General features: G+C 68.5%; 56 protein-coding genes and 3 tRNA genes (2 of these 59 running past the window's edge). 45 read left to right on the forward strand and 14 right to left on the reverse strand.

The features are described from left to right. A protein-coding gene (locus DW306_RS18820; RefSeq protein ID WP_136057099.1) for an MMPL family transporter crosses the window boundary here: on the reverse strand, positions 1 to 860 show its start. The gene continues 1912 nt to the left of window position 1, outside the view; only the first 860 of its 2772 coding nucleotides appear in the window; its start codon is at positions 858 to 860; its stop codon lies off the left edge, out of view. A gap of 129 nt (positions 861 to 989) precedes the next feature. Here DW306_RS18820 and DW306_RS18825 point away from each other — a divergent pair, with 129 nt between their 5' ends. Further along, complete coding sequence (locus DW306_RS18825) at positions 990 to 1613, forward strand: TetR/AcrR family transcriptional regulator (protein ID WP_136057100.1); 624 nt, start codon at positions 990 to 992, stop codon at positions 1611 to 1613. A gap of 6 nt (positions 1614 to 1619) precedes the next feature. Here the strand turns inward: DW306_RS18825 and DW306_RS18830 are convergent, their stop codons facing one another. Next, positions 1620 to 2597, reverse strand: coding sequence for an o-succinylbenzoate synthase (locus tag DW306_RS18830; protein ID WP_136057101.1), 978 nt, complete (start codon positions 2595 to 2597; stop codon positions 1620 to 1622). A 151-nt stretch (positions 2598 to 2748) separates the two neighbouring features. Between DW306_RS18830 and DW306_RS18835 the strand changes: the two genes are divergently transcribed. From DW306_RS18835 to DW306_RS18890, 12 genes are all read left to right on the forward strand, one after another. After that, positions 2749 to 3081 (forward strand): helix-turn-helix transcriptional regulator, encoded by a 333-nt coding sequence (locus DW306_RS18835; RefSeq protein ID WP_136057102.1) that lies wholly within the window; start codon positions 2749 to 2751, stop codon positions 3079 to 3081. 1 nt (position 3082) lies between these two features. Continuing rightward, positions 3083 to 4075: a permease prefix domain 1-containing protein gene (locus tag DW306_RS18840; protein ID WP_136057103.1), complete on the forward strand. Its 993-nt coding sequence runs from the start codon at positions 3083 to 3085 to the stop codon at positions 4073 to 4075. A 79-nt stretch (positions 4076 to 4154) separates the two neighbouring features. After that, entirely contained in the window at positions 4155 to 5066 is a 912-nt protein-coding gene (locus DW306_RS18845) for a 1,4-dihydroxy-2-naphthoyl-CoA synthase (RefSeq protein ID WP_136057104.1), read from the forward strand. Between the two features lie 18 nt (positions 5067 to 5084). Continuing rightward, positions 5085 to 6245 carry an AMP-binding protein gene (locus tag DW306_RS18850; protein ID WP_136057105.1) on the forward strand — a complete coding sequence of 387 codons (1161 nt, stop codon included), beginning with the start codon at positions 5085 to 5087 and terminating at the stop codon, positions 6243 to 6245. A gap of 26 nt (positions 6246 to 6271) precedes the next feature. Then, positions 6272 to 7333, forward strand: a complete 1062-nt coding sequence (locus DW306_RS18855; protein ID WP_136057106.1) for a hypothetical protein — start codon at positions 6272 to 6274, stop codon at positions 7331 to 7333. A 23-nt stretch (positions 7334 to 7356) separates the two neighbouring features. Continuing rightward, entirely contained in the window at positions 7357 to 8148 is a 792-nt protein-coding gene (locus DW306_RS18860; protein WP_136057107.1) for a class I SAM-dependent methyltransferase, read from the forward strand. Between the two features lie 59 nt (positions 8149 to 8207). After that, complete coding sequence (locus DW306_RS18865; RefSeq protein WP_136057108.1) at positions 8208 to 9416, forward strand: histidine kinase; 1209 nt, start codon at positions 8208 to 8210, stop codon at positions 9414 to 9416. Beyond that, positions 9413 to 10048: a response regulator transcription factor gene (locus DW306_RS18870; protein ID WP_136057109.1), complete on the forward strand. Its 636-nt coding sequence runs from the start codon at positions 9413 to 9415 to the stop codon at positions 10046 to 10048. Before DW306_RS18865 ends, DW306_RS18870 begins: the two co-directional genes overlap by 4 nt. Before the next feature lie 170 nt (positions 10049 to 10218). Further along, positions 10219 to 10980, forward strand: a complete 762-nt coding sequence (locus DW306_RS18875) for an ABC transporter ATP-binding protein (protein ID WP_136057110.1) — start codon at positions 10219 to 10221, stop codon at positions 10978 to 10980. After that, positions 10977 to 12437, forward strand: a complete 1461-nt coding sequence (locus DW306_RS18880) for an FtsX-like permease family protein (protein WP_136057111.1) — start codon at positions 10977 to 10979, stop codon at positions 12435 to 12437. Before DW306_RS18875 ends, DW306_RS18880 begins: the two co-directional genes overlap by 4 nt. A gap of 18 nt (positions 12438 to 12455) precedes the next feature. Then, positions 12456 to 13118 (forward strand): 2-phosphosulfolactate phosphatase, encoded by a 663-nt coding sequence (locus DW306_RS18885; RefSeq protein WP_136057112.1) that lies wholly within the window; start codon positions 12456 to 12458, stop codon positions 13116 to 13118. Positions 13119 to 13173: 55 nt separating this feature from the next. Beyond that, positions 13174 to 13611 carry a DUF3054 domain-containing protein gene (locus DW306_RS18890; RefSeq protein WP_136057113.1) on the forward strand — a complete coding sequence of 146 codons (438 nt, stop codon included), beginning with the start codon at positions 13174 to 13176 and terminating at the stop codon, positions 13609 to 13611. A 33-nt stretch (positions 13612 to 13644) separates the two neighbouring features. Here DW306_RS18890 and DW306_RS18895 read toward each other — a convergent pair whose 3' ends face one another. The 4 genes from DW306_RS18895 to DW306_RS18910 all read right to left on the reverse strand — a co-directional run bounded on the left by DW306_RS18895 (position 13645) and on the right by DW306_RS18910 (position 16969). Then, positions 13645 to 14133 carry a SprT-like domain-containing protein gene (locus DW306_RS18895; protein WP_136057114.1) on the reverse strand — a complete coding sequence of 163 codons (489 nt, stop codon included), beginning with the start codon at positions 14131 to 14133 and terminating at the stop codon, positions 13645 to 13647. Positions 14134 to 14178: 45 nt separating this feature from the next. Continuing rightward, a complete protein-coding gene (locus DW306_RS18900; protein ID WP_136057115.1) occupies positions 14179 to 14706 on the reverse strand; it encodes a hypothetical protein in 528 nt (175 codons plus the stop codon). Positions 14707 to 14815: 109 nt separating this feature from the next. Beyond that, a complete protein-coding gene (locus DW306_RS18905; protein ID WP_136057116.1) occupies positions 14816 to 15676 on the reverse strand; it encodes a fused MFS/spermidine synthase in 861 nt (286 codons plus the stop codon). 33 nt (positions 15677 to 15709) lie between these two features. Then, complete coding sequence (locus DW306_RS18910; RefSeq protein WP_136057117.1) at positions 15710 to 16969, reverse strand: LCP family protein; 1260 nt, start codon at positions 16967 to 16969, stop codon at positions 15710 to 15712. Between the two features lie 180 nt (positions 16970 to 17149). Here DW306_RS18910 and DW306_RS18915 point away from each other — a divergent pair, with 180 nt between their 5' ends. From DW306_RS18915 to DW306_RS18940, 6 genes are all read left to right on the forward strand, one after another. Then, positions 17150 to 18436, forward strand: coding sequence for a sugar ABC transporter substrate-binding protein (locus DW306_RS18915; protein WP_136057118.1), 1287 nt, complete (start codon positions 17150 to 17152; stop codon positions 18434 to 18436). A 15-nt stretch (positions 18437 to 18451) separates the two neighbouring features. After that, positions 18452 to 19429 carry a sugar ABC transporter permease gene (locus DW306_RS18920; RefSeq protein WP_136057119.1) on the forward strand — a complete coding sequence of 326 codons (978 nt, stop codon included), beginning with the start codon at positions 18452 to 18454 and terminating at the stop codon, positions 19427 to 19429. Then, positions 19426 to 20259 (forward strand): carbohydrate ABC transporter permease, encoded by an 834-nt coding sequence (locus DW306_RS18925; protein ID WP_136057120.1) that lies wholly within the window; start codon positions 19426 to 19428, stop codon positions 20257 to 20259. Before DW306_RS18920 ends, DW306_RS18925 begins: the two co-directional genes overlap by 4 nt. Next, positions 20256 to 21767, forward strand: coding sequence for a glycoside hydrolase family 3 N-terminal domain-containing protein (locus tag DW306_RS18930; RefSeq protein ID WP_136057121.1), 1512 nt, complete (start codon positions 20256 to 20258; stop codon positions 21765 to 21767). The genes DW306_RS18925 and DW306_RS18930 overlap by 4 nt, the downstream gene beginning before the upstream one ends. Before the next feature lie 14 nt (positions 21768 to 21781). Further along, a complete protein-coding gene (locus DW306_RS18935; RefSeq protein WP_136057122.1) occupies positions 21782 to 22648 on the forward strand; it encodes a MurR/RpiR family transcriptional regulator in 867 nt (288 codons plus the stop codon). 113 nt (positions 22649 to 22761) lie between these two features. Further along, a complete protein-coding gene (locus tag DW306_RS18940; RefSeq protein WP_136057123.1) occupies positions 22762 to 23049 on the forward strand; it encodes a GIY-YIG nuclease family protein in 288 nt (95 codons plus the stop codon). Positions 23050 to 23206: 157 nt separating this feature from the next. On the opposite strand, the gene DW306_RS18945 is transcribed toward DW306_RS18940, so the two are convergent. After that, on the reverse strand, positions 23207 to 24127 hold the full coding sequence (locus DW306_RS18945) for a sugar kinase (RefSeq protein WP_136057124.1): 921 nt from the start codon (positions 24125 to 24127) through the stop codon (positions 23207 to 23209). A 168-nt stretch (positions 24128 to 24295) separates the two neighbouring features. Here DW306_RS18945 and DW306_RS18950 point away from each other — a divergent pair, with 168 nt between their 5' ends. The 6 genes from DW306_RS18950 to rpoC all read left to right on the forward strand — a co-directional run bounded on the left by DW306_RS18950 (position 24296) and on the right by rpoC (position 37414). After that, positions 24296 to 25969, forward strand: a complete 1674-nt coding sequence (locus DW306_RS18950; RefSeq protein ID WP_136057125.1) for an ABC transporter substrate-binding protein — start codon at positions 24296 to 24298, stop codon at positions 25967 to 25969. A gap of 86 nt (positions 25970 to 26055) precedes the next feature. After that, positions 26056 to 27060, forward strand: coding sequence for an ABC transporter permease (locus DW306_RS18955; protein WP_136057126.1), 1005 nt, complete (start codon positions 26056 to 26058; stop codon positions 27058 to 27060). Between the two features lie 34 nt (positions 27061 to 27094). Then, a complete protein-coding gene (locus DW306_RS18960; RefSeq protein ID WP_136057127.1) occupies positions 27095 to 28060 on the forward strand; it encodes an ABC transporter permease in 966 nt (321 codons plus the stop codon). A gap of 20 nt (positions 28061 to 28080) precedes the next feature. After that, complete coding sequence (locus DW306_RS18965; protein ID WP_136057128.1) at positions 28081 to 29751, forward strand: ABC transporter ATP-binding protein; 1671 nt, start codon at positions 28081 to 28083, stop codon at positions 29749 to 29751. 210 nt (positions 29752 to 29961) lie between these two features. Then, positions 29962 to 33465: a DNA-directed RNA polymerase subunit beta gene (locus DW306_RS18970; RefSeq protein ID WP_136057129.1), complete on the forward strand. Its 3504-nt coding sequence runs from the start codon at positions 29962 to 29964 to the stop codon at positions 33463 to 33465. 73 nt (positions 33466 to 33538) lie between these two features. Further along, a complete protein-coding gene (gene rpoC, locus DW306_RS18975) occupies positions 33539 to 37414 on the forward strand; it encodes a DNA-directed RNA polymerase subunit beta' (RefSeq protein WP_136057130.1) in 3876 nt (1291 codons plus the stop codon). A 142-nt stretch (positions 37415 to 37556) separates the two neighbouring features. Here the strand turns inward: rpoC and DW306_RS18980 are convergent, their stop codons facing one another. Beyond that, positions 37557 to 38153, reverse strand: coding sequence for a hypothetical protein (locus DW306_RS18980; protein ID WP_136057131.1), 597 nt, complete (start codon positions 38151 to 38153; stop codon positions 37557 to 37559). 83 nt (positions 38154 to 38236) lie between these two features. Between DW306_RS18980 and DW306_RS18985 the strand changes: the two genes are divergently transcribed. The 11 genes from DW306_RS18985 to DW306_RS19035 all read left to right on the forward strand — a co-directional run bounded on the left by DW306_RS18985 (position 38237) and on the right by DW306_RS19035 (position 45962). Beyond that, on the forward strand, positions 38237 to 39166 hold the full coding sequence (locus tag DW306_RS18985; RefSeq protein WP_136057132.1) for a PfkB family carbohydrate kinase: 930 nt from the start codon (positions 38237 to 38239) through the stop codon (positions 39164 to 39166). Between the two features lie 86 nt (positions 39167 to 39252). Beyond that, a tRNA-Tyr gene (locus tag DW306_RS18990) sits at positions 39253 to 39337 on the forward strand. A 133-nt stretch (positions 39338 to 39470) separates the two neighbouring features. Then, complete coding sequence (locus tag DW306_RS18995) at positions 39471 to 39923, forward strand: hypothetical protein (protein ID WP_136057133.1); 453 nt, start codon at positions 39471 to 39473, stop codon at positions 39921 to 39923. 200 nt (positions 39924 to 40123) lie between these two features. Next, positions 40124 to 41020, forward strand: a complete 897-nt coding sequence (locus DW306_RS19000; protein ID WP_136057134.1) for a bile acid:sodium symporter family protein — start codon at positions 40124 to 40126, stop codon at positions 41018 to 41020. A gap of 9 nt (positions 41021 to 41029) precedes the next feature. Then, positions 41030 to 41521, forward strand: a complete 492-nt coding sequence (locus DW306_RS19005) for an FBP domain-containing protein (protein ID WP_136057135.1) — start codon at positions 41030 to 41032, stop codon at positions 41519 to 41521. Between the two features lie 46 nt (positions 41522 to 41567). Next, on the forward strand, positions 41568 to 42371 hold the full coding sequence (locus DW306_RS19010; protein WP_136057136.1) for an enoyl-CoA hydratase/isomerase family protein: 804 nt from the start codon (positions 41568 to 41570) through the stop codon (positions 42369 to 42371). 118 nt (positions 42372 to 42489) lie between these two features. After that, a complete protein-coding gene (locus tag DW306_RS21730) occupies positions 42490 to 43506 on the forward strand; it encodes a hypothetical protein (protein WP_136057137.1) in 1017 nt (338 codons plus the stop codon). Then, positions 43503 to 44297 carry an inositol monophosphatase family protein gene (locus DW306_RS19020; protein WP_136057138.1) on the forward strand — a complete coding sequence of 265 codons (795 nt, stop codon included), beginning with the start codon at positions 43503 to 43505 and terminating at the stop codon, positions 44295 to 44297. Before DW306_RS21730 ends, DW306_RS19020 begins: the two co-directional genes overlap by 4 nt. A gap of 121 nt (positions 44298 to 44418) precedes the next feature. Continuing rightward, positions 44419 to 45711 carry a M23 family metallopeptidase gene (locus tag DW306_RS19025; RefSeq protein WP_136057139.1) on the forward strand — a complete coding sequence of 431 codons (1293 nt, stop codon included), beginning with the start codon at positions 44419 to 44421 and terminating at the stop codon, positions 45709 to 45711. A 69-nt stretch (positions 45712 to 45780) separates the two neighbouring features. Continuing rightward, positions 45781 to 45852: transfer RNA gene (locus DW306_RS19030), tRNA-Thr, on the forward strand. Positions 45853 to 45888: 36 nt separating this feature from the next. Continuing rightward, positions 45889 to 45962: transfer RNA gene (locus DW306_RS19035), tRNA-Met, on the forward strand. Between the two features lie 71 nt (positions 45963 to 46033). Here DW306_RS19035 and DW306_RS19040 read toward each other — a convergent pair. Further along, positions 46034 to 46459: a GNAT family acetyltransferase gene (locus DW306_RS19040; protein ID WP_136057140.1), complete on the reverse strand. Its 426-nt coding sequence runs from the start codon at positions 46457 to 46459 to the stop codon at positions 46034 to 46036. A gap of 130 nt (positions 46460 to 46589) precedes the next feature. On the opposite strand from DW306_RS19040, the gene DW306_RS19045 reads away from it, so the two are divergent. Both DW306_RS19045 and DW306_RS19050 read left to right on the forward strand, forming a co-directional pair. Then, a complete protein-coding gene (locus DW306_RS19045) occupies positions 46590 to 47216 on the forward strand; it encodes an MSMEG_1061 family FMN-dependent PPOX-type flavoprotein (protein WP_136057141.1) in 627 nt (208 codons plus the stop codon). An 18-nt stretch (positions 47217 to 47234) separates the two neighbouring features. Beyond that, positions 47235 to 48161 carry a PDR/VanB family oxidoreductase gene (locus tag DW306_RS19050; RefSeq protein ID WP_136057142.1) on the forward strand — a complete coding sequence of 309 codons (927 nt, stop codon included), beginning with the start codon at positions 47235 to 47237 and terminating at the stop codon, positions 48159 to 48161. A 31-nt stretch (positions 48162 to 48192) separates the two neighbouring features. Here the strand turns inward: DW306_RS19050 and DW306_RS19055 are convergent, their stop codons facing one another. Then, positions 48193 to 48558, reverse strand: a complete 366-nt coding sequence (locus DW306_RS19055) for a helix-turn-helix domain-containing protein (protein ID WP_136057143.1) — start codon at positions 48556 to 48558, stop codon at positions 48193 to 48195. A 71-nt stretch (positions 48559 to 48629) separates the two neighbouring features. Here DW306_RS19055 and DW306_RS19060 point away from each other — a divergent pair, with 71 nt between their 5' ends. Together DW306_RS19060 and DW306_RS19065 are read left to right on the forward strand one after the other, a co-directional pair. Next, positions 48630 to 49670 carry a zinc-binding alcohol dehydrogenase family protein gene (locus DW306_RS19060; RefSeq protein ID WP_240747277.1) on the forward strand — a complete coding sequence of 347 codons (1041 nt, stop codon included), beginning with the start codon at positions 48630 to 48632 and terminating at the stop codon, positions 49668 to 49670. 47 nt (positions 49671 to 49717) lie between these two features. Beyond that, positions 49718 to 50431 carry a TIGR00266 family protein gene (locus tag DW306_RS19065; protein WP_136057144.1) on the forward strand — a complete coding sequence of 238 codons (714 nt, stop codon included), beginning with the start codon at positions 49718 to 49720 and terminating at the stop codon, positions 50429 to 50431. Between the two features lie 28 nt (positions 50432 to 50459). On the opposite strand, the gene DW306_RS19070 is transcribed toward DW306_RS19065, so the two are convergent. Continuing rightward, positions 50460 to 50762: a hypothetical protein gene (locus DW306_RS19070; RefSeq protein WP_240747278.1), complete on the reverse strand. Its 303-nt coding sequence runs from the start codon at positions 50760 to 50762 to the stop codon at positions 50460 to 50462. A gap of 181 nt (positions 50763 to 50943) precedes the next feature. Between DW306_RS19070 and DW306_RS21395 the strand changes: the two genes are divergently transcribed. Next, positions 50944 to 51111 (forward strand): hypothetical protein, encoded by a 168-nt coding sequence (locus DW306_RS21395; protein ID WP_168429380.1) that lies wholly within the window; start codon positions 50944 to 50946, stop codon positions 51109 to 51111. Between the two features lie 7 nt (positions 51112 to 51118). On the opposite strand, the gene DW306_RS19075 is transcribed toward DW306_RS21395, so the two are convergent. Both DW306_RS19075 and DW306_RS19080 read right to left on the reverse strand, forming a co-directional pair. Next, positions 51119 to 52804, reverse strand: coding sequence for an MDR family MFS transporter (locus tag DW306_RS19075; RefSeq protein WP_136057145.1), 1686 nt, complete (start codon positions 52802 to 52804; stop codon positions 51119 to 51121). After that, the gene (locus DW306_RS19080) at positions 52805 to 53434 is read right to left on the reverse strand and encodes a TetR/AcrR family transcriptional regulator (RefSeq protein ID WP_136057146.1); all 630 of its coding nucleotides are present in this window, start codon (positions 53432 to 53434) and stop codon (positions 52805 to 52807) included. It lies immediately after the preceding gene. A 182-nt stretch (positions 53435 to 53616) separates the two neighbouring features. Here DW306_RS19080 and DW306_RS19085 point away from each other — a divergent pair, with 182 nt between their 5' ends. From DW306_RS19085 to DW306_RS19100, 4 genes are all read left to right on the forward strand, one after another. Then, on the forward strand, positions 53617 to 54060 hold the full coding sequence (locus DW306_RS19085; protein ID WP_240747280.1) for an Asp23/Gls24 family envelope stress response protein: 444 nt from the start codon (positions 53617 to 53619) through the stop codon (positions 54058 to 54060). Between the two features lie 122 nt (positions 54061 to 54182). Further along, entirely contained in the window at positions 54183 to 54749 is a 567-nt protein-coding gene (locus tag DW306_RS19090) for a sigma-70 family RNA polymerase sigma factor (protein ID WP_136057147.1), read from the forward strand. Further along, a complete protein-coding gene (locus tag DW306_RS19095) occupies positions 54746 to 55369 on the forward strand; it encodes an Asp23/Gls24 family envelope stress response protein (protein WP_136057148.1) in 624 nt (207 codons plus the stop codon). The genes DW306_RS19090 and DW306_RS19095 overlap by 4 nt, the downstream gene beginning before the upstream one ends. Further along, positions 55348 to 55758, forward strand: coding sequence for a hypothetical protein (locus DW306_RS19100; RefSeq protein ID WP_240747279.1), 411 nt, complete (start codon positions 55348 to 55350; stop codon positions 55756 to 55758). Before DW306_RS19095 ends, DW306_RS19100 begins: the two co-directional genes overlap by 22 nt. Before the next feature lie 76 nt (positions 55759 to 55834). Here DW306_RS19100 and DW306_RS19105 read toward each other — a convergent pair whose 3' ends face one another. Continuing rightward, positions 55835 to 56254, reverse strand: partial view of an SDR family oxidoreductase gene (locus tag DW306_RS19105; protein WP_136057149.1) — the end only. It continues 426 nt past the right edge of the window; 420 of the gene's 846 nt are visible here — the last part of the coding sequence; its start codon lies beyond the right edge, outside the window; its stop codon occupies positions 55835 to 55837.

Here is a 56254-nt window from a genome sequence, read left to right on the forward strand (position 1 = left end):
CCGGCGAACACCACGGCCGATCCGGCGGTGCCGACGGCGCGTGCGGCCGACTCCTCGGGATCGACGCCTTCGCGCACCTGATCCTGGTGTCTGGCCATGATGAACAGGGCGTAGTCGATGCCGACGGCGAGGCCGAGCATGAGGGCGAGCAGCGGCGTCGTCGACGAGACGGTCGCGAAGGCGGTGGCGGTGAAGATGCCCGCCATCGAGATGCCGACGCCGAGGATCGCGGTGAGCAGCGGAAGGCCGGCGACCACGAACGAGCGGAACGTCACGATCAGCACGAGGAGGGCGATCAGCAGGCCGACGGCTTCGGTGAGGGTGACGCCGGGGATGGAGGTGGCGAAGAGGTCCCCGCCGAGGACCGCCTGGGAGCCATCGGGCAGAGTGGCGGCGAGATCGTCGACGACCTCCTGCAGCGCCTCCTTGGTCTCGGGCGAGACATCCGTGGACTGGCCGTCGAACTGCAGGCGGACGATCGCTGCGGTGTCGTCGTCGTTGATCATGCCGCTGACCATCTCGTCATACGGCGAGTTGGCGGCCAGGACGTCGTCCATTCCGGCGAGTTCGTCGACGGCATCCTCGATGGGCGCGCGGTAGGCGTCGTCGGTGATGTCATCGCCGTCGGCCGCCACCACGATGAACTGCGCGTTGGTGCCGCTCACCTGGGGGAACGAGCGCGAGAGCTGCTCGAGACCTGCCTGTGACTCTGTGCCGGGGATGGAGAAGGTGTTGTCGGTGCCCGCGCCGAGCACGAGGGCGCCGGCTCCGGCGATGCCGAGGGCGAGGAGCCAGGAGACGAGGACTCGCCACGGGTGCCGGAAGGCCCAGCGGCCGAGCGACGACAGAAGAGTGGACACGCGTTCCTCCGAGGGTGCCGATTGGATACACGGATGTATTCAATACATAGATGTATCGTAAAGTGACCCGCCCGCGGAAGTCTGTGTGCGGGGTGTGAATCATGCGAGAGTGAGAGTCAGGAGGATCCGATGACGACACCCGCGACCCGCAGCCGTGAGAACACCCGGGCACGGCTTCTCGAAGCGGCAGCACAGGTGTTCGCCGAGGTGGGACTCGACGGCGCGTCCGTCGAAGCGGTGTGCGAGCGCGCCGGCTTCACCCGCGGCGCCTTCTACTCCAACTTCGAGTCCAAGGACGAGCTCTTCCTCATGCTCGCGGGCAGTGTGGCCGAGGTGCGGGTCAACGCGGTGCGCACCCGGGTGGAGGAGCTGACCGCCGATGGAGCGCTCGCCGAAGGCTGCGACCCGATCGACATCGTGCAGCAGGTCATGGAGCTCGGCGGAGACGATCGCCTCGGCGTGATGCTCATGAGCGAGATCCGCATCCGCGCCCTGCGCGACGAGCAGTTCGGCGTCGCCTACCTGGCGCAGGAGCGTGAGATGGTCTCGAGCATCGCCCAGATCATCGAGGACATCGTCGAGACGGGCCTGCTCCGGTTGCGTCTTCCGGCGGACGTCGCCGCCCGCATGCTCATGATCATCTGGGAAGGCATGACGGTGCGCGGCGCCATGGCCGGTCAGGATGACGAGAGCCTGCGCCATTCCAGCAGCGAAGAGCTCGGCCGCCTGGTGCAGCTGCTCATCGTGGACTGAGGCGGGTCACCCCTCCGCGAGCACCTCGTGGCAGCGGGTGAGCCGATCGAGCCACCAGTCGCGGCGATCATCGGAGGCAGCCAGACGCGTGAGGGCGGCAGCATCCGGCGTCACCCGGCCGACCGGGATCGAGCCGTCGACAGGACGCAGGTCGGCGACGTCGTCGAGGAAGAGCGACGCCGTGCCGAGGCCGCAGTCGTAGTCCAGGTGCGGGAGCGCAGCGGCGAGCGCCGCGCCCTGAGACAGGCCGATCGCCGTGTCGAGGGCGCTGGAGACGACCACGGGAAGTCCCGCAGCCGTCACGATCTGCAGGGCATGCGTGACCCCGCCCAGGGGCTGGGCCTTGATCACGAGGAGGTCGGCCGCGCCGGCCCGGGCGACGGCGAGCGGATCGTCGGACTTCCGCACGCTCTCGTCGGCCGCCACCGGGATGCCCATGTACTTCACTCGTCGACGCAGATCCGCGAGCTCGTCGACAGTCGTGCACGGCTGTTCGACGTACTCGAGGTCGAACTCGTTCAGGGCGTGCACCGCGTGCTCGGCCTCGTCGACGTTCCACATGCCGTTCGCGTCGATGCGGATGCGTCCTTCCGGACCCATCGCCTCGCGCACGGCCCGCACGCGGGCCACGTCGTCGTCGAGCGTCTGGCCGGGTTCGGCCACCTTCACCTTCGCCGTGCGGCATCCGGCGAAGCGCGCGAGAACGTCTGCCACGAGTGACGCGTCGATGGCGGGGATGGTGGCGTTGACCGCGATCCTCTCGCGCAGCGGCGCGGGCTGCGGCTGCCACCCGAAATCGATGGCGGCGGCGAGCCAGGTCGCGGCTTCGGCATCCTCGTACTCCACGAAGGGGGAGAACTCGGCCCAGCCCTCCGGCCCCTCGAACAGGAGTGCCTCACGGGTGTCGACGCCACGGAAGCGGGTGTGCATCGGAAGACTGACGACGCGGGCGGAGGCGAGCAGGTCTGCGAGCGGGGGGAGCATGTCCCCATTGTGCCCTGCACCTGTCTCCGTTCCCGCGCGGGTTGTGGTGGGTCGCGATGCATTCGACCGCCGGATTGCTCTGGAGTGTGCAGCACCCGTCGCCTCAATGTGTGATTGACAATGGTGTGTGACGCACAGTACTGTGTGGGACATGAACGAAACGCTCGACACGCACCTGCAGGAGCTCCGCCGCGGCACCATCGTGCTCGCCTGCCTGCAGCTGCTGCGCACGGCGGGCTACGGCTACGGGCTGCTCGAAGAGCTCGAGCGGCGAGGCTTCGCCACCGACGCGAACACGCTGTACCCCCTGCTGCGGCGCCTGGAGAAGCAGGAGTACCTCACGAGCGAGTGGAACACCGACGAGGCCCGGCCCCGCAAGTTCTACCGCACCTCGGACGCCGGCATCCGCCTGGCCGACACCCTCACCGACGAATGGCGATCGCTCACGACCTCGATCGCATCCCTCACCTCAGAGGAGAAGTGACATGACCACCACGAACACGCTCGCCGAACGCTACATCAGCGCCACCATCCGCAGCCTTCCGGCGACCGCGCAGGCCGACGTCCGGGCCGAACTCGAGGCGTCGATCGCCGACGCGATCGAAGCCCGCATCGAACAGGGGGACACCCCGGATGCCGCCGAGCGTGCCGTGCTCACCGAGCTCGGCGACCCCGGTATCCTCGCCGCCGGGTACGCCGACCGTCCGCTGCACCTCATCGGACCGCGTTATTTCCTCGTCTGGTGGCGACTGCTCAAGCTCCTGCTGTGGATCGTTCCTGCCGTCGCCGCCTTCGGTGTCGCGATCGCCAAGATCCTCGAGTTCGCCACGATCGGCGAGACCATCGGCGCCATCGTCGTCGTCATCATCCAGGTGATCGTCAACCTCGGGTTCTGGACCGTGCTCGTGTTCGCCATCCTGGAGCGCACGGTGCCGGTGCCGGAAGCACAGTGGAACGTCGACCAGCTCCCGGAGCACTACGAGACCCGCGCCGGGTGGTCCGAGATGATCGGCTCGATCGTCTTCCTGGTGCTCGCGGGTGCCGCGATCGTCTGGGATGCGCTGCGTGGTTTCGTGCGCGCCGACGGCGTGGCCGTGCCGATCCTGAACCCGGAGCTGTGGCCGTGGTGGATGGCCGCCCTGTTCGTCTTCATGCTGGCGGAGCTCGCGCTCGCGATCGCCGTCTACCGCGTGGGCCGCTGGACCGTCCCGCTCGCCGTCGTCAACACCGTGCTGGCCATCGCCTTCGCGATCCCCGCCCTGTACCTGCTCATCACGGGCCAGCTGGTCAACCCGGAGTTCCTGGACTACCTGGCGACGAACCACGCCGAAGACCTGGCGAACGCGAACGCCGGTGCTGCCGAGCAGGGCGGCGTGTTCCGGGTGGTCACCGCGGTCTTCGCGGTCGTCACCGCCGGGATCGTCGTCTGGGACATCATCGACGGGTGGCTGAAGACCGCCCGCGCTCGCCGCGGCTGACCGCATCCGAAGGGGAACGCCGCCTCCGTCGGGAGGCGGCGTTCCGTCGTTCCGCAGAGGCGGGGAATAGGCTGGAGGCGTGACCACGCCCTTCGTCTCCGACCTGTTCGACCCCGCCGAGTGGGTGCTCGCGCCCGGTGCGGAGGACTACACCGACATCACGGCGCACGTCACGCACGACGGCGGTGTCGCCCGCATCGCGTTCCACCGGCCCGAGGTGCGCAACGCCTTCCGTCCGCACACGGTCGACGAGCTGTACCGGGCGCTCGACATCGCCCGCCAGAACCCGCGCATCGGCGCGGTGCTGCTGACCGGCAACGGCCCGAGTCCCAAGGACGGCGGATGGGCGTTCTGCTCCGGCGGAGATCAGCGCATCCGCGGACGCGACGGGTACAAGTACTCCGACTCCGAGACGGTCGTGCAGGACGCCGCTCGTGGCGGACGCCTGCACATCCTCGAGGTGCAGCGGCTCATCCGGTTCATGCCGAAGGTGGTCATCGCGGTGGTCCCGGGCTGGGCGGCGGGAGGCGGTCACTCGCTGCACGTCGTGTGCGATCTGACGATCGCCTCGGCCGAGCACGGACGGTTCAAGCAGACGGATGCCGACGTCGGCAGCTTCGACGCCGGCTACGGCTCCGCATACATGGCCCGCCAGACCGGGCAGAAGTTCGCGCGGGAGGTGTTCTTCCTCGCCGAGGAGTACTCCGCCCAGCGCGCCTACGAGGCCGGCGCCGTGAACCGTGTCGTGCCGCACGCCGAACTCGAGCGCGAGGCGCTGAAGATGGCGCGCACCGTGCTCACGAAGTCGCCCACGGCCATCCGCATGCTGAAGTTCGCCTTCAACGCGGTCGACGACGGGCTGGTCGGCCAGCAGGTGTTCGCGGGTGAGGCGACTCGCCTGGCCTACGGCACGGATGAGGCGGTCGAGGGACGCGACTCGTTCCTCGAGAAGCGCGACCCCGACTGGTCTTCGTTCCCCTGGCACTACTGAGCCCCTCCAAGCCGCGCCATGACCCCTCTGATCCCGACGGACTCCGACGATCCGGAGCAGGTGCAGGCGGCCCTGCGTGATGCCCTCGACGGCGGGTCGGCGCGGGGATTCGGGATGCTGGCCGGCGCCCCCGTCGAGGTTCCGGAGGGCATCGCCGTGGTCATCGCGACTTCGGGTTCGAGCGGCGTCCCGAAACGCGTCGCCCTGACCGCCGAGGCGCTGCGCGCGAGCGCGGAGGCGACCGAGGAGCGGATCGGCCGAGGGCGCTGGCTGCTCGCGCTCCCCGCCGGGTACGTCGCGGGACTGCAGGTGCTCGTGCGCTCGATCGTGGCGGGGACGGAGCCCGCGGTGATCGACGGCCGCTTCTCGCCGCGCTCGTTCGCGGAGGCGACGCTGGCGATGCTGCGTCCGGATGCCGGTGCGGGCACCGGTATCCCCGAGCTGTACACGTCGCTCGTGCCCGCCCAGGTCGCGACCCTGCTCGGTGCCGCCGACGACACGGCTGTGCGAGCTGCTCTCCAGACGTACCGGGCGATCCTCGTCGGCGGGCAGTCGCTCCCGGAGCCCCTCCGCGAGCGTGCGGAGGACCTCGGCGTGCGGCTGGTGCGCACGTACGGATCGACGGAGACCAGCGGCGGCTGCGTGTACGACGGCGTGCCCCTCGAGACGGCGATCGTGCGCACGGTCGACGGGGAGCTGCGGATCGCGGGACCCATGCTCGCCGAGGGCTACCTGGGCGACGACGCGCTGACCACGCGGACGTTCATCCGTGACCACCACGGCATCCGGTGGTACCGCACCGGCGATCTCGGACTCGTGGAAGACGGAGTCGTGCGAGTGCACGGACGCGCCGACAATGTCATCGTGTCGGGCGGGATCAACATCTCCCTCGACCGCGTCGAGCGGATCGTGCGGAGGGTCCCCGGCCTCCACCAGGCGGTCGTGGTCGGCGTCGAAGATGAGCGCTGGGGCGAGGCCTCGGTCATCGTCGTCGCGCGCGGCGAGGTCCTGCGCCGCAGCGAGGGAGAGCAGCTGGAGCATGCGCGCGATGCGGTCGCGGAGGAGATCGGCCCTCACGCGCGGCCCGCCCGCCTGATCCTGGTGGACGAACTCGATGCGCTCGCCTCGGGAAAGCCGGATCGCGAGGCCATCCGACGCGTGGCCGCCGAACTCCGCTGAATCCGTCTCCTGCCAGACTGGGGCAGATGGACGTGCTGCGGTTGGCCGGAGTTCCCGGCGTGGGAAAGAGCGCGGTGGCCTGGGCGGTCGCCCGGCAGATGGCCGTCGACGGCGTGCGCGTCGCCTTCGTCGACATCGATCAGCTCGGCATGTGCTACCCCGCGCCGGCCGACGATCCCGACCGCTGGAGTCTGAAGGAGAGAGCTCTCGCAGGGATCGCGGCGCAGTACGCCGAGTCCGGCGTCGAGCGTCTGGTCGTCTCGGGGGTGGCGGACCCCTCGCTGCCTCCGCAGGGGAACGGTCATCCGACGGTCTCTCTCTGGCTCGCCGCGGGAGAGGCCACCAGGCGGGCTCGGCTGGCCCCGCGAGGCTGGGCCCACGAGCAGGTGGATGAAGTGCTCGCCGTCGGCACCCGCGAGACGGCTGCGGCGCATCCGTCGTGGGCGAGGGTGGACACCGACGAGAGCTCGGTCGACGCCACGGTGCGAGCCGTGCGCGAGCGGTGGCAGGGTGGCGTCGCCGAGCCGGTGCCCGCGTTCGTCGTCGCCCAAGCGGATACGACCGAGCACGTGGTCTGGATCACCGGACCACGATGCGCCGGTGCCTCCCGTGTCGGCTGGGAGGTCGTGACCCCGCTCTGGGCAGAGGGGCGGCGCACAGGCTTCATCGACGTCGCCCAGCTCGGCTTCTCCTGGAACGTGGACGCGCAGCTCGGTCTGCGGAACGCCGCCGAGCTGCAGCGATCGTTCGCCGCCGCGGGAGCGCAGACGCTCGTCGCCGTGGCACCGCTCGAGGTCGGCCCGGAGGAGGTGCGAGCGGCCTTCCCCGACGCAGATGTTCGTTTCCTCCGACTCGATGCCGACGAGGACTCCCGTCGCGACCGTGCCGTGCGGCGAGCCGCAGGTGCCGACGCGCTGCTCGCGGGGGACGACCTGATCGGAGCGGTGGAGCGGATGATCGACGACGTCGTGGCTCAGGGGTCCCGACAGCGCGAGACGCCCGTCCGTGCGGGGGAGCGCGTGATCGACACGACCGCGACGCCGTTGCCGCAGGTGGCCGCGCGGGTCGCGGCCGAACTCGCCTGTTGAGGGCGGGTGCCAGACTGAAGCGCATGGCCACGTACACGCACGGACACCATGACTCCGTCCTCCGGTCGCACAACGTGCGCGACATCGCGAACTCCGCCGAGTATCTTCGACCGCACCTCACCGACAGCACGCGGCTGCTCGATGTCGGCGCGGGACCGGGCTCGATCACGGTCGACTTCGCCCGCATCGTCGCTCACGTCACCGCCACCGAGATCGACGATACGGCGCTGTCGCTGTCGCGCGACCTCGCGGAGGCCCGCGGCCTCACGAATCTCGACTTCTCGGTGGAAGACGTGCACGCGCTGAGCTTCGCCGATGACTCCTTCGACGTCGTGCACGCGCATCAGGTGCTGCAGCACGTCGGTGACCCTGTGCAGGCGCTGCGCGAGATGCGACGCGTCACCGTGCCCGGCGGGATCGTCGCGGCCCGCGATGCCGATTATGCCGGGTTCATCTGGTTCCCGGTGCTGCCGGAGCTCGACCGCTGGCTCGCCCTCTACGACGCCGCGGCCCGGGCGAACGGCGGAGAACCGGATGCCGGTCGGCGTCTGCTCTCCTGGGCACGGGCCGCAGGCTTCGAAGACATCACGGCGACGGCATCCACCTGGTGCTACGCATCCGCGGCGGAGCGCGCGTGGTGGGGCGGGATGTGGGCCGACCGCATCCTCGAATCCGCGCTCGCCCGGCAGCTGGTCGACAGCGGCATGGCGACCCGCAGCGACCTGCAGGACATCAGCGACGCGTGGAAGCGCTGGGCCGACGACGGCGACGGGTGGTTCCTCGTGCCGCACGGCGAGATCCTCTGCCGCGCCTAGTCGTGCGGATACATCTCGAGACGGATGCCGCCCGTGAGGTGCTCGCGTAGCGTGGGGGAGTGATCCGCCCGCTCTCCCGCACGGCGCTGATCCTCGACATCGTCGGGGCGGCGCTGCTCTTCCTCATCCTGACGCCGACGTCCGTGGTGTTCTACGGGCCGACCACCGGCGGCACCGCGATCCCGGGTGCGAGCGTCGGAGCGGTCGTCGTCGCGGGCATCCTGATGTTCGGCGGTGTCGCGATCGGCCGACTGGCCCCGGGCCTGGCACTGGGCGCGGCGTGGGCCGGCGCGATCGTGCAGATGCTGGCGGGGTTCGGCCCTCTTCCGATCGATCTCGCGATTCTGCTCGTGCTCTATGCGACCTCCGCGTGGGGCACGCGTCGCGTGCTGTGGTGGGGATTCGCGTCGACGCTGGTGGGCGGCCTCGTCGCAGCGGCCTACATGGTCGTCGTCACCGGCGTCACCTTCGGCACGGGGATCGGGTGGGAGCAGATCACCGGGGGAGTGCTCCTCCTCATCGTGTCGGTCCTCGCCCTCGGATTCGCCTGGGTCTGCGGGCTGCTGTGGCGCGTGGTGCTCCGCGCACGCAGAACCAGGGCCGCGCAGCTGAAGGCCGAGTCGCTCGCCGCCGAAGAGCAGGAGCGCGTGCGCATCGCCCGTGACATGCACGACATCGTCGCGCACTCGCTCGCGGTCGTCATCGCACAGGCCGACGGCGCCCGGTACGCCGCGGCGACGAGACCGGAGATGGCCACCGAGGCTCTCGGCACGATCGCCACCACGGCGAGGAGTGCGCTCAGTGATGTGCGGATGCTGCTCACCCAGCTCCGTCACCGGCAGGGCGACGGCCCGCAGCCCACGCTCGCCGACCTCGAGACGCTGTTCGCCCAGGTGCGTCAGGCCGGCGTCGAACCTCTCGTCACGGTCGATCCGATGCCGCCGGGGGAGCCGCCCGGAGCGATCCAGCTGGCCGTGTACCGCATCCTCCAGGAGGCGCTCACGAACGCGATCCGACACGGCGACGGCAGTGTCCACGTGCACCTGGCGTGGTTGCCGGATCGCGTCGACGTGCAGGTGCGCAACACCGTGGCCGGCGACGCCTCCCCGGCGCCGGGTGGTCACGGCCTCATCGGCATGCGCGAACGCGCCCAGCTGGTCGGCGGTAGTCTGCAAGCCGAACATCGCGGGGCGCAGTTCGTCGTTCAGGCCTCGCTTCCGATCGGCCCTTCGGCAGGCTCAGGGGCTCCAGAGGAGGAGGACGCATGATCCGGGTGGTCCTCGTCGACGATCAGGCGCTGTTCCGCGCCGGCATCCGCATGCTCGTCGCCTCGCAGCCCGATCTCGAGGTGGTCGGAGAAGCGGGCAACGGGCAGGAGGCCCTCGAGATCGTGCGCACCAGCCGCCCCGACGTGGTGCTCATGGACATCCGGATGCCGGTGATGGACGGCCTGACCGCGACCGCCGAGATCCTGGCGCGGCCGGAACCGCCGCGCATCGTCATGCTCACGACCTTCGACCTCGACGAGGCGGCGGCCCGCGCGATCCGGCAGGGTGCGAGCGGGTTCCTCCTCAAGGACGCCGATCCTGAGTTCCTGCTCGCGGCGATCCGCACCGTGCACGCGGGATCCAGCGTCATCGCGGCATCCGCCACTCGTGATCTGTTCGCGCATTTCGCCGAGGCGCCGAAGCCTGTGCCGCCGCAGTTCGCCGACCTCACCGATCGCGAGCGGGAGATCTTCGCGCTCGCCGCGCGGGGCCTGTCGAACGCCGAGATCGCCGGTCGTGAATACCTGAGCGAAGCGACGGTGAAGACGCACATCAGCCGCATCCTCACCAAGCTCGCCCTCCGCGATCGGGTGCAGCTCGTCGTCTTCGCCTTCGAGCACGGCCTCACCTGATCGGCCGACCCACCCCTTTCGATACGAGCCGCCCTCTTATGGACACGCAAAGAGGGCTGGCTCGTACCCAAGAGGGTGGCTCGGCACGGTAGCGGATCATCCTTCCGATGTACGGCGGATGCCTCCTCCGGGCGACGCGCCGAGACGGCTGTCGAAAATAGCGTGAAGGCATGGAGATCACGACCACCGACCTCGGCCTCGCCGCCCGGGTCCAGCACCTGAAGAAGACCTACGGCTCGGGAGAAGGGACGGTGCGCGCGCTGGACGGCGTCAGCGTCGGCATCCGCCGCGGGCAGTTCACCGCCATCATGGGCCCGTCCGGCTCGGGCAAGTCCACGCTCATGCACATCATGGCCGGACTCGACAGCCCCACCGAGGGGCGGGCCTGGATCGGCGACACCGACATCACCGGCCTCGGTGATCTCGACCTCACCATCCTGCGCCGACGTCGCGTCGGCTTCATCTTCCAGGCGTTCAACCTCGTGCCGACCCTCGACGCCCTGGGCAACATCATGCTGCCGTTCGAGCTCGACGGACGCCGTCCGAGCGCGATCGAGCGGGCGCGCATCGACGGACTCATCGAATCGCTCGGCCTCGGTTCGCGGCTGAACCACCGCCCGCACCAGCTGTCGGGCGGGCAGCAGCAGCGCGTCGCGATCGCCCGTGCTCTCGCCACCGCGCCCGACCTCGTCTTCGCCGACGAGCCCACCGGCAACCTCGACTCGAAGACGGGACGCGAAGTGCTGCAGCTGCTCGCCTCGGCGAGCCGCGAGCACGGTCAGTCGATCGCGATGGTCACGCACGACGCGATCGCCGCGAGCCACGCCGACCGCGTGCTGTACCTCGGCGACGGCCGCATCGTCGCCGACCACCCGCGCCAGACGGCGGAGGATATCTCGGCGTACATGCTCGCGGCGGAGGTGGCGGCATGACCGCCGTCGCCACGGTTGTGCCCGAGACGGCCGCGACCGGCCCTCGTCTCGGCTGGCTGCGTGATCGGGGCATGGGCGCCAGCATCCTCGTGGCCGCGCTGTCGGCCGCGTTCGGGGTGATCCTCGTCGAGGTCACCGCCTACATCGGCGCCGTGCTGCAGGCCGATCCGTTCATCGGCGACAGCGAAACCCTCGCGATCGTCGTGGCGCTGCTCTCGGTGCTGCTGACGGCGGTCGCGATGTACGTGGCCGCGATCGTCACGGCGAACACCTTCTCGACCATCATCGCCGGACGCACGCGGCAGATCGCCCTGATGCGACTGATCGGCGCGACCGCCCGTTCGCAGCGGGCGCAGGTCGGCCGGCAGGGGTTCATCGTGGGCGTGATCGGCGCCGCGATCGGTCTTCTCGCCGGGCTCCTGTTCGCCGTCGTCGGCGTTCAGGTGGGCGCGCAGTTCGTGGCGAACGATCCCACGGGCTTCTCGCTCGCGCAGCCCTTCATCGCGCTGCCGGTGGTCGGCGTCGCCCTCACGACCTGGGCCGCCGCCTGGGCGGGCTCGCGTCGCGTGCTCTCGGTGACGCCGCTGCAGGCGCTCGGCGGCTCCGTGGAGCGCACGCACGACGAGGTCTCCGGCAAGCCCGGCCGCCACATCGGCGCATGGATCCTCCTGATCTCGGGAGCCGTGCTCCTCGCGGGCGGCGTGGTCATCGGGCTCATCACTCCGCTCGGCGTGGTGGTGGCGTTCTTCGGCGGCATCCTGTCGTTCACGGGCCTGGTGATCGGATCGGTGATGATCATGCCTCCGGTGCTGCGTCTCGTCGGCCGGATGTTCGGATCGAGCGCGACGGCGCGTCTCGCGGCGGAGAATGCCCTGCGGTACCCGGAACGCTCTTCGCGCATGGCGATCGGGGTGGTCATGGGCGTGACGCTGGTGACGATGTTCGCCGTCGCGCTGGAATCGGCCAAGCGGCTCATGATGACCCAGGTCGACGGCGAGGTCCCGGACGAGTTCTTCGCGCCGTTCGACGCGTTCGCCGGGATCATGATGGTGCTCGTCGCGGTCTCCGCGGTGATCGCCGCCGTCGGCCTCGTCAACCTGCTCACGATCGGCGTCGTCCAGCGTCGCCGTGAACTGGGTCTCCTGCGCTCGATCGGGCTGTCCAACGGGCAGGTGCGGCGCATGGTGCTGCTCGAAGCGACGCACATCACCGTGGCCGCGACGTTCACGGGCCTCGTGCTGGGAGTCGCTTACGGCTGGATCGCGGCGCAGTCGCTGCTCGGCTCGGTGCCGACGCTGCCCGACTTCGAGCCTGCCGGATTCGTGCTGCCGCAGATCCCCTGGATCCCGGTCGCGATCATCGTCGTGGCCACGGCCGTGCTCACGCTCGTCGCCGCCGCCACTCCCACCCGCCTGGCCACCCGGGTCGCCCCCGTCGAGGCGCTCGCCGCGGACTGACGGCTCTAGGCTGGACGGATGCCGTCGCCGTTCGATCAGTCCACGTATCAGGTCCGTCTCGACTGGGGCATCGCGGGGCTCGCCCGCCTCGCCCCGGCCGACATCGTCGTGGTCGTCGACGTGCTGCGGTTCTCGTCGACGGTGGCGGATGCCGTCGCCGGCGGCGCTGAGATCGAACTGGCCGACGCGGTCGAATGGTCCACCAACGGCGCGGCCGTGGCGACGGCGGCCGCGGCCACCGACGCCACCGTGCTCGTCGGCGCGATCCGCAATGCGTCGGCGGTCGCACGGGCGGTGCAGACGGTGCAGGAGCGTCGGCAGGCGCGGACGTCTGTCGCCATCATCGCGGCAGGCGAGTGGGACGAGGTGGGGGAGCCGCGCTTCGCCGTCGAGGATCATCTCGGCGCCGGCGCGATCATCGCCGCGCTCACCGATCTCGGCATCGACCACACCGCGCCGGATGCCGCTGTCGCCGCCGAGGGGTTCCGCGCTCTGCGCCGCGCGCTGCGGCACATGCTCAGCGCCAGCGGCTCCGCGCGCGAACTCGAGATCGGCGTCCCATCGACCGCGCGGATGGCGGCATCCGGTGTCGTGCCGACGGCGCCGGTGGATGCCGCCGTGATCGACGCCGTCGACGTCGTCCCGGTCCTGGTCGACGGGCGCTTCATCCGCTTCGACTGAGCGGCATGGCCGCGGGGCGTGCACGCTCACGCCGACGGCCACGTAGGGTCGTGGCATGAGGTACCTCCCCGCTCTCATCGTCGATGCCGTGCTCGTGCTGATCTTCGCCGTGATCGGGCGTGCCTCTCACGACGAGGATCCGGCGGGCTTCCTGCTCACCGCCTGGCCGTTCCTCGTAGCGCTTCTGGTCGGTCATCTTCTCGCAGCACTGCTGCCCGGCAGGCCGCGTCGCCCCTGGTCGGTGCTGTGGGGAACGGTCGTCTGGATCGTGACCGTCGCGGGCGGGATCCTCCTGCGCGTCGTCAGCGGCGACACGGCCGAGGTGCCCTTCATCATCGTCGCGACGCTCGTGCTCGGGGTGTTCCTCGTGGGCTGGCGGGCGGTCACCGCTCTCGTCCGTCGCCGCAGTGCGACGGAGGCCGGTGAGACCCAACCGGGCGCCGCGAACGGCGTGGCATCGGAGCACCGAGACCCGGTCGACCCGATCGTCTGATCCGGCGACCCTCCCGAGTGCCGGCGTCGCAGATCAGCGCGGCATCTGCGCGGCCAGGCGCGCGTCGGTCGTGATCTCTCGGCGCGTCCAGGCGAACACGTAGCGCGCGTCGAACGTGCGCGAGCAGCGCGCGCAGGAGGTCGCTCTCGTCGGTCGGCGGTGTCGGTAGGTGATGTGCCCGGCAGGGCAGCGGCCGACCCAGGGCGCGAGCTCGACGGCGGTCTCGCCGCGGTGGGTGGTGCCGCCGACGTAGCCGAGATCGCGCGCGACGACCTTCCATGCCTGTCCGTGCGCGGCCGTGTGCCCGGCGAGCGCATGGGCGACCTCGTGCAGGAGCACCTGATGGATCTCGTCGTCCTCGAAGCGGGCCGCGAGGTACCGCGACACGGTGATGCGTTTCTTCGTGTAATCGCACAGTCCGGCACGACGCTTGGCGTTGTCGAAGCCGAACGACCAGCTCTCGTCGAGATGCAGTCTGATCAGTGCCTCGCCCCAGATGCGCACACGGTCAAGTTCCGCCATGGGCCCAGGCTAAGCCATGCCGCCGACATCGCGGTCGAGGCCTGCTCAACCCGCGACGAGCTGCTCGGACCGTCGACGCTCTGCGGCCTCGATCGCCAGAAGCGCGGTCTCGAGGTCCCGATCCTCCGCACCCGATTCGCGGCGCAGGAAGAGCGACTGCTTGAAGCTCTCGCGCGCCGTCTCGTAGTCGCCCGCGTCGTAGGCGTTCTTGCCGTGATGATGGTGCGCGAACGCGGCGATCGACAGCCAGCGCTGCCCCTCGGCCTCGGCCGCGCAGGTCGACAGCTCCTGCTCGGCGGCGGCGTACGCACCCCGGTATTGCAGGATCGTCGCGTGCAGCACGCGTGCGCGCAGCACGTCCTTGCGCGTGCCCGCCATCCGCGCCTGACGCACCGCGTCGTCGGCCAGCGCCAGCGCCTCATCGAGACGATCGAGCACCTTCAACAGCCACACGCGCTCGAGGAGCGCCGGGAGGCTGCGCTGCGCGTCGATCTCCGCGAGGCGCGCCGCGCACTCGTCGAGATCGACCAGCTCGCGGAGGGTCTCCTGGTCGTATCCCTGGATGAAACTCATTGCTCTCCTTCCGCAGCGTCCCCGTCCAGTCTGCCTGGCGCTCGGCCGGTCTTCGGGGCGGCGCGCCCCGGGCGACGGCATCCGTTCGAGAAGTCGGCGACGACTGTGCTCAGCGCAGGAAGAGCGAGGCGTCGGGACGCGGGGATGCCACCGCGTCGGCATCCGTGACGACACGCGCGCCCTGCACGAAGGCGTGCACCTCGGCGCCCTGCGCGATCTTGGCGGGGTGCGGGCCGGCCGCCAGCATGCGGGGGAGCCACTCGGTCGGGAGCGGAGCAGCGGATGCCGCGATGACGAGGTTGCCGAACCGCCGGCCCTTCAGCACCTGCGTGTCGGCGAGCACGCCGATCTCGGGGAGGACCTCGGCGATCGTGGCCGCCTGCCGGCGTGCGAAAGCGAGGCCCGGGCCGTCCGCGACGTTGACCAGCAGCACTCCGGCGGGAGCGAGGAGGCCGGCGAGCTCGCGGTAGAACTCGATGCTGGTGAGGTGCGCGGGTGTCTGCGCACCCGAGTAGACGTCGGAGACGACGAGGTCGCAGTTCGACTGCAGCGCGGCCGGGAGTCGGCGCACGCCCTCTCGTGCATCGCCGATCCGGATGCGGATGCCGGCGCCCTTGGGCAGCGGCAGGTGCTCGCGCACGAGCTGGGCGAGCGGCGCCTCGAGCTCGATGACCTGCTGGCGGGATCCGGGACGCGTGGCGTCGATGTAGCGGGGGATGGTCAGCGCGCCCGCGCCGAGGTGAACCGCGGTGAGAGGACCGGGAGGCAGCTGATCGATCACCGCGCCCATCCGCACGATGTACTCGAAGTGCAGGTGCGTCGGATCGTCGAGGTCGACGTGCGACTGCGGGGTCTCGTCGACGACGAGCTCGAATCCGCTCGTGAACTCCGACGGCACGATCCGCGCGGTGCCGCCGTGGTCGAGCCGTGCCTGCGGATGCTCGGTGTCACGCGATCGCATCCGGCCCATGCCGTCGAGCCTACGCGCCTGCGCGGGCCGCGATCAGTCCTGCTTGCCGTTCGCGCAGGTCTCCTGTTCTGCGGTCTGTCCGGAGATGCTCGGGTCGAGGGTCGCGCGCGGCACCGGAGTCTCGGTGGCCGGGGCGTCCGTCGGGGCCGGGTCCGTGGTGGCCTCCGGGGCGGGGCTGACGAGTTCGACGCCGCCGTTGCTGGCGACGTCGCCGGTGAGCTGCAAGGGCTGACCGGCCTTCAACGCCGCCCAGATCGTCTCTGCGGCGTCGAGATTCGGAATCACCTTCTGGTCGGGCTTATCCGGGTCGGGGAAGCTCGGGTACTGCACGAACGCGAATTCGGAGAACGGCACGTCCTTGATCGCGAGCCCGAGCTGCGCGAGGCGGACGGGGTTGCTCAGCTCGTCGCTCGGGTCGACGTTGTCGACGATCGTGTTCGCGAGGCGGAGCACGACCGCCGGGTCGGTGAGCACTTCCTCGCTCATGACCTTCTTCACCAGCCGCGACATGTACTGCTGCTGGTTGGAGATGCGCGCCAGGTCGCTTCCGTCGCCCACGCCGTGCCGGGTGCGGATGAACTGCAGGGCTTCGATGCCCGACACGGTGCGCAGGCCGGCGGGCCAGTCGATGCCCGTCGCCTCGTCGCGGATGCCATCGCCGCCGATGCAGACCTCGACGCCTCCGATGGCCTCGGTGACCTCCATGACGCCGTCGAACGAGATCTTGGCCGCGAAGGGGATCGGGATGCCGGAGAGGTCGGTCACCGTCTTCGCGACGCACGACAATCCGGCGTGCTCGAACACGGTGTTGATCGACGCCTTCGACATCGACGAGGCGACGGAGCCGTCGGGGCGCGTGCACTCGGGGACGGCGACCATGAGGTCGCGCGGCAACGACACGACCGTGACGTTGCGCGGCTCCGCCGAGACGTGCACCAGCAGGTTCACGTCGTTGAGCACGCCGCCGTCGGCCTCGGAGCAGCGCTTGCCCAGGAGACCCGTCGACACCTCTCCGCACTCGTCGGTGCCGATGATGAGGATGCTGAACTCGCCGGCGTACGCGCCGATCGACGGGGGCTCGACCTCGGGCGCGTCCTCGAGGGTCACCGCTCCGTCTCCGACGCGGTTGAAGAGGTCGACGACGACGAATGCGGCGACGGCGATGGCGGACGTCAGGACGACCGCCACGACGATCCCCGCGATCTTCAGGAACCGGGGGACACCGGTGCTCTTCTTCACATCTGCGTGGCGGGCGACCGCGGAGCGGTCGCCGTCTCGGGCGCGTCTGGGCATGCGGGCGAGCATACCCAGGCCGCTGCGCAGCCAGCAGGGAAACCGCCGGAAGGGCCGATGTTACGGGCGCATGACGATTGTGGGAGTAACTTGCAGGGAATTAGTTAGTCGTGGATACTTTTTCCTATCCGGTGAGCACCCGATGCCCGCCAGGAGAAATTTCGAAGAGGAGATCCCCTGATGCACAAGCGCATTCTTCCGGTCGTGGCGCTGGGCGCCGCGGCCACGCTCGGCCTGGCGGCCTGCGCCGGCGGTGCCACCGAGAGCGGCACCGACGGAGAGGGCCAGGAGCTCACCGTCTGGATCATGAAGGGCACCAATCCCGACGCGACCGCCTTCTACGACAAGGTCTCCGAGGCCTTCGAAGAGGAGACCGGGGCGAAGGTCACCATCGAGGAGATCCAGTGGGCCGACGCTCACGATCGCTTCGTCACCTCCATCGCCGGCGGCACAACCCCCGACATCGCCGAGACGGGCACCACCTGGACCGCCGAGTTCGCCGACGCCGGCGCTCTCGAGCCGCTCGACGAGTACGTCGACGCCGAGAAGGGCCTGCGCGACGACCTCGTCGAGGGCCTCGCGGTCGCCGGCACCTACGACGACGAGCTCTACGGCATGCCGTGGTACGCCGGCGTCCGCTCGATCGTCTACCGCACCGACGTCTTCGAGGAGCTCGGACTCGAGGCTCCGAAGACGTGGGACGACATCGTCACCGCCGGCGAGGCCATCAAGGCCGCGAAGCCCGACATGCTCCCGTTCCCGGTCGCCGGTGACGCCGAGTTCCAGGTCTACCCCTGGGTCTGGGGCGCAGGCGGCGAGATCGCCACGCAGGACGGCGGCGAGTGGACCAGCGAGCTCGACAGCAAGGAGTCGCAGGCCGGCATCGAGTTCTACACCGGCCTCGCCACCGAGCACGGCTTCTCCTCCGCGGGTGCCACCACCTGGAAGGAGACCGACCTCCGTGACGCGTTCACGCAGGGCAACGTCGCCATGATGCTCTCCGGCTCGTGGACCCCGAAGGCGCTCATCGAGGCGAACCCCGACCTCGAAGGCAAGATCGGCGCCGCGGTCATCCCCGGCGAAGACGGCGGCATCGCCCCGTCCGTCCTCGGCGGATCGCACCTGTCGGTGTTCAACACCACCAAGAACGCCGACCTCGCGTGGGAGTTCGTCAAGCTCATGACCACCGGCGAGTTCGCCGAGCAGTGGTCGAACGAGACCGGCTACTTCCCGGGCGTCCAGTCCGCGATGGAAGAGGCCCTGGCCTCGACCGACCCGCTCGTCGCACCGTTCGCCGAGCAGATGGTCGACGGCGGAGCATCCGTCCCGGTCACGCCGAACTTCGGAGCCGTCCAGGCGAAGAAGACGACCAACGCCATGATCCAGGCCATCCTCAGCGGGCAGAAGGACGTCGCCACCGCGACGAAGGACGCCGCCGCCGAGATGACCGAACTGCTCAACCAGTAAGGAAGCATCCCTTCCATGTCGATGGTGCAAGCGCCACTGCCGGCCACGAAGGCGGAGTCCACCTCCGCCTCCGTGGTCGGCGGCGGCCGACAGAAGCGAGGCATCTCGCTCCTGAAGGCCCGCCCCTGGCTCCTCCTCGCTCCCGGGCTGATCATCCTCGCGGTGCTCATGCTCTGGCCGCTCGTCCAGGTCGTCATCTACTCGCTGCAGGACTACGGCCTGCGGGAGATCAACACGGGCGAGAGCAACTGGATCGGTCTCGAGAACTACGCCGAGGCGCTCACCAACCCGACGCTCTGGACGGTGGTGCTGCCCAACACGGTCGGCTTCGCGGCCGTCGCCGTCTTCGTCACCGTGGCGGTCGGCACGCTCGTCGCCCTGCTTCTGGCCCGCCTCGGCACCACGTGGCGCGTCATCGTCTCCAGCTGCATCATGGTCGCCTGGGCGATGCCCGCGGTGACCGGCACATACGTCTGGACCTTCATCTTCGATGCCGACCGCGGCATCTTCAACTCCGTCCTGAAGGACCTCGGCCTCATGGACGGCTCGGTCAACTGGTTCACGAACCAATGGTCCTTCTACGCCATCGTGCTCCTGAACGTCGTGCACCACGGCTTCCCGTTCGTCGCGATCACGGTGCTCGCCGGGCTCCTCGGCGTCTCGAAGGAGATGCTCGAGGCGGCCGCCCTCGACGGCGCCGGCGCCTGGCGCCGCTTCTGGAAGATCATCTTCCCGACGCTGAAGCCGGTGTTCTCGGTCGTGATCATCCTGTCGACCATCTGGGACTTCAAGGTGTTCGCGCAGGTGTACCTGATGCCGGGCGGGTCGGGCGGCAACCGGTCCGTGCTCAACCTCGGCGTCTGGTCGTACGTCGAGTCGTTCGGCCAGAACCGCTACGGCTTCGGTGCCGCGCTCGCGGTGCTGCTGACGCTCGTCCTGATCGGCATCACGATCGTCTACATCCGGTCGCTCATGAAGGAGGACGAGCTGTGAACCCCCGCGCTTCGCTCAAGTCCCGCATCGGACTCGGCATCGCGGTCGCCGCGGTCCTGATCTTCACGCTGTTCCCGGTCTACTGGATGGTCTCCAGCGCCTTCGACAAGAAGGCCTCCAGCGGTGGGCAGTCGCTGCTGCCGCAGGAGTTCACGTTCGACAACTTCGCGTTCGTGCTCAACGAGGGCGGCTTCGGCACGTTCCTCCGCAACTCCGCGATCGTCGCGCTCGTGACCGTGCTCGTGAGCGCGCTCGTCTGCCTGCTCGCGGCGGTGGCCGTCGCGCGGTTCCGCTTCAAGTTCCGCACCACGGTGCTCATGCTGATCCTCGTGGTGCAGATGGTGCCGCTCGAGGCGCTCGTGATCCCTCTGTTCCTCCAGGTGAAGAGCCTCGGACTGCTGAACAGCATCATCGGTCTGATGATCGTCTACATCGCGCTGTCCCTCGCATTCGGCATCTGGATGCTGCGCGGCTTCGTCGCCGCCGTTCCCGTCGAGCTCGAAGAAGCCGCCTACATCGACGGTGCCAGCTGGTGGCGGATGTTCCGCTCGATCCTGCTGCCCCTCGTCATGCCCGGCCTCGTCGCGACCAGCATCTTCAGCTTCATCACCGCGTGGAACGAGTTCATCTTCGCGATGACGATCCTCGGCGCCGAGACCGACCAGTACACGGTGTCGATCGGTCTGAAGTCGTTCTTCGGCCTGTTCTCCAACGACTGGGGCAGCATCATGGCCGCGTCGACGATCATCACGGTTCCTGTCATGATCTTCTTCGTGATCGTTCAGCGTCGTCTCGCCTCCGGCATGGTCGCGGGGGCGGTGAAGGGATGAGCGCCGACCTCGAGCGTCTCGCGAACGGCGTGCTCTGGCCCGGGTTCCTCGGAACCGAGGCGCCGGACTGGCTCCTCGACGAGCTGCGCGACGGCCTCGCCGGAGTGGTCTACTTCGGCCAGAACGTGGGGGACGGCCTCGCCGACCTCAGCGACGCGATCCTCGCCGCGAATCCCGACGCGCTGATCGGCATCGACGAGGAGGGCGGCAGCGTCACCCGGCTCGAGTCCGCCTCGGGCTCGACGGTGCCCGGCGCGGCGCAGCTGGGTCTGGTCGACGACCTCATCGCGACCGAGATGACAGGCGCGGAACTCGCCCGACGGGTGCGGGCGATCGGGGCGAACGTGATCCTCGGACCGGTCGCCGATGTCAACACCGACCCGAGCAACCCCGTCATCGGCGTGCGCGCCTTCGGCGCGGACGAGCATCTCGTCTCGCGTCACGTGGTCGCGACGATCGACGGCATCCAGGACGGCGCGGTCGCCGCGTGCGTCAAGCACTTCCCGGGTCACGGCGACACTCATGTCGACTCGCACCACGCGCTGCCGGAGATCTCCCTCGACATCGAGGAGTTCGAGCGCGTGCACCTCGAACCCTTCCGCGCTGCGATCGACGCCGGAGTGGACGCCGTCATGACCGCGCACATCGTCGTCCCCGCGTGGGGCGAGGCGCCGGCGACGCTGAACCCCCGCGTGCTCGGGATGCTGCGCGACTGGGGCTTCGACGGCGTGGTCATCACCGATGCCCTCGACATGGCCGCCATCCGTGAGACCGTCGGCATCGACGGCGGTGCGGCGCTCGCGCTCGCCGCGGGAGCGGACCTCCTCTGCATCGGCAATCCCACCAACCCCGGCGAGGCCGCCCAGGTCGATCAGGATCGCCGCGATTTCCTCGCCGCACGCGACGGGATCGTCGCCGCCCTGCGCGACGGATCCCTGGCCCGCGAGCGCGTCGAGGAGGCCGCGGCTCGGGTCGCGACGCTCGCCGCGAAGCTCCGCTCCGCCGCGGACCGGCACCAGGACACCGCCGACGAGTTCGACGCCGCCGCGATCGTGCGACGAGCCGTGTCGGTCGTCGGGGGAGCCCCCGCGGTGGCCTCCGAGGTCGCGGTCGTCGACGCACGCCGCCGCTCCTCCCTGGCCGTGGACAGCGCCGCCGGCTACGTCTCCGGCGCCCTCGCCGCCGACGGGTACCGCGTGCGTCTCGATGTCGCGAGCAACCCTGTCTCCATGCAGGACAGGGTGCTCGACGAGGTCGCCGCGGCATCCGGCACCACCGTGCTGCTGATCGACCGACCCGACGCGGATGCCGCCCAGCGCGCACTCGTCGAACGCGCCGCCGAGCGCGACCCGGGTGCGGTGGTGGTGAACGTCGGCCTGCCGGCGCGGCATCCGCTGCCCCTGCCGACGATCGAGGTCGCCGCCGCGAGTCGGCTCGGGGCCCTGGTCGCCCGCGAGGCGCTGCTGGGCCGCACCGCTCCACCGGAGAGGGTCGACACCGCCGGGTGAGGCGGGATCCGCCCATGGACGCCGACGTTCTCGCACTGGTGCGACGCTCGCTGCCGAAGCTGAGCGCTGCCGAGGCGCGCGTCGCGGACACCATCCTGGGGGATCCGACCCTCGTCGTGGACCTCGCGATCAACGACCTCGCGAAGCTGTGCCGCACCTCCCTGTCGACCGTCGCCCGCTTCGCGCAGACGCTCGGCTACAGCGGGTATCGCGAGCTGCGCGTCGCGGTCGCGCGGACGGTCACGCTCGCCCAGGCGCAGCAGGCCCGCTTCGGACTCGACAGCACGACGATCGACCCCGAGGACGAGCCCGAGGCCATCGCCGCGAAGCTCGCAGCGATGGAGATCGACGCGATCGAGAAGACCGCACGGGGGATCGACGCGGCGGCGCTCGACCGCGTCGCCCGGGCCGTCGTCGCCGCCCGGCACATCGACCTGTTCGGCCAGGCGGCCTCGTCGCTGACCGCGCAGGACCTGCAGCTGAAGCTGTCGCGCATCGGATGCTCCGTGGCGCACTCGCCCGATCCGCATCTCGCGGTGACCACGGCGTCGCTGCGCACGGCCGACGATGTGGGCATCGCGTTCTCGCACGGCGGGGAGACCATCGAGACGGTGCGCGCACTCGAGGTCGCGCGCGATGCCGGTGCGCTCGCCGTCGCCGTCACGAGTGTCGCGGACTCGTCGCTCGCCCTCGCAGCCGATGTGGTGCTGCTCACGCACGCGCACGAGTCGCCGTTCCGGATGGCGGCGATGTCGAGCCGCATCGCGCAGTTGGCCCTCGTCGACGTGCTGTTCGTGCGCGTCGTGCAGCACCGCGGCGAGCCGGTCGCCCTGCCCCTCCAGCTCACGCACGACGCCGCCGCGTCCCGCCGCCGTCGCTGACCCCTGTCCCACGTCCGATTCTCCGGTCGTTGAGCGAGGAGCGCCAGCGACGAGACGAAACGCAGTCTCTTGCGCAACCGCGAGTGTCGGCATCCGCTCGTAGGGTCTCGGGCATGGGCTACGTCTACATCCTTCGCTGCTCCGACGGCACGTTCTACGTTGGAAGTACGCGCGACCTCGATCGCCGGATCATCCAGCACCAGCAAGGCATGGGGAGCGCGTATACGAAGCGACGCCTGCCGATCGAACTCGCCTGGAGCGAAGGGTTCTCCCGCATCGACGAGGCCTTCGCCTGGGAGAAGCGCTTGCAGGGGTGGAGCCACGCGAAGCGGCAGGCTTTCATCGATGGCGGCCTCGATGCCGTGGTCGGCTGGAGCGCTCGGACGAGGGCTGCGCAGTAAGCGTTTCGTCTCGCGAAGACCCGCACTGAGCGAGCGAAGCGAGTCGAAGTGTCGCTCAACGACCGAGATCGTCGCCGAGGTGCGTTTCGTCTCGCGAAGACGCGCACTGAGCGAGCGAAGCGAGTCGAATTGTCGCTCGACGACCGCGGCTTCGAGGTCAGTCGACGTGGTCGCGGGTGCTCGAGAGGGCGCGCGTGGCGATGCGGTGGCCGCGGGCGAGGCTGCCCGAGAGCGAGAGCCCGGTGAGGATGCCGGCGAGGAAGCCGGCGGCGAACGCGTCGCCGGCGCCGATCGTCTCGACGACCGGAACTTCGAGGGCAGCGCTGTCCGCCCGTTCGTCGCCGTCGAACGCCACGGCGCCGTCGGGGGCGGTCACCAGGAGGTATCGCGGCTCCGGGAACAGCGTGCGCAGCTGCTCGGGCTCGCCGACGCCGAACACGGCCTCGGCATCGGGGCGCGAGCAGAAGACGACGTCGGCGTGCCGGGCGAACTCGCTGATCAGCCCGCGCCCCTCGTCCTCGCGGTCGCGCCACAGCGCCGGACGCCAGTTCACGTCGAAGCTGAGCAGCCGATCGGGCCGGCGGTCCCGGAACAGGGTTTCCTGCGCGGCGCGCGCCGACGGCGAGAGGGCGGGCGTGATCCCGGAGGTGTGCACGAGCGCGGCTCCGGCGAGAAGAGCGGATGCCGCGGGCGAGTCGAGCGTGCGCGGAGACAGATGCGCCGCCGCGGACCCGGCCCGGTAGTAGTGCATCGTGCCGTCGACGGCGCCGTCGGGACGCGGAGCGAGCTCTTTCACGTAGAGCCCGGTCGGAGCATCCGGATCGATCTCCACCGCGGAGTCGTCGACGCCGTGCCGACGCAGTTCCGCCGTGAGGAAACGTCCGAATCCGTCGTCTCCGACGCGCGAGACGACGGCGGTGCGGATGCCGGCCGACGCGAGCGCGATGGCCGTGTTCCACTCGGCACCGGCCAGCGAACGGTGGAAGGTGCGGTTGTCCTCGAGGGGAGCCGCGAGGGCGGGGATCAGCGAGACCATGCCCTCGCCGAAGCAGACGGCGAGCGGGGAGGAGTCGGGCACGATCTGGACATTACCGGAACACCGGAATACAGCAGCGGTCGATACCGGATCGCAACACACGGGTGTTTGGTATCTGAGAATTCACTGGGTAGCGTCGAGGAATCACCGTGTCCGGGGCGAAGAGGCTCCGGGACGTGCACAGAAGCGCCCTACAGGGAAGGTCACAGAATGCACCACACAGTCACACGACGGCGGGGGCTCATCGCCATCGCCGGAGCAGCCATCGCCGCGGTCGCCTTGGCGGGTTGCGTCGCCAGCGATCGCGGAGACGAGGGCTCCGAGGGCTCCGGCGATGTCGACGGCACGTTCGTCTTCGCCGCATCCTCCGACCCGGCCAGCCTCGACCCCGCCTTCGCGCAGGACGGCGAGACGTTCCGCGTCTCGCGTCAGATCTTCGAGGGACTGGTGGGCACGAAGCCGGGCACCGCCGACCCCGCGCCTCTCCTCGCCGAGTCGTGGGAGTCGTCCGAGGACGGCATGTCGCACACCTTCACGCTCAAAGAGGGCGTGACCTTCCAGGACGGCACGCCGTTCAACGCCGAGGCCGTCTGCTTCAACTTCGACCGCTGGTACAACTGGACCGGCCTGGCCGCATCCGAGGCGTTCGGGTACTACTACAACAAGCTTTTCAAGGGCTACTCCTCGAACCCCGAGGAGGCCGTCTACAAGTCCTGCGCCCCCGACGGCGACAACAAGGTGACCATCGAGCTGAACAAGCCGTTCGCCGGCTTCGTCGCCTCCCTGTCGCTGCCGTCCTTCGGCATGCAGAGCCCGTCCGCTCTCGCCGAGTTCGGCGCTGACGAGGTCGGGGGTTCGGCCGAGGCTCCGCAGCTCTCCGAATACGCCATGGGACACCCGGTCGGCACCGGCCCCTACCAGTTCGACGAGTGGGCACCGGGCGAGCAGCTCACCCTGAAGGCCTACCCCGACTACTGGGGTGAGGCAGGGCAGGTCGACGAGATCATCTTCCGCACCATCGACGACCCGACCGCGCGCCGCCAGGCGCTCGAGTCCGGCTCGATCGACGGCTACGACCTCGTCGGACCGGCCGACACCAAGGCTCTCGAGGACGACGGCTTCACCATGGTGTCGCGCCCGCCGTTCACGATCCTCTACCTGGCGTTCAACCAGGCCGTGCCGGAGCTTCAGGACCCGAAGGTCCGCGAGGCGCTGTCGTACGCCATCGACAAGGATGCGCTGATCAGCCAGGTCCTCCCGGAGGGCACCGAGAAGGCGATCGAGTTCGTGCCGCCCGTCGTGAACGGATACAACCCCGACGTCACGACCTACGACTTCGACCCCGAGAAGGCCAAGTCGCTCCTCGCCGAGGCCGGATACACCGAGGCCAACCCGCTGAAGCTCGACTTCAACTACCCGGTCAACGTGTCGCGCCCCTACATGCCCGACCCCGAGCAGATCTTCACCGTGCTCTCGTCGCAGCTCGCCGACGTCGGCGTCGAGACCACCCCGGTCTCGGAGGAGTGGGTCGAGTACCTCGACCGCACCACCGGAACCTCGGACCACGGCATCCACCTGCTCGGCTGGACCGGCGACTACAACGACACCGACAACTTCGTCGGCGTCTTCTTCGGCCAGCAGGGCTCCGAGTGGGGCTTCGACAACCCCGACCTGTTCCAGAAGCTGACCGAGGCGCGGGGCGTCGCCAGCCTCGAGGAGCAGACCGCGCTGTACGAGCAGATCAACGAGGATGTCGCGCAGTTCATCCCCGGTGTCCCGCTCGCGCACCCGGCGCCGACCCTGGCGTTCGACCCGCGCGTGAAGAGCTACCCGGCCAGCCCGGTGAACGACGAGGTCTTCACGGACATCGTCCTCACCAAGTAGGTCTGACCATCTGAGGCGCCCTGCTCCGGTCCCCGCACATCGCGGGGACCGGAGCACGGCGTACCTTCCGATCATCGGAGATCTCTTTGCTGCGCACCATCGGCAGGCGACTGCTTTTCCTCATCCCCACCCTGATCGGCCTCAGCATCCTGCTGTTCGCCTGGGTCAGGGCCCTCCCCGGCGGCCCCGCCGTCGCCCTTCTCGGTGAGAAGGCGACACCCGAAGCGGTCGCCCGAGTCAATGAGCTCTACGGCTTCGACAGGCCGCTGCTCGAGCAGTACTTCATCTGGATCGGACGCCTCCTCCAGGGAGACTTCGGAACATCCATCCAGACCAACCGTCCCGTCGTCGAGGAGTTCTTCCGGCGCTTCCCGGCGACCTTGGAGCTGAGCGTCATGGCGCTCATCTTCGCCGTCGGCGTCGGCATCCCCCTCGGGTACTGGGCCGCGCGACGCCACGGCAAGCTCACCGACCACGCGTCGGTCGTGCTGAGCCTCGTCGGCATCACGATCCCGGTGTTCTTCCTGGCCTTCATCCTGAAGTACGTCTTCGCGGTGCAGCTGGGCTGGCTGCCGTCCGACGGCAGGCAGAACCCGCGAATAGACGCCACTCATCCGACCGGCTTCTATGTCTGGGACGGCATCATCACCGGCGAGTTCGACGCGTCCTGGGATGCGATCCTGCATCTCATCCTGCCCGCGCTCGCTCTCGGCACGATCCCGCTCGCCATCATCGTCCGCATCACGAGGGCGAGCGTCCTCGAGGTGCAGAACGCCGACTACGTCCGCACCGGGCGGGCGAAGGGCGTGGGGTCGTCGACATTGCGCAGCCGCTTCATCCTGCGCAACGCGATGCTGCCGGTGATCACGACGATCGGTCTGCAGACCGGTCTGCTGATCTCGGGCGCGGTGCTCACCGAGACCGTGTTCGCCTTCCCCGGGATCGGCTCGTTCCTCGCGAGAGCCATCTTCACCCGGGACTTCCCCGTGCTCCAGGGATTCATCATCTTCATCGCGATCGCCTACGCGCTGATCAACCTCGCGGTGGACGTGTCCTACAGCTTCATCGACCCGAGAGTGAGAGTGCAGTGATGTTTCTCACCATCGTCCGCAAGGAGGCCGCATCATGAGCGTCGCACTCCCACCCGCACAAGGACCGTCGGCCGAGAACGGCGGCGTCATCGACACCGTCGCGATCGCCCAGGCCGGTCTCAAGGAGGGCTCCGGTGGATTCTGGAGCGATGTGCTCCGTCGGCTCCGTCGCAACCCGACGGCATGGATCGGCGCAGCCATCGTGCTCGCGTTCATCCTCATCTCGGCCCTCGCGCCGCTGCTGGCGCCGTATCCCGAGACCGCGCTCCCCGGGGCGAAGTTCATCACCCCGACCCACATCCCGGGTCCGGGTGAGCTGCCGGAGTTCCCGCTGGGGCTCGACCGCTTCGGCGGCGACGTGCTCTCCAAGCTCATCTGGGGCGCGCAGGCGTCTCTCCTGATCGGCGTGATCTCCACGGCCATGGGTCTCATCGGCGGCATGGTGCTCGGTCTGCTCGCCGGAACGTTCGGCGGATGGGTCGACACGATCATCATGCGCGTCGTCGACATCATCCTCTCGGTGCCGAACCTGCTGCTGGCGGTGTCGATCGCGGCCATCCTCGGTCAGACGCCGTTCGCGGTGATGATCGCGATCGGAGCCTCGCAGGTGCCGATCTTCGCCCGTCTGCTGCGTGCCTCGATGCTGCAGCAGCGGTCGAGCGACTACGTGCTGTCGGCGCAGACGCTCGGCCTCGGCCGCGGCCAGATCACCATGTCGCACGTGCTGCCGAACTCCATCGGTCCGGTCATCGTGCAGGGCACCCTGACGCTGGCGACCGCGGTCATCGACGCCGCCGCCCTGTCGTTCCTCGGTCTCGGCGGAGGCCGACCGGAGACGGCCGAGTGGGGCCGCATGCTCACGTACGCGCAGGCGGAACTGGCGATCGCGCCGTGGCTGGCGTTCCTCCCCGGCATCTGCATCGCCGTCACCGCGCTGGGCTTCACCCTCCTCGGCGAGGCGCTGCGCGAAGCCATGGACCCCCGGACGAGGGCGCGATGAGCGCCGCGAAGGAGAATCAGATGTCGACTGCGCCACTGCTGTCGGTCCAGGGGCTCGCCGTGGACTTCGCCACGATGGACGGCGTGGTGCACGCCGTCGAGGGAGTGGACCTGGAGATCGCCGCCGGCGAGACCGTCGCGATCGTGGGGGAGTCCGGTTCGGGCAAGTCCACCACCGCGATGGCCATCATCGGCCTGCTGGCCGGCGGCGGCAAGGTCGCCGCGGGCAGCATCCGCCTCGACGGCAAGGACATCACGCACGCTCCGGAGAACGAGCTGCGCACCATCCGCGGGCGCGACATCGGTCTCGTGCCGCAGGACCCGATGTCGAACCTGAACCCGGTCGCGAAGATCGGCACGCAGGTGGCCGAGACGCTGCTCGCCCACGGCCTCGCCAACCGGCAGAACGTGCAGGCGAAGGTCGTCGAGGCGCTCACCGCTGCGGGACTGCCCGATCCCGCGCGTCGTGCGAAGCAGTATCCGCACGAGTTCTCGGGTGGTATGCGCCAGCGCGCGCTGATCGCGATCGGGCTGGCGTGCAAGCCGCGGCTGCTCATCGCCGATGAGCCCACCAGCGCGCTCGACGTCACCGTGCAGCACACGATCCTCGACCAGATCGGGGCGATGACGCGCGAACTCGGCACGGCCGTGCTGCTCATCACGCACGACCTCGGCCTCGCCGCCGAGCGTGCGGAGCGGGTCATCGTGATGCATCGCGGCAAGGTCGTCGAGCAGGGGCCGGCGCGGCAGATCCTCGAGGCTCCGCAGCATCCGTACACGCAGTCGCTCGTGGCGGCAGCTCCGTCGGTCGCCGTTGCGCGGCTCCGGCCGGAGGCGTTCCACGTCGAGGAGCGGACGGATGCCGAGGCGGCAGCCGACGCCGCGACCGAGGCGGCGAAGCCGAAGGACAACATCGTCGAGATCGAGCACCTCACGAAGGTGTACCCGGTGCGCGGGCGCGGGGAGGACTTCGTGGCCGTCGACGACGTGTCGCTGGCGATCCCTCGAGGCGAGACGGTCGCGATCGTGGGGGAGTCCGGCTCGGGCAAGACCACGACCGCGCGGATGCTGCTGAAGGTGGTCGAGCCGACGAGCGGGCTGATCCGCTACGAGGGCAAGGACATCTCGTCGCTCAGCCGCGCGGAGACGAAGAACTTCCGCCAGCAGGTGCAGCCGATCTTCCAGGATCCGTACTCGAGCCTGAACCCGATGTTCACGATCGAACGCCTCATCGCGGAGCCGCTGGACTTCTACAAGCGGGGGAGCGGCGCCGAGCGGCGCAAGCGCGTGCGGCAGCTCCTCGACGACGTGGCCCTGCCGCAGTCGATGCTGCGGCGGTATCCGTCCGAGCTGTCGGGCGGTCAGCGTCAGAGGGTGGCGATCGCGCGTGCCCTCGCGCTCTCGCCCGACGTGATCGTGTGCGATGAGCCGGTGTCGGCGCTCGACGTGCTGGTGCAGGATCAGATCCTGAAGCTGCTCGGCGACCTGCAGAAGGAGTACGGACTGAGCTACCTGTTCATCTCGCACGACCTCGCGGTGGTGCGTTTGATCAGCGACTACGTCTGCGTGATGAAGGACGGGAAGCTCGTGGAGGCGGCCTCGTCCGAGGAGATCTTCACGAACCCCCGCGACCCGTACACGCGCAAGCTGCTGGCCTCGATCCCCGGCAATGAGTTGAACATCGCGTCCTGATCCGGCCGATCTCGGGGGCTTTTACCGCAGCTTCCGAGATTGGTCAAGGACTGAGCTTGCCATGTCGCAGATTCGCACGTATAGTTGGTAGTTGCGCTCGCTTCTCCCTGCCCTCATATGGTGGTCGGCATTCGTTGAGTCTTTGAGCGCACACTCCACCTGACGACAAAGGAATCGAGAAGCCCTGCGGGGCTCACGGAGGTTATTCCCTTGGCTGCTGCTCGCAACGCATCCACATCCACCACCACCAAGAACGGACGCGGAGCATCCCGTCTTTCGTTCGCCAAGATCTCCGACACCCTGACGGTCCCTGACCTTCTGGCTCTGCAGACCGAGTCCTTCGGTTGGCTCGTCGGCAACGACGCCTGGAAGGCGCGTGTTGCCGAGGCCAAGAAGGCCGGCCGCACCGACGTCAACGAGAACTCGGGCCTCGGCGAGATCTTCGAGGAGATCTCTCCCATCGAGGACCTCGGCGAGACGATGCAGCTGTCGTTCACGAACCCGTATCTCGAGCCGGAGAAGTACTCGATCGACGAGTGCAAGGAGCGTGGCAAGACCTACGCCGCTCCGCTGTACGTCGAAGCCGAGTTCATGAACCACCTCACGGGTGAGATCAAGACCCAGACGGTCTTCATGGGCGACTTCCCGCTCCAGACCGACAAGGGCACGTTCATCATCAACGGCTCCGAGCGCGTCGTCGTCTCGCAGCTCGTGCGCTCGCCCGGTGTCTACTTCGACAAGACCCCCGACAAGACGTCCGACAAGGACATCGTCTCGGCGAGGGTCATCCCGAGCCGCGGTGCATGGCTCGAGTTCGAGATCGACAAGCGCGACCAGGTCGGCGTGCGCGTCGACCGCAAGCGCAAGCAGTCGGTCACCGTCTTCCTCAAGGCGCTGGGCATGACGAGCGAGGAGATCCTCGCCGAGTTCGCCGGCTACACCTCGATCGAGGAGACGCTCGCGAAGGACACGATCGTCACGAAGGAAGATGCGCTCCGCGACATCTACCGCAAGCTCCGTCCGGGCGAGCAGGTCGCCGCCGAGGCCGCCCGCGCGCTGCTGGACAACTTCTACTTCAACCCGAAGCGCTACGACCTGGCGAAGGTCGGTCGTTACAAGATCAACCACAAGCTGGGTCTCGACCAGCCGCTGAGCTCGTCGGTCCTGACCGTCGAAGACATCGTGGCCACGATCAAGTACCTCGTGCGTCTGCACGCGGGCACCGAGGAGACCTTCACCGGCATCCGTTCGGGTAAGAAGGCCGAGATCCGTCTCGCGACCGACGACATCGACAACTTCGGCAACCGTCGCATCCGCGCGGTCGGCGAGCTGATCCAGAACCAGGTCCGCACCGGTCTGTCCCGCATGGAGCGCGTCGTCCGCGAGCGCATGACCACGCAGGACATCGAGGCGATCACGCCGCAGACCCTGATCAACGTGCGCCCCGTCGTCGCCGCGATCAAGGAGTTCTTCGGAACGTCGCAGCTGTCGCAGTTCATGGACCAGAACAACCCGCTCGCCGGTCTGACGAACAAGCGTCGTCTCTCCGCGCTCGGCCCGGGTGGTCTCTCCCGTGACCGCGCCGGCGTCGAGGTCCGTGACGTCCACCCGTCGCACTACGGCCGCATGTGCCCGATCGAGACGCCGGAAGGCCCGAACATCGGTCTGATCGGTGCGCTCGCGACATTCGCGCGCATCAACTCCTTCGGCTTCATCGAGACCCCGTACCGCAAGGTCACCGATGGCGTCGTCACCGAGCACATCGACTACCTGACGGCTTCCGAAGAGGTCGACTTCAACATCGCGCAGGCCAACGCCCCGCTCGATGCCAAGGGTCGCTTCCTCGAGAGCCACGTCCTGGCCCGCCCCAAGGGCGGCAGCGGCGAGGTCGACATGTTCCTGCCGGAGGACATCGGCTACATCGACGTCTCCCCGCGCCAGATGGTGTCGGTCGCGACCTCGCTCGTGCCGTTCCTCGAGCACGACGACGCACAGCGCGCCCTCATGGGTGCCAACATGCAGCGTCAGGCTGTGCCGCTGCTCCGCAGCGACTCGCCGCTCGTCGGAACCGGTATGGAGGGCTACACGGCCATCGACGCCGGTGACGTGCTCACCGCCGACAAGGCCGGTGTCGTCTCCGAGGTCTCCGCGGACCGCGTCGTCGTCATGCTCGACGAGGGCGGCACGCAGGAGTACCACCTGCGCAAGTTCGACCGCTCCAACCAGGGCACGTCGTACAACCAGAAGGTCGTCGTCTCCGCCGGCGAGCGCGTCGAGGTCGGAGAGGTCATCGCCGATGGCCCCGCCACCGAGAACGGCGAGCTGGCCCTCGGGAAGAACCTCCTCGTCGCGTTCATGACGTGGGAGGGCTACAACTTCGAGGACGCGATCATCCTCAGCCAGGACCTGGTGAAGGACGACACCCTCTCCTCGATCCACATCGAGGAGTACGAGGTCGACGCCCGCGACACGAAGCTCGGCAAGGAGGAGATCACCCGTGACCTCCCCAACGTCAGCCCGGAGCTGCTGAAGGACCTCGACGAGCGCGGCATCATCCGCATCGGTGCCGAGGTCCGCCCCGGTGACATCCTCGTCGGCAAGGTCACGCCGAAGGGCGAGACCGAGCTGTCGGCCGAGGAGCGTCTGCTCCGCGCGATCTTCAACGAGAAGAGCCGCGAGGTCCGCGACACGTCCCTGAAGGTGCCGCACGGCGAGCAGGGCACGATCATCGCGGTCAAGGAGTTCAACGCCGAGGACGGCGACGACGAGCTCGGCTCCGGCGTGAACCGCCGCGTCGTGGTCTACATCGCCCAGAAGCGCAAGATCACCGAGGGCGACAAGCTCGCCGGCCGTCACGGCAACAAGGGTGTCATCGCGAAGATCCTCCCGATCGAGGACATGCCGTTCCTTTCGGACGGTACCCCGGTCGACATCGTGCTGAACCCGCTCGGCATCCCGGGTCGAATGAACTTCGGCCAGGTCCTGGAGACCCACCTCGGGTGGATCGCCAACCAGGGCTGGAAGGTCGAGGGCACTCCGGAGTGGGCTGCTCGTCTGCCGGAGGAGGCCTTCGAGGCTGCTCCCGGCACGAAGGTCGCGACCCCGGTGTTCGACGGTGCGAGCGAGGAGGAGATCGCTGGTCTCCTCGACTCGACGCTCCCGACGCGCGACGGCGTCCGCCTGATCGACTCGAGCGGCAAGACGCAGCTCTTCGACGGTCGCTCGGGTGAGCCGTTCCCGGCGCCGATCTCGGTCGGCTACATGTACATCCTGAAGCTGCACCACCTGGTCGACGACAAGATCCACGCGCGTTCCACGGGTCCGTACTCGATGATCACCCAGCAGCCGCTCGGTGGTAAGGCGCAGTTCGGTGGACAGCGCTTCGGTGAGATGGAGGTGTGGGCCCTCGAGGCCTACGGCGCCGCGTACGCGCTCCAGGAGCTCCTCACGATCAAGTCCGACGACATCCTCGGCCGCGTCAAGGTGTACGAGGCGATCGTCAAGGGCGAGAACATCCAGGAGCCGGGCATCCCCGAGTCGTTCAAGGTGCTCATGAAGGAGATGCAGTCGCTCTGCCTGAACGTCGAGGTCCTCTCGGCCGACGGCACGCTGGTCAACCTCCGCGACACCGACGACGAGGCCTTCCGCGCAGCGGAGGAGCTCGGGATCAACATCTCCAGCCGCTTCGAGGCCGCCTCGATCGACGAGATCTAAGGTGCGGGCCGCCGTGTGATGCGGCGGCCCCCCTTCCAGACTTCTCAAAAAGAATTCCGACACAGGAGAATCAGTGCTCGAGTCAACAACCTTCGATGAGCTTCGCATCGGCCTCGCCACCGCCGACCACATCCGCGCGTGGTCGTACGGTGAGGTCAAGAAGCCCGAAACCATCAACTACCGCACCCTGAAGCCGGAGAAGGACGGTCTCTTCGGAGAGCAGATCTTCGGCCCGTCCCGCGACTGGGAGTGCGCCTGCGGAAAGTACAAGCGCGTCCGCTTCAAGGGCATCGTCTGCGAGCGCTGCGGCGTGGAGGTCACCAAGAGCTCCGTCCGTCGTGAGCGCATGGGTCACATCGAGCTCGCCGCTCCCGTCACCCACATCTGGTACTTCAAGGGTGTGCCCTCGCGTCTCGGCTACCTGCTCGACATGGCGCCGAAGGACCTCGAGAAGGTCATCTACTTCGCCGCCTACATGGTCATCTCGGTCGACGAGGATGCTCGTCACCGCGACCTGGGCACGCAGGAGAACAACATCCGTCTCGAGCTGAAGACGCTCGGTGACCGTCGTGACGCGAAGATCGCCGAGCGCCTGGCTCGTCTCGAGGAGGAGCTCGCTGCTCTCGAGGCCGAGGGTGCGAAGGCCGACGCCAAGAAGAAGGTCAAGGACGCCGCCGAGAAGGAGATGTCGCTCATCCGCAAGGGTGCCGACGAGGCGATCCTGAAGCTGGAGCGCGTGTGGGAGGACTTCCGCACCCTCGAGGTCGGCGCCCTTCGTCCCGAGGACGACGTCTTCCACGAGCTGCAGGATCGCTTCGGTCAGTACTTCGAGGCCTACATGGGCGCCGAGTCGATCCAGCGCCGCCTCGCGGCGTTCGACCTCGCGGCCGAGGCGGAGAGCCTGCACCTGCAGATCTCCGAGGGCAAGGGTCAGCGCAAGATCCGCGCGATCAAGCGCCTGAAGGTCGTCAACTCGTTCCTGGAGACCGGCATGAGCCCGGCCGCCATGGTTCTGGATGTCGTGCCGGTGATCCCGCCGGAGCTGCGCCCGATGGTGCAGCTCGACGGTGGCCGCTTCGCGACCTCCGACCTCAACGACCTCTACCGTCGTGTGATCAACCGCAACAACCGTCTTCGTCGTCTGATCGACCTCGGCGCCCCCGAGATCATCGTCAACAACGAGAAGCGGATGCTGCAGGAGGCCGTCGACGCCCTGTTCGACAACGGTCGCCGTGGTCGCCCCGTCACCGGTACCGGCAACCGCGCCCTGAAGTCCCTCAGCGACATGCTGAAGGGCAAGCAGGGTCGCTTCCGTCAGAACCTGCTCGGCAAGCGCGTCGACTACTCGGGCCGTTCGGTCATCATCGTCGGACCGCAGCTGAAGCTGCACCAGTGCGGTCTGCCCAAGCAGATGGCTCTGGAGCTCTTCAAGCCGTTCGTGATCAAGCGCCTGATCGACCTCGGTCACTCGCAGAACATCAAGGCGGCCAAGCGCGCCGTCGAGCGCACCCGTCCCGAGGTCTGGGACGTGCTCGAGGAGATCATCCGTGAGCGTCCGGTTCTGCTGAACCGTGCACCCACGCTGCACCGTCTCGGCATCCAGGCGTTCGAGCCGCAGCTCGTCGAGGGCAAGGCCATCCAGCTGCACCCGCTCGTCTGCGCGGCGTTCAACGCCGACTTCGACGGTGACCAGATGGCCGTGCACCTGCCGCTGTCGGTCGAGGCTCAGGCCGAGGCCCGCGTGCTGATGCTCGCGTCGAACAACATCCTGAAGCCGTCCGACGGCCGCCCGGTCACCCTGCCTTCGCAGGACATGATCATCGGTCTGCACCACCTGACCACGGTCAAGGCGGGCGCAGCCGGTGAGGGTCGTGCCTTCGGCTCGGTGGGCGAGGCGATCCTGGCGAAGGACGAGGGAAGCCTCGACCTGCAGGCCAAGGTCCGCATCCGCATCCCCGGTCTGACGTTCCTCGAGGGCGACGCTCCCGAGGGCTACGAGCGTCACGGTCTCGTCGACGCCTCGCTCGGTCAGGCGATCTTCAACGACACGCTGCCCAAGGGCTACCCGTTCGTCCGCGAGCAGGCTGACAAGAACAAGCTGTCGCAGATCGTCAACAAGCTGGCCGAGGAGTACCCCAAGGTCGAGACGGCTGCGTCGCTGGACCGCATCAAGGACGCCGGCTTCTACTGGGCCACGCGCTCCGGTGTGACCGTCGCCCTGAGCGACATCCTCACGCCGCCGAACAAGGCCGAGATCGTCGCGGGCTACGAGAAGCAGGCCGCGAAGGTCCAGTCGCAGTACGAGAAGGGTCTGACGACCGACACCGAGCGTCGCCAGGAGCTCATCAAGATCTGGACCGAGGCGACCGACGAGGTTCAGACCGCGATGCGGGACAACTTCCCGGAGGACAACACCATCAACCGCATGGTGTCGTCGGGTGCTCGTGGTAACTGGCTGCAGATCCGGAACATCGCCGGTATGCGTGGTCTGGTGAACAACCCCAAGGGTGAGATCATCCCGCGTCCGATCATCTCCTCGTACCGCGAGGGTCTGTCGGTTGCGGAGTACTTCATCGCGACGCACGGTACCCGTAAGGGTCTGGCCGACACCGCTCTGCGTACCGCCGACTCGGGTTACCTGACCCGTCGTCTGGTGGATGTCTCGCAGGACGTCATCATCCGCGAAGAGGACTGCGGCACGTCGAAGGGCCTCGAGCTCCCGATCGCCGCTCCGAACTCGCAGGGTGAGCTGGTGCGCGACGCGAACGTCGAGAACTCGGTGTTCGCCCGTACCCTGGCCTCCGACGTCGTCAGCGAGTCGGGCGAGGTCCTCGCCTCGGCCGGCGACGACGTGGGCGATGTCCTGATCGACAAGCTCGTCGCTCTCGGTGTCGAGACCATCAAGGTGCGCTCGGTCCTGACCTGCGACTCCGCCGTGGGTGTCTGCGCGCAGTGCTACGGCCGTTCGCTGGCGACGGGCAAGACCGTCGACATCGGCGAGGCCGTCGGCATCATCGCGGCCCAGTCGATCGGTGAGCCCGGTACCCAGCTGACGATGCGTACCTTCCACACCGGTGGTTCCGCGTCGGCAGACGACATCACGCAGGGTCTTCCCCGCGTGCAGGAGCTGTTCGAGGCTCGTACCCCCAAGGGTGCGTCCCCGATCGCCGAGGCCGATGGTCGCATCACGATCGACGAGACCGACAAGGGCAAGAAGGTCATCCTGACGCCCGACAGCGGCGACGAGCCCGTCATCTACCCGGTGCTGCGTCGTGCGACGCTGCTCGTGGAAGACGGACAGCACGTCACCGTCGGTCAGCCGATCCTCGTCGGAACGCTCGACCCCAAGGAGATCATGCGCGTCATGGGTGCTCGCGAGGTGCAGCGTTACCTCGTCGGCGGCGTCCAGGGCGTGTACCGCTCGCAGGGTGTGCCGATCCACGACAAGCACATCGAGGTCATCGTCCGTCAGATGCTCCGCAAGGTCACCGTCGTCGATCACGCCGACACGACCCTGCTTCCGGGTGAGATGGTCGACCTCAAGCGCTACCAGGCGATCAACCGCGAGGCTGTCGCCGAGGGCAAGCGTCCGGCTTCCGGTCGTTCGGAGCTGATGGGTATCACGAAGGCGTCGCTCGCGACCGAGTCGTGGCTGTCGGCTGCGTCGTTCCAGGAGACGACCCGTGTGCTCACCGAGGCTGCGATGCAGGGCAAGCGCGACCCGCTGGTCGGTCTCAAGGAGAACGTCATCATCGGTAAGCTCATCCCCGCCGGAACGGGACTCTCGAAGTACCGCGACGTCACGGTCGAGGCGACCGAGGAAGCCAAGAGCGAGCGCTACCCGAACCGGATCTTCGCATCCGACGGTGCGTACGCGGACGGCGACTTCGGCTACGTCGACTTCGACGCATTCTCGACGGACGACATCACGCCCGGTACGTACAACTGACGTAATGAGTGACTGAGAAGGCCCCGGGGTTCGTCCCCGGGGCCTTCTTCGTGTGCGAGGGCGGCAACATCCGGTTCGAATCGCGCACCTGGTCAGTTTCGGCGTCCGGAAGCGACCATTTGCGCGATTCGAATGCAGACCCTCAGCCGAAGAGGTGCTCGACGATCGCCGACGTGTAACCCGAGGGCGCCAGGTTCGAGTACCGCGTGTCGATGAGGATGTCGTCGCGCCAGAACAGCGTGCGCCCGTCGGTCACCGGATATTGCGTGTTCGGCCAGGTCTTCTCGCAGCGGGTGCCGCCGTCCGGCGTGAAGCAGGAGAAGCCCTCGTTGTCGGCGAGGGCGTTGAGCATGTCGAGCGCCGGGCCGCGATTCATGCCCGAGATCGTCGTCACGAGGCTCGTGGTGTCGGCCCCGGGGTCCGCCCAGATGCAGGTCAGGGTGCCGTCGGTCCCGACGCCGGACGGGCCGAAGGCGGCGTCGTTCAGAGGCACACCCTCGAGCTGCGCCAGCACGTCGTCCGAGAGGATCGCTCGGCAGTCCGTCGGCAGGGCGACGCCCTTGGCGGTCGGGCTGGGGGAGGGGGACGGCGTTCCCGTCTCGCCCGGGCCTTCGGATGCTCCTGCTGACGGACTCGGCGATCCGCCGGCATCCCCGGATCCATCGGATGCCGGTGAGCACGCGGTCAGCGCGGCCACCAGTAGGAGGGCCGCGGCGCCGGCGGCGTATCGCGCGTTCATGGCCACACCGTAGCGCGGTTGCCCGGCGGGGGACAGCATTCGCGCGGCACTCGCCCGGCGGCGCGTCGCGATAGGGTCGGCGGATGAGCATCGAGACTTCCGCCGCAGCATCCGCCGTCGTGATCGGTGATGCGCTGATCGACGAGATCCGCGATGACGCGGGTGTGCGCGAGCTCGTCGGCGGCGCAGCGTTGAACGTGGCCGTGGGCCTCCGGCGACTCGGCGTCGCGACCACCCTCATCGCGATGGTGGGCGACGACGATGCCGGCGCGCACATCCGCGAGTACCTCTCCGACCACGGTGTCCGCCTCGTCGAGAGCGCGGCCGCACACGGTTCGTCGCGCGCGGTCGTGCAGCGGGCGGCAAACGGCGAGCCCGAGTACGTCTTCAATGAGGCGGCGCAGAAGCGCAGCATCCGATACTCCGACGAGGCCCGTGCGGCGCTCGCGCAGGCCGGTCTCGTGGCGATCAGCTGCTTCCCCTTCGACGTGCCGGCCGAGGTGGATGCCCTGGCCGACGCGACGGCGGGAGCGCGCCTGGCGATCGACCCCAACCCGCGCACCGGGATGCTGAGCGACCGGGCCGAGTTCGTGCGCGGCTTCGAGCGTGTGGCGGCCGGGGCCGAGATCGTGAAGGTCGGCGCGGATGACGCCGCGATCCTCTACGACGGCGAACTCGACGCGCTGCGCGCCCGGCTCCGCGACCTCGGTGTGGATGCCGTGCTCGCGACGGCGGGCGCCGACGGCGCGATCCTCGAGACGGATGCCGGCACGACGGCCGCCCCGATCTCAGAGCTCCCGGGACGCATCGTCGACACCGTGGGCGCGGGTGACGCGACCCTCTCGGCGGTCGCCGCCGGGCTCGTGTCGGGCGCTCCGAAGTCGCTCGACGACTGGCATGCGCTGCTCGTCCGGGCCATGGACATCGCTGCCGCGACGTGTCGCGCCGAGGGCGGTCTGCTGCGCACTCCGGAGTCGCTCGCGGAGGTCGAACGCGGCGTGTTCGGCAGCTGACGGGTCGATTTCATGTGCCCGCGTCTGACGGGTATGATGGTCTTTCGTGCCCCCGGTTGGCTGTCCAAGTCGGACGGGTGCGCTCTGGCGAGTTACCCAAGCGGCCAAAGGGATCTGACTGTAAATCAGACTGCTCAGCATTCGGGGGTTCGAATCCCTCACTCGCCACCACGCACGCACGAGAAGCCCCCGGTCCACCCGGGGGTTTTCTGCGTTTCGGGGATCGCACGCGACGTCAGGGTTTGAAGCAGCTCCGGCCGGCGTGACGCCCGGGCTCCGATGCCAGCTTCGGTAGGGTGCCCGTATGACACGTCTCGCAACCCTTGCCGCCGTCGCGGCGATCCTCCTCCTGTCGGGTTGCTCGGCGACCGGCGAAGGAGCTTCATCCAGCGCGTCGCCCTCCGAGGCGCCTTCCGCTTCTCCCGCCCCGAGCGACACCCCGGTGCCTGAGACTCAGGTGCCGGAGACTCACGCGCCGGTGGGAGAGGACGGCTTCACCGACGACATCCTGATCCAGGCGTGTCTCGAGAGCACCGCAGGAGATTTCGGAACACCCCTTCAGCCCGACCTCGCGAGTGCAAGCGTCGAGCACAACGACTCCGAGCATCCCTGGTTCGTACTGGTTCCCGGCCTCTCAGGGGGATCGCAGAGCTTTGCGTACTGCACGATCGGCGGGACCGCAGCCGACCCCACCTTCGAGCTCCGCGGCGCGGCGGACGCATCAATGGAGGACGAGGTCCGCAGCTGGGTCGACTAGCGGCCCTCCGAAGCGATACGCGATGACGCTTTACGGAGACTTCATGTCATCATCCGTCGCCGCGGGTCGATCGAGGCTCGGCGCCCCCCATCGTGACCATTGTGGTCCAGATCGTCGCCGCCTGGAATCCCGACCGGCGTGATTACCGAGTCGCGATCAGCCCGTGACACCGAGACCCCTCATCCGCCACACTGAGTGCCATGGGATCAGCGTTGACCACCATCGGACTCCCCGTCGCCCTCGGCATCATCATGCTGGGGCTCGGACTCAGCCTCACTCTCGCGGACTTCGCGCGGGTGCTGAAGCAACCCAAGGCGGTGCTCATCGCGCTGCTCTGCCAGCTCGTGCTCCTGCCGGCGATCTGCTTCGGGCTGGTGCTGGCATTCCAGCTTCCACCGATCCTCGCGGTCGGCATGATGATGCTCGCGGCCTCGCCCGGCGGCACGACGGCGAACCTCTACAGCCACCTGTTCCGCGGTGACATCGCGCTCAACATCTCGCTGACCGCGGTGAACTCGGTGATCGCGGTGATCACCCTCCCGCTCATCACGAACTTCGCGATCGCCTACTTCCGGCCTTTCGACGATCAGCTCGGCCTGCAGTGGTCGAAGGCGCTCGAGGTCTTCGCGATCGTGCTGCTCCCGGTCGCGCTCGGCATGCTGATCCGCCGTTTCTCGCCGAGGTTCGCCGACGGCATGGACAAGCCCGTGCGCATCGCCTCCGTCATCATCCTGATCGTCGTGATCGCCGGCGCGGTGGCGTCGAACTGGTCGCTGCTCGTCGACAACGTCGCCCGGCTCGCCCTGATCACCGTGCTGTTCTGCCTCATCAGCCTGACCATCGGATTCCTCATCCCGCGGTGGCTGCGCGTGGGAAGGCGTCAGGCGATCGCGACCTCGTTCGAGATCGGCATCCATAACGCCACGCTCGCGATCGTCATCGCGCAATCCGTGCTCGGATCCGTCGAGCTGAGTCTCCCGGCCGCTGTGTACGGCGTGCTGATGTTCTTCATCGCCTTCGGCTTCGGATTCCTGATCCGGGATCGAGCCGCCGTCGAACAGGCCGTTCCGGCCGCCACCGCCGCCGAGGGTTCATAGACTGGAGCGATGCGAGCGCTCACCGAAGCCGAAGTCCGGGCATCGTTCGTCAACGCGGATGCCGATGAGCTGCGGACCCTCGAGATGCCCCACGACTTCGTTCTCGTCGACTGGGACTATCTCGACTTCTTCGCCTGGCGCGATCCGAGTGCCGCCAAGCGGGGATACGTGCTGATCCAGCACGAGGGCGAGGTCGTCGGGGTCGTGCTCCGCGCGTCCGAACCCGCACGCGTCCGTTCCGGCATGTGCAACATCTGCCACACGATGCAGCCGGGCAACCAGGTCGCGCTCCTCTCCGCGCGACGCACGGGCGAGGCAGGGAGGCGCGGCGACTCCTTCGGCACCTACATCTGCGCTGACCTGTCCTGCCACGAGAACGTGCGGCTGGCGCATCCGCTCGCGCCGAACGAGATCCGCTCACCCGGCCAGGTCGACTTCCGACTCGACGGCACGCGCCGACGCATGGAGGCGTTCGTCTCCCGCGTCTGGGAGCAGGACTGAACGCGGTTACGCTGGACCCACCCATCCCGTGCTCGAAGGAGAAGCCATGAGCGATGCCATCCTGTTCACCGTCGAAGAGGGGATGGCGCGGCTCACGCTGAACCGTCCGGCTCGGCTCAACGCGTTCAACGCCGACCTGGCCCACGCCTGGCGGGACGCGACCGCCGAGGCCACCTCGCGCCCGGATGTGAAGGCCATCCTCATCGACGCCGCAGGCCCGGCCTTCTGCGCCGGCGGTGACGTCATCGACATGGCGACGACGATGGGCTCCTCGTCCGGAGCCGACATCACGGCGCTCGCCGAGGTGATCAATGCCGGCATCCGGTCGTTGACGGAATCGTCCGTGCCCGTCGTCGCGGCGGCGCACGGAACCACGGCCGGCGGAGGCCTCGGCATCCTGCTGTGCAGCGACTACGCTGTCGTGGGTTCGCGATCGCGGCTCGGCAGCCTCTACGCGAACATCGGTCTCACCCCCGATCTCTCGGTCTCGGCGCAGCTCGCCCGTGCCGTCGGTCAGCGGCGCGCGCTGCAGCTCGTCCTGCAGGACCGACTGCTCACGGCGCAGGAGGCGGTGGAGTGGGGACTCGTCGCCGAGGCTGTCGCAGGTGAGGATGCCGCGGCCGAAGCTGCGCTGGTGCGTGCCCGGGGCAAGGAGATCGCCCGTTTCTGGCTCGCCGGAGCCGCCGACGCGTACGGACAGGCGAAGCGGCTGGTGCGTTCGCAGCCGGAGCGTTCCTTCGCGGAGCAGCTGAGCGAGGAGGCGCGCTCGATCGGCGCGGCCCTCGAGACGGCGGATGCTCAGGCGCGGGTCGCGGCCTTCGCTGCGGCATCCGCGAAGAAGGCCGGCTGACCTTTCCTGCACCGACGCGGGTTCGCGGCGAAGACTTCACACCGCCCGGACGGCCGCCCCGTCAACGGGGCGCACGCGTGGCAGGATGAGGGCATCGCCGCTCAACGAGAGGATGGCCATGTCTCAGCCGGAGATCACCGCGCAACAGCCGCCGCAGGGTGAGAAGAAGAACATGTCTCTGCTGATCAGGGGCGCCATCTGGATCGCGATCGGCGCACTGATCGCCGCAGCGCTCGTCTGCGTCATCTGGGTGCTGATCGGGGACCAGGACGGCCTGATCGGTCGCGCCTTCCTCACCATCCTGCTGCTGGCGGCCTTCGCGGGCATCGCGATCCTCGAGGCGGGGCTCGCACCCAACCGGCCCGACTGGCTGGCCCTCGCCAGCATGGTGACCTGGATCGTCGCGCTGCTCGTCGGCGCGGTCAAGATCTGGCTCCCCGAAGAGGACGGCTACTTCACCGGGGCGGAGCGCTTCTTCCAGCTGCTGCTCGTGATCGGCATCCTGCAGCTCGCGCTGCTGCACGTGCGGCTGTTCACGCCTGCGGCGCAGCGTCATGTGACCACGTTCACGCGCATCATCTACATCGTGACGATCGTGTTCCTCGGTGCGCTGGTCGGTCTGCTCGTCTTCTTCCTCGCCTTCCCGCACAGCTTCGACTACGGCGAGCTGTACTGGCGCATCGTCGTCGCGCTGACGATCCTCGCGGCCGTGGGCACGACGCTCATCCCTCTTCTGAACGCGCTCTTCGCTCCGAAGAAGCCGACGCATGCGTCTCAGGCGGTGGCAGCCGCACCGGCCTGGCCCACCTACGCCGACGGCGTGACGCCGCTTCCTGCGCTTCCCGATGGCAGCCCCGACTGGAACGCGTATTACACCGGATACCCGAGTGTCGCGCCACAGCAGCAGGCACTCGGGCAGGCGCCCGTCGTGCCGTTCCCCGTCTCACCCGAGCCGGCGCAGCCCCCGTTCGCGCAGCCGCAGTACGCGCAGCCGTTCGCTCCGCCTGTGCCGCAGGCGCCCGAGGCTCCTCCGGTGCCCCAGGCTCCCGTCGCGGAGCCGCAGGCGGCGCCGGAGCACGGTGCTCCGCCGGCGTTCCCGCCGCCTCCGCCCGCCCCGCAGCATCCCGCCCCGTGACCCTCGAACTCGAGCTCGGGGAGCTCGCGACCGAGATCGCGAAAGAGGCGGGCGAGCTGGCATTGCGCCGCCGTCGTGACGGTGTGCACCTCGCTGCGACCAAGTCCACGATCGCCGACATCGTCACCGAGGCCGATCGCGAAGTCGAGGCGCTCATCCGCGCGCGGCTCGATGCCGCTCGGCCTGAGGACGGCTTCCTCGGCGAGGAGTCGGGGGCGGGCAGCGGCACCAGCGGCATCACGTGGGTCGTCGATCCGATCGACGGAACCGTCAACTACGCGTACGGGATGCCGGCGTACAACGTGAGCATCGCCGCCGTACGCGGGTCGTCGGAACCCGAATCGTGGGAAGCGCTCGCCGCCGCCGTGAATGCGCCGGCTCTCGGGGAGCTCTTCACCGCCGCCCGAGGCCACGGTGCCTGGGCGGGGGAGTCGCGCCTCGCGGTGACCTCCGACACCTCGGCCGGGGCCCTCCTCGCGACCGGGTTCGGCTACGACCCGGCCACGCATGACGGCGACCTCGCCACCGTGCGCCTGGTGATGCCGATCGCGCGGGATCTCCGTCGATCAGGGTCCGCAGCACTCGACCTCGCCTACGTCGCGGCGGGGCGGCTCGACGGCTACTTCGAGAGAGGTCTGAAACCGTGGGACTTCGCCGCCGGAGCGCTCCTCGTCGAAGAAGCCGGCGGCCTCGTCTCGCGTCACGACCTCGATTCAATGCGGCCCATGCTGATCTCCGGAGGTCCCGAGGTGCACGCCCGACTCCTCGCTCTCCTGGGCGAGAAACGCTGACCCGTTCATGGCATTCTCAGGCGGATGCAGGTAGGGTTTATGCGATCGTTACTTTCACCACCCGAAGGTGAATCCTGAGTTCGCGCCCCCGCGCTTAACGCACGACCGAGAGAATTACGCTTTGCCCTTCGAGAATCCCCAGGCTGCCTCTGCGCCCACGCGCCGGTCCAGCCGACTCCGCACTGCGGCCTCCGAGGCCCCCGCGGCGGGACCGACGGAGTCTGTCGCAGCAGCCGAGGCAGCTCTCGCCTTCGCCGCTGTCGCCCCGCTTTCCCGACGCGCCGCACGCGTTCGACCGACCGTCGGCACCCCGATCGATGACGCGCCGCTCGCCCCTGTCGCCGACGCGCCCGCCGAGGCCGTCACCGCGGATGCTGACGACGCATCGCTCGAGACAGACAAGGTCGAAGACCTCATCGAGATGTCCGAGCCCGTCGACGAGCCTGAGCCCGTCGTCGCACCGGAGGCCTTCGAGATGCCTGCCGCTGCACGTGTTCCTGCAGACGACACCGACGATGACGACGCCTTCGAGCGCGCATCGCGCGCCTTCCGTACCACCGGCCCGGTGCCCACGGCATCCGCATCCGCATCCGCCAAGGCGCCGGCCGGCCGGCCCCACATCGACGAGAAGGCCGCGGCAGACGCTCCCGCACATGTCGTCACGCGCCGTCCGCGCAACGTCCGCAAGGTGCTCACGGTCGGAGCGACCGTCGGTGTCATGAGCCTCGCCGGTCTGCTGGCCGTCTCGATGACTCTCCCGGCCGAAGCGGTCGCCGCCGTCCAGGGAGGCTCGCCCCTCGCGGCGACATCGCTCGTCACGGCATCCGCTGCGACCGCCGACGGTGCAGCCGAAGACGAGATCCAGGCCTTCGTGGCTCCGTCCGGCGTCGAGAACGAGTCGCTGGCCCGCGCCGACGACTTCAGCACCATCTCGCTGGTCCAGGTCGCCGCCGAACAGGGCATCAACTACTCCAACGAGGTCTTCACCAACGACCCCGAAGCGGCGATCCAGTGGCCCTTCATGGTCGGTGTCGGCATGAGCTACGGCTACGGCATGCGCAGCGGCCGCCTGCACGAGGGCATCGACTTCGTGCCCGGCAACGGTGCACCCGTCCAGGCCATCGCCGACGGCACCGTGCGCATCGCGACCGAGCAGGGCGGCGCCTACGGCGTGACCGTCTACATCGATCACGTCATCGACGGCGGCGTCATCACCAGCCACTACTCGCACATGCAGTACGGCTCGCTCCAGGTCACCCAGGGGCAGACGGTGAAGGTCGGCCAGATCGTCGGCAAGACCGGCAACACGGGCCGCTCCTACGGTGCGCACATGCACTTCGAGCTCATCGTCAACGGAACGACGATCGATCCGCTGCCGTGGCTCCGCGAGAACGCAGGCCGGTACTCGTACTGACCCGCCTTGATTTCATGAGGACGCCACTGTGATGGTATTCTCGTGTGGTTGCCCCGAGAGGGGCAGCATGCCCCGATAGCTCAGTGGCAGAGCACTTCCATGGTAAGGAAGGGGTCGTCAGTTCAATCCTGACTCGGGGCTCGCAGCATTCTTCTCACACGCGGACGGATGCCTCGCGGCAGGGTAGCTCAGCTGGTTAGAGCGCACGACTCATAATCGTGAGGTCGCGGGTTCAAGCCCCGCTCCTGCTACAGAACGAACCCCGGTCCGCCGGGGTTTTTCTGTTTCCGGACGTGACACGACGGTGCGTCCTCGTCCCGGCTCAGACGTCCGGGATGAGTCTCTTCCCGGTGACCCGCGAGGTCTCGCGGGTGTAGTCGAGGGCGTCGTAGAACTCGAGCACGGTGTCGTTGCCGGCGCGGACCATCAGCATCACCTTCGGGCAGCCCAAGGCAAGAAGCCGCGCCTCGGCTTCCTCGACGAGTCGGCGGCCGATGCCCTCGCCGCGGCGGGTCGGCGCGGTCGCGAGGTAGTAGAGCCAGCCGCGATGACCGTCGTATCCCGCCATCACCGACCCCACGAGCGCACGCCCGTCCACGGCGACGAGGAGAAGCTCCGGCCACACGGCCCGAGCGCGTCGGATGTCGGTGCGCGGATCGTTCCACGGCCGGGTGATCCCGACCTCGTGCCACAGCTCCACGACGTCGTCGACATCCGCGTCTTCCAGGGGGCGCACTTCCACAGCCATCCACCCAACCTATGTCGTCAGGCCGCGCATCTCACGGAAGAGCTTCGCTGTGCTCCTGACACAGGCAGAGCCCCTGATGCTGTGCCACCGTGACGCTGACGGCATCCACGTGCTCGGCTAGCGTCGAAGCATGGACACCTTCGACTTCGCCGCCGTCGACGAGGAGTACGTGAGGTCGATCCTCGCCGAGCCGGAGGCTCCGACGACGCAGAAGATCACCGACTTCCTCGACGAGAACTGCCTGACCTTCCTGGCCCACTCCCCGTTCTGCTGCCTGTCGACATCGGATGCCGCCGGCAACTGCGACTGCTCTCCCCGGGGCGACTACCCGGGTTTCGTCCGAGCCCTCGACTCCCGCACCGTCGTGATCCCCGACCGGCTGGGCAACAAGATCGCCGACTCGATGACGAACATCCTGGACAACGGCCACGTCGGCCTGCTGTGCTTCGTGCCCGGCATGACGGAGACTCTGCGGATCAACGGCACGGCGACGGTGACGAACGACGCGTCCCTGCTCGCCATGCTCGAACAGGACCACGCCGTCCCGGACCTCGCGATCGTCATCCGCACCGAGCAGGTCTACCTGCACTGCGGCCGCGCGCTGCTGCGGGCCGGACTCTGGGACCCCGAGATGCAGGACCTCGCGGCTGAGGTGCCCACCTCCGGGCAGATCTGGGCGAGCATGTCCGGCTGGGATCCCACGGTGGGCGACGTCATCGACGGTGCCATGTCCGACGCCTACCGAGCCCTCTACTGAATGCGCTCCCGTGCAGGGATGACCGCGCTCGTCGTGCGCGAGATCATCACGGAGACCCCGTCGATCGTCAGCATCCGACTCGAGGCGCCCGACGGTGCGCCGCTTCCCCCCTGGGAGCCCGGTTCGCACATCGACGTGCAGCTCGTCACCCGGCATGAGCGCCAGTACTCCCTCTGCGGAGACCCCGCGGACGTCTCGTCGTATCGGATCGCGGTGCGCCGAGAGCAGTACTCTCGCGGCGGCTCGCACTACATCCACGGCTTCCTGCGTGTCGGCGGCCGCGTGTGGGTGCGCCCGCCGCGCAACCTGTTCACGCTCACCCCGGCGTCGTCGTATCTGCTCCTCGCCGCCGGCATCGGCATCACCCCGATCCTCTCGATGGCACGTCACCTCGCCGCCACGGATGCCGATTGGCGCATGACCTACCTCGTCCGGCAGTGCGACGACATCGCCTTCGCCGACGACCTCGCCGCCCTCGGCGACCGGGCGACGACGCACGTCAGCGGCGACGCCGGACGATTGGATGTCGCCGCTCTTCTCGCGCAGATGGCACCCGGCACCGCGGTCTACGCGTGCGGTCCGCAGGGCTTTATCGATGCCCTCACGGAGGCGAGCGGAGTTCTGCCCGAAGGCAGCAGCATCCACGTCGAGCGGTTCGAACCGAAACCGCGTGAGCATCGCCCGAACGCGGTGTTCTCCGTGGTCTGCACGCGCTCGGACATCACCGTCGAGGTCCCGGCGGCGCGATCGATGCTCGAGGCCCTCCAGGGCTCCGGGGTTCCCGTCGAGGGATCGTGCCTGCGGGGAGTCTGCGGATCGTGTGCGCTCACCGTGCTCGAGGGCGAACCGGAGCACCGCGACTCGCTCAACAGCTCGGACGATGCGATGACGGTCTATCCGTGCGTGTCGCGCTCGATCTCGCCGAGTCTCGTCGTCGACGCGTAGCGCGGGCGTGAGCGCAGCCGGGGGATCCGGCTCAGCCGGCGGCGGGGAAGCGCTCGATGTTCGCCTCGACCCAGCCGCGCAGTGCGCGCAGCGGCTTCTCGGCATCGACGCCGAGTTCGGTGAGCGAATACTCCACACGGACGGGCACCTCGGCGTAGACGGTGCGCACCAGCAGCGCCCGTGCTTCGAGGCGCCGCAGGGTCGCGGTCAGCACCTTCGGACTGATGCCCTGCAGGCGGGTCTTGAGCTCTCCGAACCGCTGGGGGCCATCGCTGAGCGCTCCGATCACGAGGGCGCTCCACTTGTCGGCGAGCAGATCGAGCACGCCGCGGCAGGGGCACTGCGCGTCGTAGACGTCATGAGGAGCATCGATGCGGCAGGCGGTATCGGTCAGCATCCATCTATGGTATCTCTTGGATACTTGGGGCGCTTGCGGGTAACTAGGGGTCTTCGGATAGCGTGACGGACATGGCAAACGACAACATCTCCCTCCCCGACCGCATGCCCGCGATCGGCGCCCGTGGCCGGCGCCCCGTCTCCGACCCCACGTCGCTCACCGACCTGTCGCTCCCCGTTCCCTCTCCGACGGGCAGAGACCTCCTCGTCGAGGTCGAGGGCGTCTCGATCAACCCCGTCGACGTGAAGGTCCGCGCGGGCGCGCCGACGTCCGGCGAGCAGCGCATCCTGGGGTACGACGCAGTGGGCGTGGTCGTCGGGCTCGGCGATCAGGCCACCCGATTCGCCGTGGGGGACAGGGTGTTCTACGCGGGGCAGATCGATCGCCCCGGCACGAACAGCCGCTACCACCTCGTGAACGAGAACATCGTGGGCCATGCCCCGCAGTCCCTCTCCACCGCAGAGGCCGCCGCGCTCCCGCTGACCGTGATCACCGCCTGGGAGGCGCTGTTCGACAAGCTGCGCCTCGACGACCGCAGCGAGGGCACTCTGCTCGTGATCGGCGCGGCCGGCGGCGTCGGATCCCTGATCATCCAGCTCGCGAAGGCGCTCACGAAGCTGAGGGTGATCGCGGTCGCGTCGCGGAAGGAATCGGCCGAGTGGGTCGAGCAGATGGGCGCGGACCACGTCGTCGGTCGAGACTTCGCCGAGGAGGTGTCGAAGCTCGCTCCGCACGGCGTCGACTACGGGTTCACGTCGTTCACGCCGGGGAACGTCCGCGCGATCGCGGATGTCATCCGCCCGCGCGGCGAGGTCGTCTCGATCGATGAGACCGGGGGGAGCATCGACGCGCTGAAGGCGAAGAGCGTCACCTGGCACTGGGAGCTCATGTTCACCCGCCCGGTGACCGACCCCGCCGACGACTACCAGCACGAACTGCTCGAGCAGGTGGCGGAGCTGGTCGATTCCGGAGTGATCCGCACGACGATGACCGAGCATCTCACCCCGCTCGATGCCGCGACCCTGCGCCGGGCGCACGAGATCGTGGAGGCCTCGCAGACGATCGGCAAGGTCGTCGTGACCGACTGGGCCGAGGAGGCCGCGCGGTCCTGAGCACCGACGTCTGGTGCCGCGCCGCCATCGCGTCTATCTTCGGAGCCATGAAGTCATCCATCTCAGGAACGACCATGCCCGTGCTCGAAGTCACGCTCGAGGCGGGGGAGAGGATCGTGGCGGAGGGCGGAGACGTGGCCTGGATGTCTCCGGGCTTCGCTCTGGACACCTCCACGGTGCACGGAACCGGAGGACAGGGCGGCTTCATGAGCGGCCTGAAGCGCGTGCTGGGCGGGGCGCAGCTCTTCCTCACCGAGTACACCGCGCCGGCCCAGGGCGGCCTGGTGGCGTTCGCTGCGCAGCTGCCGGGAACCATCCGCCAGATGGACATCGACGCGGCCGACCAGTTCATGGTGCAGGCCGGCTCCTATACCGCGAGCACGGCCGACGTGGAGGTCTCGGTCGGGCTGCAGAAGAAGCTCGGCGCGGGGATCTTCGGCGGGGCGGGCGTGGTGTTCCAGAAGCTGACCGGCACCGGCACCGCCTGGGTGCAGCTCGCGGGGGAGATCACCGAGTACACCCTGGCTGCAGGGCAGTCGCTGCTGATCCACCCCGGACATCTCGCGATGTTCGATGCGAGCATGGACCTGCAGTTCACGTCGATCAAGGGCATCAAGAACAAGTTCTTCGGCGACTCGCTCTTCCTCGCGGAGATCCATGGGCCGGGTCGGATCTGGCTGCAGTCGATGACGCCGGCGAAGCTCGCGGCGGCGATCGAGCCGTATCTGCCCGATCGTGCGGGAAGCTCGATCAGCTCCTAGAGGGCCGTGCGACTCATCGGTGCGACTCTCAGAGATACCCGCGGTCCCAGGGCGACGGCGGAGGTCGGTGGGCGATCGGGATCGGACGCGTGGCACGGCGCGCGTTCTGGAAATGCCGTACGGATTCGAGCACGTCATCGACGGATGGATAGCGGGGAGCGAGCGGGAGGTCGCGCAGCCACTGCACCTCGACATCAGCCGGAGTGTCCTCGAAGATCCGGCACACCAGCCGACGGTGGTCGCCGTCGGGGTAGTGCAGGTCGTGGATGGCCCAGGCTTCCGCACTGACTCGGATCAGTACGAGTCGCTGGTCTGACTCCTGCTGCATCATTCTCCCGTCCTCAGCTTGAAGGATGACGCGAGAGCGCAGCGACGGGTAGCCCCTTGACAGGATCACGCGTGGATGCCGCGCGCTCCTCGTGTGATCCGGTGCGCTCTGTCAAGGGGTTCCGGTGTGCCCGACCTGCGGGCGAGACTGGCCCTCCACCCGCCCCACTGATCGGAGACAGACCATGTCAGACCCGCAGAGCACTTCCGATGACCAGCCCGAGGTCGACGCCCTCGGCGCCGACCCGGACTTCGTGACCACCGATCACGACCCCGACCCTTCGTCCCCGATCGACGACCAGGCGTCGACGGAGGACGATGACGACGAGGTGGAGGTCTCCGACCTCCCCTGATCGCGAGTCAGCGGCGGGCGGGTGTCGATTCGGCGTCGCCCGTCGCGTCGGTCGGCCCGCCGTCGGCATCCGCTCGTCTCGCATCCGGGCGTCCGCCGTTGCGCAGTTCGGCCTCCAGGCGCTCCGCCTCTTCGCCGCTGATCGCCTCGCCACGGGCCACGAGGCCCGCCTGATCCGACAGCGGGATCTGCTTGAGGAAGAGCGACAGCAGCAGCGCGAGCGCGATGAACGGCACGAGGTACCAGAACACGGGAGCCAACGCGTCGGCGTAGGCGGTGACGATGCCCTCGCGCACCTCGTCCGGGAGCGTGCTCAGCGTGGCCGGGTCGATCGACGACGCGGCATCCGAGGCGGCGTCCGGTGACGCACCGGCGCCCGCGAAGACTCCGCGGAGGTTCTCGGTCAGTCGGGTCGTGAAGATCGTTCCGAAGACGGCGGTGCCGAGCGACGCACCCACCTCGCGGAAGTAGTTGTTCGTGCTCGTCGCCGTGCCGATCTCTCCCGCAGGGACGGCGTTCTGCACCACGAGCACCACGACCTGCATGATCAGGCCGAGCCCCGCGCCGAAGAAGAACAGGAAGACGCAGATCAGCCAGATCGGCGTCGACGCCGAGAGGGTCGTCATGGCGACCATCGCGAGACCGGTGATGATCGTGCCGAGGATCGGGTACATCTTGTACTTCCCGGTCTTCGAGATCGCGATGCCGGAGAAGATCGACGTGCCGATCAGGCCCACCATCATCGGGATCATCAGCAGGCCGGATGCCGCGGCCGAGGTGCCGGACGACATCTGCAGGAACGTGGGCACGAAGCCGATGGCGGCGAACATGCCGATCCCGAGCACGAGGCCGATCGCCGTCGCGTTCACGAAGATCGGGTTGCGGAACAGGCTCAGCGGGATGATCGGATCCTGCACGCGCGACTCCGTGATCACGAACGCCGTCGCCGCGACGACGAGCCCCGCGCCCCACGCCCAGGTCGCGAGCGAGTCCCAGCCGAACTCGGCGTCGCCGCCGAAGTCGGTGAAGAAGATCAGGCAGGTCGTGGCGATCGAGAGGAAGATGACACCGAAGATGTCGATCGGCTTCTGCGCCTTCTTGCTGGGCAGCTTGAGTGCCACGAGCGCGATGATGAACGCGGCGATCCCGACCGGGATGTTGATGTAGAACGCCCACTGCCAGGTCAGGTGATCGACGAAGAATCCGCCGAGGAGGGGTCCCGCGACCGCCGAGAGTCCGAAGACGGCGCCGAGGGGTCCCATGTACTTTCCGCGCTCGTTGGCGGGCACGATGTCGGCGATGATCGCCTGCGACAGGATCATCAGACCGCCGCCGCCGAGGCCCTGGAGCGCGCGGAACACGACGAACATCCAGAAGTCGGTCGCGAAGGCGCAGCCGACGGACGCCAGCGTGAACAGCGCGATCGCGATCAGGAAGAGGTTCCGCCGGCCCAGCACATCGCCGAACTTGCCGTAGATCGGCATCACGATCGTCGTGGCCAGCAGGTACGCGGTGGTGATCCAGACCTGGTGGTCGACGCCGCCGAGCTGTCCGACGATGGTCGGCATCGCGGTCGAGACGATGGTCTGGTCGAGGCTGGAGAGCAGCATGCCGGCGATGAGGGCGCCGAAGATGATCCAGATGCGACGCTTCGTGAGCAGGAAGGGCGCATCCTTCGTGATGGTGGCGGACATTCAGTCGGCTTTCTGTGTCGGGGTGGAGACCGGTGTCGGGGTGTAGACGGAGCGGGCGATCTCGAGGCGTCGCCTGATGAGCGCCTCGAAGGACTCGGTCGAGTGGTGGTGCAGGAGCTGATCCACGGACAGGCGCACGAGTGCCCCCACGGACTGCACCATGACCTCGGCGTGGAGTTCGACGTCTTCGGCGTCGCCCACCCGCTGCGAGATCAGCTCGATGTCGCGGCGCTCGTTCTTCGCGAGCTGCTCGAACGCGGCTTTCAGCAGTCGCGGCTCCTGCTCGATCACGGCGAAGAGCTCCGCGGCATCCTCCAAAGGGTTGAACAGCCCGAAGCGGAGGATGGTCAGCCGGATGAAGTCGTCGAGCAGGGGGCCGCTCTCGGTGACGAACGCCTCTTCCAGCGCTTCCTGCCGGGAGTCGATCGTGGCGAAGCCGAAGACCGCGTTCTCCTTGCTCTCGAAGTAGTTGAAGAAGGTGCGGCGCGAGACTCCGACCTCGGCGCACAGCTCTTCGACCGTGAAGCCGGCGAAGCCCTTCTCGGTCGTGAGTCGTCGCGCGGCTGAGGTCAGCGCGCGCGATGTCTCGCGCTTGCGCTGATCGCGTAGTGAATCTGCACCCTGCTCCATAAAGTGCAACTTTGCACTATCAACCTTGGAGTGCACTGAAAGCTCCGCCTTCAGAGAGACAAAAGAATCTCGGACCAATCTGTGACGATCTGCTGTCGACATCCGTCTTAGTGGTGTCGACGAAGTGCGACCCGGCTCCGGAACGGAGGCGGCCGAACGACGAAGGAGCCATCGTGGCGAACGTGACCAACAGCACCCCGAAGCAGACCACCGTCGTCTCGACGACCGCGGGAATCGCGACGGGCAGCACGATCATCGAAGACGCCGTCGTGGCGAAGATCGCGGGCATCGCGGCGCGCGACGTCGAGGGTGTCTACGCTCTCGGTGGCGGAGCAGCCCGTATGGTCGGCGCGATCCGCGACGCACTCAACACGAGCGACCTCGCACAGGGCATCCGCGTCGAGGTCGGCGAGACCCAGGTCGCCGTCGACGTGACGATCGTCGCCGAATACCCCGTGTCGCTCCAGAAGGTGGCGGACGGGGTGCGCACCGCCATCCATCAGGCCATGGTCGAACTGGTCAACCTGGAGGTGACCGAGGTCAACGTGACCATCAACGACGTGCACATCCCGTCCGGCGACGACGACGAGGTCGAGGTCGTCGAATCCGACTCGCGAGTGCTGTGACCCATCCCAGCGGGGACGGCTCCCGGCGAGTCGATCCCATTCACATGAATCGATGAGATGATCCGATCCAAGGGCGCGTCCGTTCCGAACCTCTTCGGGGATCAGTGCGGGGAAGTGGGCAGATGGAAGACGAACGGTTTCGACGAGCGCTCGACTATGCGGACGACCGCATCGTCGCCGGTCGCGCGATGGACGGCGACGTCGAGGCCTTCGCGGTCCTCGTCCGCCGGTATACCCCGATGATGCGCGCGTACACCCAGCGGATGCTCAACGGCTCGGCCGATGTCGATGACGTCGTGCAGGAGGCGTTCGTCACGGCCTGGCGGCGGTTCTCCGAACTCGAGGATCCGTCCAAGGTGAAGAGCTGGCTGATGAGGATCGTCAGCCGCAAGGCCGTCGACCGCATCCGGGCGCTCCGACCGGTCGTCGACATCGACGACATCGACAGCCCTGCCCCGTCGAACTCGTCACCCGCCGAGGTCGTCGAGGCGCGGGCCGGCGTCGCGGCGCTCAGTGCCGCATTGCGTGAGCTTCCCGATTCGCAGCGCCAGTGCTGGGTGCTTCGGGAGATGGGCGGCTACTCGTACGACGAGATCGCCGAGGAACTCGACATCCCGGCGACGACGGCTCGCGGTCTGCTCGCTCGGGCGAGGAAATACATGATCGTGCGAATGGAGGAGTGGCGATGACCGACGAACACAGGGAGTCCATGCATCGCGCGCTCGGTCTCGAGCCGACCGATCTCGATGGACACACGATCGAGGAACTGACCGACTATCTCGAAGCGGGACGCCGGCCCGTGGAACCGTCGATCGAGGAGTCGCCCGGGTGCCAGCTGGCCCTCGACGCTCTCGAGAGCCTGCACGGCCTCGGCGACGAGCTGATGGACGCGGATACCGAGGCAGCCCCCCAGGCGGATGAGAGCTGGGTCGACCGCATCCTTAGCGGCATCGCTCTCGACGCGCGCGCCGGGCGGAGGATCCCGTTCGAGTCGCCGGACCCGGACGTCGATCTCGCGATCACCGAGGGCGCGGTGCGCGGCATCATCCGATCGGCCGAGAATGCCGTTCCCGGAGTGCTGGTCGGACGTTGCCGGCTCGATGGCGACGTGGCCGTGCCCGCCGCGCCGATCCGTATCGAGATCGAGGTGAACGTCTTCCACGGCGAGCCGATCCCGAGCCTCGCGGATCGCCTCCGCGCAGAGGTGGGAGAGCGCCTGAGCAGCCTCACCGAACTCAACATCGTCGCGATCGACATCGTGATCAGGGACATCCAGGAGGTGGCGTCATGGACGGAGCGGAAGCGGTGATCCCGGAAGCGGTGATCCCGGAAGCGGAGGTGACGGCGGAGCTGACGGCGGACGCCCGTGCCGCGCTCGCCGCGCGGGTCGAGGCGGTCGTGCGGGCGACGCCAGGCGTGCGGAACGTGTATCGGTCGGGGTCGTTGATCTCCAATCTGCTGCGCGCCGGAGCGGCCGCCCTCGGCACCGGCGGGGAAGGCGGACCCATCGTCTCCGTCGCGTCGGGCGCCGACGGCATCGCGGTGGAGGCGTCGCTCGGCCTCGACGTCCACTCCCACGCGTCTGCGGTGCTCCATTCGGCCTACGCGGCGATCGACACCCTGCTGCGTGCGGAGGGCCTGGTGCGGGAGAGCATCACGCTGACCGTCGTGTACGTGCAGTCCCGCGAAGCCGCCTGACGTTCCCCGGAACGGTCGACGCGCCGCTCCCCGATGGTGAGGAGCGGCGCGTCGACGTTCGCTGCGTTCGGCGGGGTCAGGCGACGGCGCGCAGGCCGTCGACGAGCGGCGTGGTGGGGCGGCCGATGAGGCGTGCGAGCGTGCCGTCGGTGTCGGCGAGTGCGCCGTCGCGGATGCCGGCGTCGAGGGCCACCACGAAGCCGATGGTTCCAGCGTCGAGACCTGCGGCTTCCAGGGCTACGGTCTGCTCATCGGGCGTAAGCGGCCGGTACTCGACCGCGCGACCCGTGATCTCGGAGATGGCCGCGGCGAGCTCGCCGTAGTTCCAGGCGACGTCGCCGCCGAGCTCGTACACCGCGCCGACGTGGCCGTCTTCGAGGACGACGGCGGCGGCGGCATCCGCGAAGTCCTTGCGGCTCGCCGAGGCGACGCGTCCGTCGCCGACGCCCGCGGCGAGCACGCCGGTCTCGGCGGCGCGCGCGAGGTCGGCGGCGTA

Source organism: Microbacterium sp. K24 (assembly GCF_004794465.1).
GTDB lineage: Bacteria > Actinomycetota > Actinomycetes > Actinomycetales > Microbacteriaceae > Microbacterium.

Coding starts and splice junctions, on each gene's coding strand:
- DW306_RS18825 (WP_136057100.1), top strand. CDS start 990: ATGACGACACCCGCGACCCGCAGCCGTGAGAACACCCGGGCACGGCTT.
- DW306_RS18830 (WP_136057101.1), bottom strand. CDS start 2,597: ATGCTCCCCCCGCTCGCAGACCTGCTCGCCTCCGCCCGCGTCGTCAGT.
- DW306_RS18835 (WP_136057102.1), top strand. CDS start 2,749: ATGAACGAAACGCTCGACACGCACCTGCAGGAGCTCCGCCGCGGCACC.
- DW306_RS18840 (WP_136057103.1), top strand. CDS start 3,083: ATGACCACCACGAACACGCTCGCCGAACGCTACATCAGCGCCACCATC.
- DW306_RS18850 (WP_136057105.1), top strand. CDS start 5,085: ATGACCCCTCTGATCCCGACGGACTCCGACGATCCGGAGCAGGTGCAG.
- DW306_RS18855 (WP_136057106.1), top strand. CDS start 6,272: ATGGACGTGCTGCGGTTGGCCGGAGTTCCCGGCGTGGGAAAGAGCGCG.
- DW306_RS18860 (WP_136057107.1), top strand. CDS start 7,357: ATGGCCACGTACACGCACGGACACCATGACTCCGTCCTCCGGTCGCAC.
- DW306_RS18870 (WP_136057109.1), top strand. CDS start 9,413: ATGATCCGGGTGGTCCTCGTCGACGATCAGGCGCTGTTCCGCGCCGGC.
- DW306_RS18875 (WP_136057110.1), top strand. CDS start 10,219: ATGGAGATCACGACCACCGACCTCGGCCTCGCCGCCCGGGTCCAGCAC.
- DW306_RS18880 (WP_136057111.1), top strand. CDS start 10,977: ATGACCGCCGTCGCCACGGTTGTGCCCGAGACGGCCGCGACCGGCCCT.
- DW306_RS18885 (WP_136057112.1), top strand. CDS start 12,456: ATGCCGTCGCCGTTCGATCAGTCCACGTATCAGGTCCGTCTCGACTGG.
- DW306_RS18890 (WP_136057113.1), top strand. CDS start 13,174: ATGAGGTACCTCCCCGCTCTCATCGTCGATGCCGTGCTCGTGCTGATC.
- DW306_RS18895 (WP_136057114.1), bottom strand. CDS start 14,133: ATGGCGGAACTTGACCGTGTGCGCATCTGGGGCGAGGCACTGATCAGA.
- DW306_RS18900 (WP_136057115.1), bottom strand. CDS start 14,706: ATGAGTTTCATCCAGGGATACGACCAGGAGACCCTCCGCGAGCTGGTC.
- DW306_RS18905 (WP_136057116.1), bottom strand. CDS start 15,676: ATGGGCCGGATGCGATCGCGTGACACCGAGCATCCGCAGGCACGGCTC.
- DW306_RS18910 (WP_136057117.1), bottom strand. CDS start 16,969: ATGCCCAGACGCGCCCGAGACGGCGACCGCTCCGCGGTCGCCCGCCAC.
- DW306_RS18915 (WP_136057118.1), top strand. CDS start 17,150: ATGCACAAGCGCATTCTTCCGGTCGTGGCGCTGGGCGCCGCGGCCACG.
- DW306_RS18920 (WP_136057119.1), top strand. CDS start 18,452: ATGTCGATGGTGCAAGCGCCACTGCCGGCCACGAAGGCGGAGTCCACC.
- DW306_RS18930 (WP_136057121.1), top strand. CDS start 20,256: ATGAGCGCCGACCTCGAGCGTCTCGCGAACGGCGTGCTCTGGCCCGGG.
- DW306_RS18935 (WP_136057122.1), top strand. CDS start 21,782: ATGGACGCCGACGTTCTCGCACTGGTGCGACGCTCGCTGCCGAAGCTG.
- DW306_RS18940 (WP_136057123.1), top strand. CDS start 22,762: ATGGGCTACGTCTACATCCTTCGCTGCTCCGACGGCACGTTCTACGTT.
- DW306_RS18950 (WP_136057125.1), top strand. CDS start 24,296: ATGCACCACACAGTCACACGACGGCGGGGGCTCATCGCCATCGCCGGA.
- DW306_RS18960 (WP_136057127.1), top strand. CDS start 27,095: ATGAGCGTCGCACTCCCACCCGCACAAGGACCGTCGGCCGAGAACGGC.
- DW306_RS18965 (WP_136057128.1), top strand. CDS start 28,081: ATGTCGACTGCGCCACTGCTGTCGGTCCAGGGGCTCGCCGTGGACTTC.
- DW306_RS18980 (WP_136057131.1), bottom strand. CDS start 38,153: ATGAACGCGCGATACGCCGCCGGCGCCGCGGCCCTCCTACTGGTGGCC.
- DW306_RS18985 (WP_136057132.1), top strand. CDS start 38,237: ATGAGCATCGAGACTTCCGCCGCAGCATCCGCCGTCGTGATCGGTGAT.
- DW306_RS18995 (WP_136057133.1), top strand. CDS start 39,471: ATGACACGTCTCGCAACCCTTGCCGCCGTCGCGGCGATCCTCCTCCTG.
- DW306_RS19000 (WP_136057134.1), top strand. CDS start 40,124: ATGGGATCAGCGTTGACCACCATCGGACTCCCCGTCGCCCTCGGCATC.
- DW306_RS19005 (WP_136057135.1), top strand. CDS start 41,030: ATGCGAGCGCTCACCGAAGCCGAAGTCCGGGCATCGTTCGTCAACGCG.
- DW306_RS19010 (WP_136057136.1), top strand. CDS start 41,568: ATGAGCGATGCCATCCTGTTCACCGTCGAAGAGGGGATGGCGCGGCTC.
- DW306_RS21730 (WP_136057137.1), top strand. CDS start 42,490: ATGTCTCAGCCGGAGATCACCGCGCAACAGCCGCCGCAGGGTGAGAAG.
- DW306_RS19040 (WP_136057140.1), bottom strand. CDS start 46,459: ATGGCTGTGGAAGTGCGCCCCCTGGAAGACGCGGATGTCGACGACGTC.
- DW306_RS19045 (WP_136057141.1), top strand. CDS start 46,590: ATGGACACCTTCGACTTCGCCGCCGTCGACGAGGAGTACGTGAGGTCG.
- DW306_RS19050 (WP_136057142.1), top strand. CDS start 47,235: ATGACCGCGCTCGTCGTGCGCGAGATCATCACGGAGACCCCGTCGATC.
- DW306_RS19055 (WP_136057143.1), bottom strand. CDS start 48,558: ATGCTGACCGATACCGCCTGCCGCATCGATGCTCCTCATGACGTCTAC.
- DW306_RS19060 (WP_240747277.1), top strand. CDS start 48,630: ATGGCAAACGACAACATCTCCCTCCCCGACCGCATGCCCGCGATCGGC.
- DW306_RS19065 (WP_136057144.1), top strand. CDS start 49,718: ATGAAGTCATCCATCTCAGGAACGACCATGCCCGTGCTCGAAGTCACG.
- DW306_RS19070 (WP_240747278.1), bottom strand. CDS start 50,762: ATGATGCAGCAGGAGTCAGACCAGCGACTCGTACTGATCCGAGTCAGT.
- DW306_RS21395 (WP_168429380.1), top strand. CDS start 50,944: ATGTCAGACCCGCAGAGCACTTCCGATGACCAGCCCGAGGTCGACGCC.
- DW306_RS19075 (WP_136057145.1), bottom strand. CDS start 52,804: ATGTCCGCCACCATCACGAAGGATGCGCCCTTCCTGCTCACGAAGCGT.
- DW306_RS19080 (WP_136057146.1), bottom strand. CDS start 53,434: ATGGAGCAGGGTGCAGATTCACTACGCGATCAGCGCAAGCGCGAGACA.
- DW306_RS19090 (WP_136057147.1), top strand. CDS start 54,183: ATGGAAGACGAACGGTTTCGACGAGCGCTCGACTATGCGGACGACCGC.
- DW306_RS19095 (WP_136057148.1), top strand. CDS start 54,746: ATGACCGACGAACACAGGGAGTCCATGCATCGCGCGCTCGGTCTCGAG.
- DW306_RS19100 (WP_240747279.1), top strand. CDS start 55,348: ATGGACGGAGCGGAAGCGGTGATCCCGGAAGCGGTGATCCCGGAAGCG.